This is a genomic window from Nonomuraea sp. NPDC054003 (assembly GCF_055585125.1).
The window spans coordinates 55,242-112,438 of the sequence record NZ_JBVJKR010000017.1 but is presented as its reverse complement, the minus strand read 5'-3'; the positions used below and the strand labels follow the sequence as shown (position 1 = coordinate 112,438).

Here is a 57,197-nt window from a genome sequence, read left to right as displayed (position 1 = left end):
GAGCAGGTCCTGCTGGGCAACGTGCGGCTGTCCCGGCTGCTGGTGCGCCTGTTCGAGTCCCGCCTGGACCCGCGCCGCGACGGCGAGGTGCGCGAGGACCTGACGGGGGCGCTCAAGGAGGAGATCCTGGGAGCGCTGGACGAGGTGGCCTCGCTGGACGAGGACCGGATCCTGCGCGCGTACATGGAGATGATCGAGGCGACCCTCCGCACGAACTACTTCCAGACCGTCGACGGGAAGCGGAAGCCGTACATCTCGCTCAAGTTCGACCCGCAGGCCATCAGCGTGCTGCCGCTGCCGCGGCCGAAGTACGAGATCTTCGTGTACTCGCCCCGGGTGGAGGGCGTCCACCTGCGCTACGGCAAGGTCGCCAGGGGCGGGCTGCGCTGGTCGGACCGGATGGAGGACTTCCGGACGGAGATCCTCGGCCTGGTCAAGGCCCAGATGGTGAAGAACACGGTCATCGTCCCCACCGGCTCCAAGGGTGGGTTCGTAGTGAAACGTCCGCCCGTGACCGGTTCCCGGGAGGACCTGCTCGCCGAAGGCGTCGAGTGCTACCGGATGTTCATCTCCGGCCTGCTCGACGTCACCGACAACCTGGTCGACGGCAAGGTCGTGCCGCCGCCCGACACCGTCAGGCACGACGGCGACGACACCTACCTGGTGGTCGCGGCAGACAAGGGCACCGCGACGTTCTCCGACATCGCCAACGGGGTCGCCAAGGAGTACGGGTTCTGGCTCGGCGACGCCTTCGCCTCCGGCGGATCCATCGGGTACGACCACAAGGCCATGGGCATCACCGCCCGCGGCGCCTGGGAGTCGGTCAAGTACCACTTCCGCACCATGGGCGTGGACGTGCAGACCACCGACTTCACCGTGGCCGGCATCGGCGACATGTCGGGCGACGTGTTCGGCAACGGCATGCTGCTGTCCCAGCACATCCGGCTGGTGGCCGCCTTCGACCACCGCCACATCTTCATCGACCCCAGCCCCGACGCGGCCCGCTCCTACGCCGAGCGGCGCCGTCTCTTCGAACTGCCGCGCAGCTCCTGGGCCGACTACGACGCCTCGCTCATCTCCAAGGGCGGCGGCGTGTTCCCCCGTACCGCCAAATCCGTCCAGCTCACCCCGCAGATCCGCGACGCGCTGGGCCTGCCCGGCGACGTGACCTCACTGGCGCCCAACGACCTGATCAGCGCCATCCTGCGCGCCCCCGTCGACCTGCTGTGGAACGGCGGCATCGGCACCTACGTCAAGTCCAGCGCCGAGACCCACGCCGACGTCGGCGACAAGGGCAACGACTCGCTCCGGGTCGACGCCGCCGACCTGCGCTGCAAGGTCGTCGGCGAAGGCGGCAACCTCGGCTTCACCCAGCTCGCCCGCATAGAGTTCGCGCTCGACGGCGGCCTCATCAACACGGACTTCATCGACAACTCCGCCGGCGTCGACACCTCCGACCACGAGGTCAACATCAAGATCCTGCTGGACCAGGTGGTCCGCGACGGCGAAATGACCGACAAGCAGCGCAACCAGGTCTTCACCTCCATGACCGACGAGGTGGCCGAGCTGGTGCTGCGCGACAACTACGCGCAGAACGTCGTCCTGGCCGCCGCCCGCGCCCAGGCCGTCGAGATGCTCCACATCCACGCCCGCTACCTGCGCCGCCTCGAACGCGACGGCCGGGTCAACCGGGGTCTGGAGTTCCTGCCGTCGGACAAGGCGCTCGCCGAGCGCCGACAGTCCAGGCTCGGGCTGACCGCGCCCGAGTTCTCCGTCCTGCTCGCCTACACCAAGCTCGTCGCCGACGCCGAACTGCTCGGCACCGAGCTCCCCGACGACCCCTACCTCGCGCCCCGGCTCGTCTCGTACTTCCCGTCGGCGCTGCGCGAGCGGTTCCGGGCGTACATGGACGCGCACCCGCTGCGGCGCGAGATCATCGTCACCGGCATCGTGAACGACCTGGTCAACTCCATGGGGACCACGTTCCTGTTCCGGGTCGGCGAGGAGACCGGCGCCTCGCTGCCCGACATCGTGCGGGCCTTCCTCGTCACGCGTGAGGTCTTCGACCTGGCCAGTTTCCACCGCAAGGTGGAGTCGCTGGACAACGAGATCGACACCGCCACCCAGCTCGCCATGCTGCTGGAGGCGCGCAAGCTCGGCGAGCGCGGCACCCGGTGGCTGCTCACGAACCGCCGCCCGCCGCTCGACCTGGCGGGCTCGGTCGGCTTCTTCGTCAAGGGCGTCAACGGCCTCCTCGGCCACCTGCCCAAGCTGCTCACCGGCCCCGACCTGGCCGCCTTCGAGGACCGCCGCGACTCCTTCGTGGCCCGCGGCGTCCCCGCCGACCTGGCCGAGCGGGTGGCCGCCATGGTGCCCGCGTACTCCACCTTCGACCTGGTGGAGATCGCCTCCATCAGCGGCCGCCCGGTCAACGAGGTCGCCGAGGTCTACTTCGACCTCGCCGACCGTCTCCAACTGGCCCGCCTCAGGGAGCGCATCATCGCGCTGCCCCGCGACAGCCGGTGGAACGCGATGGCCCGCGCCGCCCTCCGCGACGACCTCTACGCCGCCCACGCCTCGCTCACCCGCGACGTCCTGGCCCACAGCTCCTCCGGGCTGCCCCCTGAGGAGCGGCTGGCCAGGTGGGTGGAGGCGAACTCGGCGGCGGTCGGGCGCAGCAGGCAGACGCTCTCCGAGATCTGGGAGAGCGACAACTTCGACCTGGCCACGCTGTCGGTGGCGCTCCGCGCCATCCGCACCCTGGTCTCGTCGACCAGCCTCCCGCGCACGGAGGCCTGAGCCCGTCGTCCGGGGCGGCGCCTGAGCGGCCGGTGCCGCCCCGGACGAGGCGGGTTTCACCAGTGGTCCGGATGGACGCGCCTCGCGTCAAGTCTGCGCCACTTTTCACTGAATGAGGTGCTTTGTCCGAATTACGGGTAGGGCATGCCGCGGCGAACAGGCACCAGCACATTCGGGTCTGTCCGCCTGCACTGCACCAGTGTTCGTCGAGATGGTGAGCGAGCGGAAGGAGCGCTGATCATGTCGAACAAGTTGCAGGTGGCCTTCGCCGTACTCGCCGGCTATTGCCTCGGAAGGCGCCGGAAGCTGCGCACGGCGGCGGCTCTGGCGGCGGCGGGGCTGGCGGGGCGTGCGAGCTGCGGCAACGGAGGCCCGCTCGCGCAGGGCGTCAAGGCGCTCGGCTCGACCCCGGAGCTCCAGCAGCTCACCGAGCGCCTTCGTGGCGAGCTCGTGGAGGCCGGCAAGACGGCGGTCATGACCGCGGCGAGCAGGCAGATCGACTCTCTGAGCCAGAGGCTGCAGGAGCGCGCGGGGTCACTCGGCGGTGTCGGCGAAGCCGCGGACAAGGTCACCAAACAGGCGTCCCGCGACGAAGAAGGCGAAGAAGGCGAAGAAGAGGACTACGAGGAAGAGCCTGAAGAGGAGGCCGGCGAGGAGGAGGGCGAAGAGGAAGAGGCCGAGGAGCCGGCGCGGGCCAAACGGCCGGCGCGGACCCAGGAGAAGGCCGAAGGTGAGGGGGCACGTCGGCGCACGCGTCCCGTCCGGCGGGCCGGCCAGTCACGGGGGTGAGCGAAGTGGCTGATGCGGAGAGATTGAGGAAGGCGGCGACCGGTGCCGTCCGGGGAGTGGCAGGCAAGGCGGGGAGAACGGCCCGCAAGGCCGGCGAAACCGCGACGGAAACGGCCGGGGACCAGGTCAAGGACACCGCGGGCAAGGCGGCCGAGACCGGCCAGGGAGTCGCGGGCAAGGCGGCCGAGACCGGCCAGGGAGTCGCGGGGAAGGCGGCCGAGACCGGCCAGGGGGTCGCCGGGAAGGCGGCCGAGGCCGGCGAGGGAGTGGCCGGCGGCCTGCCGATGGGCCGGCTGGTGGAGTCGGCTCAGGGTCTCCTGCAGGCCGCGGGGACGCGAGTGCTGTCCTCCGCGGGGGACAAGATCGAAGGCCTGACGGGCCGGCTCACCGACTACGTGGAACACGGGGGCAAGAGTTTGATGAGCGCGGTGACGGGCTCGGACAAACCGGGCGGCTTCCTGGGCGGGGCTCTTAAGGGCGGGCTCAAGGGCGGGCTCAAGGGCGTGATGCAGAAGATCACCGGCGGTGGTGGCGGTGGCGGACGAGGCCACGAGAAGGTCACCAACATCGTGGAGGCGCTCGACGTCGGCGCGCCCCGCCGTCTGGTGTACGACCAGTGGACCCAGTTCCAGGACTTCCCGACCTTCATGAAGAAGGTCGAGACCGTCAAGCAGGACTCCGACGAGGAGCTCACCTGGAAAGCCCAGGTCTTCATGTCGCACCGGAGCTGGAAGGCGACCATCATCGAGCAGATCCCGGACCAGCGGATCATCTGGCGCTCGGAGGGGGAGAAGGGTCGCGTCGACGGGGCGGTGACCTTCCACGAGATCACTCCCGACCTGACCCGGGTCCTGGTGGTGCTGGAGTACCACCCGCAGGGCCTGTTCGAGCGGACCGGCAACCTGTGGCGTGCGCAGGGACGTCGGGTGCGGCTGGAGCTCAAGCACTTCCGGCGGCACGTGATGGCGCACCTCCTGCTGAACCCGGACGAGCTTGAGGGCTGGCGCGGCGAGATCCGCGACAGCGAGGTCGTCAAGGACCACGAGACCGCGGTCCAGGAGGAGCAGGGCGAGCAGGGCGAGGAGGAAGAGGAGCCCGAGGAGCCTGAAGAGGGCGAGCGGGCGGAAGCCGAAGAGCCCGAAGGCGAGGAGGAAGAGGAGGAGCCCGAGGAGGAGGAGGAAGAAGAGGAACCCGAGGAGGAGCCTGAGGAGGAGGAAGAAGAGGAAGAGGAGCCCGAAGAGGAAGAGGAGCCCGAGGAGGAGGAGCCGCCCAGACGGCCCGCCACCGCGCGGCGTCGTGGCACCACGTCCAGACGCCCGGCTCCCGAGCCCGAGCGGCCGGTGCGCCGCCGTCGGGCCAGATCCGAGTAGTCACCCGTCAGGGCCGGTCGGCCACTACCAGGGGGTATGACATGACCGTGCAACCTGCCGGTCGCGGCTCGCCTGCCGGCGGCGGCAGCTCGGGGACGAACCTCGCGGACGTCATCGACACCATTCTCGACAAGGGCCTGGTCATCGACGCCTTCGTCCGCGTCTCACTGGTCGGCATCGAGGTGCTGACCGTGGACGCCCGGATCGTCGTGGCCAGCGTCGACACCTACCTGCGCTTCGCGGAGGCGGTCAACCGCCTCGACCTGTCGACCACGCAGAAGGACCTGCCCGAGGTCGTCCAGGGCGTGACGCAGGCCAAGTCCGTCGACCAGGGCGAGGAACCCGCGCTCGAAGCCGCCGCCGACGAGGTCGAGGACGTGCCCGAGGAACAGCCCCGCGAGGCACGCCTCAGAGAGGATGACTGAGATGTCACCACGCGGAGAGGCCGCCCGGCCCGCGGACACCTCATCGGCGGACGTGAACGGCACAGCGTCCTACGTGTACGGGATCGTACCCGTGGATGTCGAAGTGGAGCCCGGGACCGAGGGGGTCGGAGAACCCGGCGGCCAAGTGGGACTGGTGACCTTCGGCGAGATCGCGGCCCTGGTGAGCGACGTCCGGGCCGACCGGCCGCTGGGCCGGCCGCAGGACCTGCGGGCGCACCAGACGCTGCTCGACCAGACGGCGGCGGAGGTGCCGGTGCTGCCGTTCCGGTTCGGGGCGGTGCTGACCGGCTCCGACGCCGTCCTGGAGGAGCTGCTGAAGCCGTACCATGACGCGTTCGTCGACGCCCTGCGCGAGGTGGAGGGCCGGACGCAGTACGTGGTCAACGCCCGGTACGACGAGCGGACGATCCTGAGGGAGGTGCTGGAGGAGAACGAAGAGGCCGCGACGCTCCGGGATCGGATCGCCGGCCTGCCCGAGGACGCGACGCGCAACGAGCGCATGCGTCTGGGAGAGATCATCGAGCACGCGATCGCCGGCAAACGGGAGACGGACACAGCGACGGTGCTGGAGGCACTCTCCGACGTGTGCGAACAACTGGTCGTACGCGACGTCGGCCACGAGCGCGAGGCCGCGCACGTGGCCGCGCTGGTGGAGCGGGACAGACAGGCCGAGTTCGAACAGGCCGTGGACGAGCTGGCCCGCCGGTGGTCGGGCCGCGTCGAGGTTCGCCTGCTCGGGCCGATGGCTCCGTACGACTTCGTGGGTACGGCCTGACCACGGACACGACGTCGTGGAGGAGTGAACATCGTTGGGACTGGGGACGCTGCTCTTTGGCTGGCCGCTGCTGCCGATCTACTCGGTCGTCAAGCTCGGCGAGCTCCTGAGAGACGAGGTCGAGCGGGAGCTGCGCGATCCGGCCGTGGTCCGGCGCCGCCTGGAAGAGGTGGAGCAGGCCAGGGCCGCCGGTCGGATCTCCGAGGAGGAGGAGGCCCGGGCGGTCGAGGAGATCCTGCAGGGGATGACCGGCTGGTGAGGCGGGGGCCGCACCAGCGGATACGGGGGTGATTTCGTGCCTGCCAGGCAGGGGACCGAGCGCAAGCACGCGTCAGGCGCAAAGGGAGCGGACGACGGCGGCGAGGAGCCGCCTCGCTCGCGTTCCGCGGACATCCCGGCCGCCGCGGCGGCCGACATGGGGCTGCGGATGATGAGCGAGCTGACCGGCAAGGACACCGAGAGCGTCACACGGGTCGAGCCGTCGGACGACGGGTGGCTGGTGGGCGTGGAGATCGTGGAGGACCGCCGGATCCCGTCGTCCGGCGACACCCTGGCTCTCTATGAGATCGACCTCGACATGGAGGGCGAACTGCTGTCCTACCGCCGGGTGCGCCGCTACAAGCGGGGCAGCGGCGACCCCGCCGAGGGCCCGCGGTGAACGCCGTGAGGTCGGGCCCGTACGTTCCCGGGTCCTCGGCGCAGCAGCAGGGTTACGGCGGCCGCGAATCCGCCAACCTAGGAGACATCCTGGAACGGGTGCTCGACCGGGGCGTGGTGATCGCCGGCGACATCCAGGTCAACCTGCTTGACATCGAGCTGCTGACGATCAAGCTCCGCCTGCTCATCGCCTCGGTCGACACGGCCAGGGAGATGGGCATCGACTGGTGGGAGCACGACCCGTGGCTGACCGGCGACGCCCACGAGCTGGCCAAGCAGAACCGCAAGCTGCGCCGCCGCCTCGCGGCGCTGGAGGAGATCGTCGCCACGCGGGCGGAAGCCGCCCACGAGCCGGAGGCGGTCGAGCGTGGACGCTGAGCAGGGCGTCTACCTGTACGCGGTGACCCGTGACGAGGGCGGCGAGCCCGACGGCCCGGCAGGCGTCGCCGGTGCCCCCGTGCGCCGTCTGGCGCACCGGGGCCTGGCCGCCTTCATCAGCACGGTGTCGCTCCAGGAGTTCGGCGAGGAGTCGCTGCGGCGCTCGATGGAGGACCTCGCCTGGCTGGAGGAGATCGCGCGCGCCCATCACCGGGTCGTGGAGGCCGTCGCCCGCCGGGGGCCCACGGCCCCGGTGCGGCTGGTCACCGTCTACACGGGTGAGGCACAGGTTCGAGAGCTCCTCGACGAGCGGCACGCCCAGTTCGACGAGGTGCTGCGCCGGGTGTCGGGCCGGTGGGAGTGGGGCGTGAAGGCCTACGCCGTCGCGGGCCCCGCCGAGCCGGTGGCGGAAACCCAGGACGCGGCGCCGGGAGCCGCCTACCTGAACCGCCGCCGGGCGGCCCTGCGCGGACGTGAGGACGGCTGGCGCCGGGCCGCCGAGCACGCCCAGGCCGTGCACGAGGCGCTGATGGACATCGCCGTGGCCGGCACCCGCCACCGGGCCCAGGACCCGCAGCTGTCAGGGCGGCGGGAGCAGATGGTGCTCAACGGCGCCTACCTGGTGGACGAGGCCCGCGCCGCCGAGTTCGCCCGGGTGGTCGAGAACCCCGCCGAACGGGGCGTCACCCTGGAGCTCGTCGGCCCCTGGGCGCCCTACTCCTTCGCCGCGCTCGACCACGACGGTGAGACGGCGTACGGTGACGCCTCCTGAGCCGAGAGGGGGCCGGCTCGCCGCAGAGGGACGCCTGCCCGAGCAGCGGGTGGCGCTCGTCGACCTGCTGGACCGCCTGCTGGCGGGCGGGGTGGTGGTGACGGGCGACGTGGTGCTGTCCATTTCCGGCGTCGACCTCGTACGGATCTCCCTGCGGGCGTTGCTGGTGTCGGTACGGGAGGGCGACGCGGTGGACGGAGGGATGCGGCATGACAGAGCCGACTGACCAGCCGGTGGTGAAACCGGGGGAGTGGCGGCTGGAGACCGACGCCGACTCGGTGCAGCGTGACCTGAGCCGCCTGGTGCTGACGCTGATCGAGCTGATCCGCCAGCTCGTGGAGCGTCAGTGTGTGCGGCGGATGGACCGCGGCGAGCTGTCCGGGGAGCAGCTGGAGGCGGTGGGGCTGACCCTGATGAGGCTGGAGGAGGCCATGACCGAGCTGTGCGAGCGGTTCGGCCTGACGCCTGCCGACCTCAACCTCGATCTCGGGCCGCTCGGCACCCTGCTCCCGGAGGACTGACCCCGGTCACTGCCCGGTCGCCTTCGTCAGCGCCCCTTCATGGCCGACGACCTCCGCCGCGGCCGGGGCCGTCGCCGGGGGGACCGCGGTCACGTACGTGTGGATCTCGGTGAGCCGGAGGTTGCGCCGCACCACCGGCGCCGAGATCGACCAGCGCGCCGAGTCGGGCACCGGGATGTAGTCGTCCTCGGCCGTCTTGGTCGTGGTCGTCGTGGTGCGGGAGAGCGAGTATTGGATGATCGCGCCTCCGTCGCCGGTGCGCAGGGCGTACACGGGGTGGTCGCCGGCCTGGAAGATGGAGTCGTAGCTGAAGCCGGCCTTCTTGGCCTTCTGCCTGGCCTCGGTGATCTGGCTGGCGACGTCGGTGGTGTAGGGGCCGTCGGCGATGAGGCCGGCAGCGACGCCGTCGGTGCCCGTCTCGGCCACGGTGGCGTGCAGAGGACCGATGAGCTGGGGGCGGATGGTGACGCTCCGGTCGTCGCCGGCGATCGCGGTGGCGTACCCCTGGTCGTCGAGGGCGACGTCGGGCCGGTGCGCGGGGTCGAGCAGCCGGGAGGCGGCGCTGAGCCGCCAGTCGCCGTTTTTGGCGAAGGTCAGCATGGTCGGCTCGCCGTCGCGGTCGGCCAGCACCGAGAACCACACCGCCTGGGCGCCCTCGGCGAAGCGCGGCACGTACAGGGTGGGGGAGCCCCACTCGTGGCGGGGCGGCCGGCCGCCGCTGGACAGGTAGGCGACGGCGGTCAGCCGGGCCTCCGAGTCGCGTACGTACTCCATGGCGAGCCGCAGGTCGCCGGAGGCGCGCAGCACGCTGTCGGTGGCGACGAAGGTGGTGAACACCTCGCCCGCCTCGGCGAGCGTCACCTCGGGCTCGGCGGGCGTCGGGTCGGCGGACGGGCTCGGCGAGGCGGCCGCGGGGGTGCGCGAAGGATCCGCGGCGGAACCCGAGCAGCCGGACGCCCCCGCCAGCAGGACGGCGGCGAGCGCCAGCGCCTTACGCCGACCGTGTACACGCACCTGGCCATGTTATTCGGCACCCCCGCCGGTCGCGTACTCTAAGGAGGCGTGGCAGACATCGATCCGGCAGACGCAATCAACGAGCTCGCCGGCACGCTCCGCAGCATCCAGGACGTGCTCGACCTCGACTCCATGCGCAAGCAGATCGAGGAGCTGGAGACGCAGGTCGCCGCCCCCGATCTGTGGGACGAGCCGGACAAGGCGCAGAAGGTCACCAGCAAGCTCTCCCACCTCCAGGGCGAGCTCAACCGCGTCGACGGCCTGAGCCGCCGCCTCGACGACCTCTCGGTCCTGTACGAGCTCGCGGCCGAGGAGGCCGACGACGACACCCGCGCCGAGGCCGACAAGGAGCTGGTCTCGCTGCGCTCCGACATCGGCGCGCTGGAGGTCCGCACCCTCCTGTCGGGCGAGTACGACTCGCGCGAGGCCCTGATGACCATCAACTCCCAGGCGGGCGGCGTCGACGCGGCCGACTGGGCGGAGATGCTGCTGCGGATGTACCTCCGCTGGGCCGAGCGCAAGGGCTACCCCACGGAGGTCTACGAGACCTCGTACGCGGAAGAGGCGGGCATCAAGTCGGCCACCTTCGCGATCAAGTCGCCCTACGCCTACGGCACGCTCAGGGGCGAGCACGGCACCCACCGGCTGGTGCGCATCAGCCCGTTCGACAACCAGGGGCGCCGCCAGACCTCGTTCGCGGGCGTGGACGTGGTGCCGGTCGTCGAGCAGACCGACCACATCGACATCAACGAAGACGAGATCCGCGTCGACGTCTACCGCTCGTCGGGCCCCGGCGGCCAGGGCGTCAACACGACCGACTCGGCCGTGCGCATCACCCACCTGCCGTCCGGCATCGTCGTCTCCTGCCAGAACGAGCGCTCCCAGCTGCAGAACCGCGCGACCGCCATGAACGTCCTCCAGGCCAAGCTGCTCGAGCGCAAGCGGCAGGAGGAGGCGGAGAAGATGTCGGAGCTGCGCGGGGCGACGACCACGTCATGGGGCACGCAGATCCGCAACTACGTCCTTCACCCGTACCAGATCGTGAAGGACCTGCGGACGGCCACGGAGGCGGGCAACCCGAGCGCGGTGCTCGACGGCGATCTCGACCAGTTCATCGAGTCGGAGATCCGCTGGATGCGCCGCCAGGAGTCAGACGCCCAGTAGGTGTTCGAGCACCAGGGTCGCGAAGAGCGCCACGAGGAGGACGATCGCGATCAGGGCGGGTGACAGGCCGGCGAAGCCATGACCGTGCAGCCGCTCGCGGTTGGCTCGGCAGAGGGCGCAGCGGCCTTCGATGACGGGGTGCGCGCACTGCGCGCATACGAGGTGTTGGCAACTCATGTCAGCCCCAAGTCTAGCCGCACAATCGTTTTGTTTCCGTTATGGACGTTCCATGCCAGTCTTCCCTCTAGACTGTGCTCCAGCCAATCGGAACGTCGATCAATGGTAAAGCTGGGCGTCCCCGATCGGTGCGTGGCGGGAAGTGGGCATGTGCCACCCTCGCTTCCGTCCTGACCCCTAGACTGGCATGCCGTGATGCTCTCGTGATCCATTTCGATAATGTCACCAAGGTCTACGCGAACCAGAACAGGCCCGCCCTGGACCACGTCTCTGTCGACGTGGACAAGGGTGAGTTCGTGTTCCTCGTCGGTCCTTCGGGATCAGGCAAGTCCACCTTCCTCCGTCTGATTCTCAAGGAGGAGCGGCCCAACTCCGGCGCGATCCACGTCGCCGGCAAGGACCTGGCCCGCCTCTCCAACTTCAAGGTGCCTCACCTGCGCCGCCGCATCGGCTGCGTGTTCCAGGACTTCAGGCTGCTCCCGAACAAGAACGTCTACGAGAACGTGGCGTTCGCGCTCGAGGTCATCGGCAAGCCGCGGCGGTTCATCCGCAAGGTGGTGCCGGAGGTCATCGAGCTGGTCGGCCTGGAAGGCAAGGCCCACCGCATGCCCGACGAGCTGTCCGGCGGCGAGCAGCAGCGCGTCGCCATGGCCCGGGCGTTCGTCAACCGGCCCATGATCCTGCTGGCCGACGAGCCGACGGGCAACATCGACCCCGCGACGAGCATCGGCATCATGAAGGTGCTCGACCGGATCAACAGGACCGGCACCACGGTCGTCATGGCCACGCACGACGCGGCCATCGTCGACTCCATGCGCAAGCGTGTCGTGGAGCTGGAGGACGGCAAGATCGTCCGCGACCAGTCGCGTGGCGTGTACGGCCAGGCGTACTGACAGGGAGCAGTAGACACAATCATGCGGGCGAACTTCATCTTCTCCGAGGTCTGGATCGGCCTCCGTCGCAACCTGACCATGACGATCGCGGTCATCATCACCGTCGCGGTCGGCATGGCGATGCTGGGCGTCGGCTTGATGATCAACGCCCAGGTCGGCATGATGACGACCTACTGGTACGACAAGGTCGAAGTATCCGTCTTCCTCTGCACCAAGAACAGTGACATGCCCGCCTGCAAGGGCAAGGCCGTCACCCAGGCGCAGACCCAGGCGCTGCAGAAGCAGATCGAAGGGCTTCCCGGAGTCGAGCAGGTCTTCTACGAGGACCAGGCGACGGCCTTCAAGAACTTCCAGGAGGCCTTCAGCGCCAACCAGCCCATGCGCGACGCCACCAAGGTCGAGGACATGCCGACCTCGTTCCGGGTCAAGCTGGCCAACCCGGACAACTACCAGCCGGTGATCCAGGCGTTGCAGGGACAGCCGGGCGTCTCGCAGGTGGTCAACCAGAGAGACCTGATCAGCCAGTTCTTCACCATGCTCGACAAGGTGCGCTGGGCCGCCCTGATCGTGGCCGTCATCCTGGTGCTCGCCGCCGCGCTGCTGATCGGCAACACGGTGCGGTTGTCGGCGTTCAACCGCCGCCGGGAGACGGGCATCATGCGGCTGGTCGGGGCCTCCAACCTCTACATCCAGCTGCCCTTCGTCATGGAAGGCATGATCGCGGGCCTGATCGGCGGCGTGTTCGCCGCGGTCATGCTGATCGTGACCAAGGTCTTCATGTTCGACGAGGTCGCCCAGTATCTGTCGTCCGGCGGGGCGCAGATCGGCTGGGACGACGTGGCGTCGGTGATCACCCTGACTATGATCATCGGTGTGGTGATCTGTGTCCTGGCATCGTTCGTCACTCTCCGCCGATACCTCAGGGTCTGACGAAACGCCGGTAAGGTCGAAGCATGCCACGTGAGACCGGGCGAAAGGTCATCGCCCAGAACAAGCGTGCCCGGCACGACTACCACATCGAAGACACCTTCGAGGCGGGGCTGGTCCTGCAGGGCACGGAGGTGAAGTCGTTGCGGGAGGGCCGCGCCTCACTGGTCGACGGCTACGCCAGCGTCGAAGGCGGCGAAGCGTGGCTGTTCAACGTCCACATCCCCGAATACGCGCAGGGCACCTGGACCAACCACGCAGCCCGCCGCAAGCGCAAGCTCCTGCTCCACCGCAAGGAGATCGACAAGCTCGCCACCCGGGTCAAGGAGGGCGGGCTCACGATCGTGCCGCTCCAGCTCTACTTCAAGGACGGCAAGGCCAAGATCGAGATCGGCGTCGCGAGAGGCAAGAAGGACTGGGACAAGCGGCAGTCGCTGGCCGAGAAGCAGGCCAAGCGCGAGATGGCCCGGGCGCTGCGTCACCGCAACCGATGAACCGAGTCCGCCGCACGCTGGCCGCGACCGTCACGCTGGCGATCGCGAGCATGACCTTGACCGGCTGCTTCGAGGAGGCGTCGCCGCACGACGCGGTGCGCGACTTCCTCGTCGGCTGGCAGTCCAACGACTACGAGCTGGCCGCCTCCCGCGCCGACGGTGACCCCGCCGTCGTGCGCAAGGCGCTGTCGGACGCCAAGCTGCAGCTCGACGCGGCCTCGTTCCGGTTCCGCATCAAGAGCGTGCGGGTGACCGGCGACGAGTCGCAGGCCGAGTTCGGCGTCGAGGTCGACCTGGGCGACAACAACCCCTTGTGGACGTACGACAGCGTGCTCCCGCTCCGTCTCGACGACGGCATGTGGAAGGTGAAGTGGTCGCCGGCGGTGCTGCACCCCCAGCTCAAGGAGGGGCAGCGGTTCGCGGTCAAGGCCAAGCCGACGCCGCGCCAGCCGGTCCTCGACCGCGGCGGCGACCCGCTGCAGCAGGACATGTTCCTGTACGTCGCCGGCGTGGTGCCCGCCCAGCTCGGCGACCGCGCCGAGGAGGTCGTCAAGCAGCTGTCCCAGATCACCGGATACGCGGAGGACCGGCTGCTCAGCCGGATCCGGTCCGCGCCGCCCAACGAGACCGTGCCGCTGATCACTTTCGGCCGCACCCGCTACCAGTCGGTGAGACAGAAGCTCGACGCCATCCCGGAAGTCAAGACCGTCCCGGAGAAGCAGCCCGTGGACCCCGCGAGCCCCAAGCAGATCGTCGGCCGGGTCAGCGCGCTCACCCCGGAGACCGAGCAGAAGCTCGGCGGCCCCCAGCGGGCCGGCGACTCGATCGGCCAGAGCGGGCTCCAGCAGGCCTACCAGGGCTACCTGACAGGCTCCACCGAGACCCAGGTGATCATCCTCGACCTCAACACCGGCGAGGAAGTGGCGTCGCTGCAGCAGTGGCCCGGCCGCCAGAACAGGTCGGTGCAGACCACGATCGACAGCGGCGTGCAGGTCGCCGCCGAACGCGCCGTCTCCAGCACCCGCGCCAGCGCCCTGGTGGCGGTCGACAGCTCGACCGGCGAGATCAGGGCGGTCTCCACCCGCGGCCTGCATCAGGAGAAGGACGCGCTGGCGGGCCGCTTCCCGGCCGGCACCGCGTTCTCCATCGTGGCGGCCGACGCCATACTCAAGGCCGGGGTGCAGACCAAGCAGAAGCTCCCGTGCCCGGCCGAGCGCACGGTCGGCGGTGCCCGGTTCGTCAGCGCGGCCCAGGTCACCGGCTCCTCGCCCACCTTCCAGCAGAACTTCGCCGCGGGCTGCGCCACCGCGCTGGCCTCGCTCGCCCGCCGGGTGACCGGCGACGACCTGGCCCGGAGCGCCGAGAACTTCGGCATCGGCCTGCCGTGGCAGCTGCCGCTCAAGTCGTTCAGCGGCTCGCGGCCGGCCTTCGACGGCGACGCCGCCAAGGCCAAGGCCATCGCGGGCCAGAACGTCGAGGTGAGCCCGCTCAGCATGGCCCTGGTCGCGGGGGCGGTAGCGTCCGGCACCTGGCGGCCGCCGGTGCTGGTCACCGCGCCCGACACCCCCGACGCCGCCGACGAGGTGACGCCCGCGCCGCAGCCCCCGCCCCGGCAGCTCGACCCGCAGGTCCGCGAGGCGCTGACGGCCATGATGAGGGCGGGCGCCCAGGGCACCCCCGCCCAGGCGGGCAGCGGTCGCGTCCACGGCGTGACGTCCGCCGCCACCGGCAAGGAGAACGACGCCTGGTTCGTCGGCTGGCAGGGCGACCTGGCCATCGCCGTGTTCACCAGGAACTACAACCCCGCCGCCGTGGCCGGAAGCTTCTTCGCGGCCCTCGGCGACACTCCGTGATTTTTTCGTGACAAGAAGCAACCATCGGACAGGCCGGTTGCGTCTTACTGAGTGACCGGTCCCGCTCGGGGGGTTGCGGGACCAGTCGTCGTGATGAGATCAGGACTTCATCTCGGGGGAAGTCCTGCCGTCATTGACCGGCTCGACCCTGCCGGTCGCCCCCGGGGGCGTGATGCTGCTGTGCTGCGCTTCCGGGGGCTCCACGGCGTTCGCCGGGAATCAAGTTGGCATCTGGGGTGTTGTCAGAGGTATCGTCGTCATGCTCGATCCTCCGGGATCGTGTTGACAACTCCACAGGGGGTGACTGGCTTCGACTTTGACCTTGCAAGTCAGGAGAAGCGGGCCGAGGACTGCGGACATAACCTCGTTAATCCTGTGACCGCAAACAACAAGTGCCAATTCTAAGCGCACTGAGGTCAGCCAGGGTTCCCTGGCTCTCGCTGCCTAAGTAGCGAAACCTCTGTCAGCCCGAGAGTGCCTTCGGCTCGGGATCTGGCATCGTCAGAAGGCTCAACCGATCGACCCGGCCACGGGGGTGATCGGGAAACCAAACAGTGGCTGAGCCCGTCGGCGACTCGCCTGCATGATCGCCGGGGCTGAGAAAAGCACAGCAGGCTGCGCCCGGAGAAGCTCTGTCTTGGGGTTGAAGGACGCGGGTTCGATTCCCGCCACCTCCACTTCGAAGACGCGGAAAGCCCGGCCGGATCATCCGGCCGGGCTTTTCGCGTTCCGTCAGGAGTCCTGCTTGACCATGTCGCGCAGGCGGTTCTTGAGGATCTTGCCCGAGGCGTTGCGCGGCAGTTCACTCACCACGACGGCCTTGGTCGGCTTCTTGTACGAGGCGAGCCGGGTCAGGCAGAACTCGGACAGTTCCGCCACCGTGGGCGGGTCGGCCTCGTCGCGCGGGACCACGACGGCGACGGGCGTCTCGCCCCACTTCTCGTGCGGGCTGCCCACCAGGGCGATCTCGCGGACCTTGGGGTGGTCGGCGAGCACGGCCTCGACCTCGGCGCTGTAGATGTTCTCGCCGCCGGAGATGATCATGTCCTTGAGGCGGTCGACGACGTAGAAGAACCCTTCCTCGTCCACCCGGACCAGGTCTCCGGAGTGGAACCAGCCGCCCCGGAACGCCTCCTCGGTCGCCCCCGGGTTGTTCCAGTAGCCCGTCATGGTCTGCGGGCCCCGGTAGACGATCTCCCCGATCTCGCCCTGGGGCACGTCGTTCATGTGCTGGTCCACCACGCGCACCTCGACCAGGGGGACGGGCTTGCCGACCGAGCCGATCTTGCGGATGGCGTCCTCGCCGGGCAGGGACGTGGTGATGGGCGACATCTCCGTCTGCCCGAACACCGACACGTTCGGCACGCCGGGGAAGGCCGCCTCCATCGCCCGCAGGATCGCCGGGGTCGCGGGCGCGGCCCCCCACGAGATGGTGCGCAGCGGGATGTCGCGCTGGGGGAGCGTGGGGCTGGCGCAGACGGCCTGCCACTGGGTCGGCACGAGGAAGGCGTTGGTGACCCGCTCCGACTCGACCAGGTCGAGGAACGCCTCGGGGTCGAAGGCGCCGGTCGGCGTGATGACGGTGGTGTAGCCGAAGATGAGGTTCGGCACGATCACGCCGACCGCGGCGATGTGGAACATCGGTGAGGTGACGACGCAGATCTCGTCGGCGCCCGGACGCAACGTCTGCAGCAGGGTGATCGTCTGGCCGAGGAGGTTCTCGTACGTGAGCATGGCGCCCTTGGGCAGGCCCGTCGTCCCCGACGTGTACATGATCAGGGCGACCGCGCCGAGGTCGGCGGGGCCGCTCGCCCCGCTCGGCGTCGCGCCCGCGACGGCTTCCTCGTAGCGTTCCGCGCCCGCGCCGGCGGCGTCCGGGGCGTCGCCGACGACCAGGCAGGGCAGCTCGGCCTCCTTGCCCGCCCGCACCGCGGCGACCACCGGGGCCAGCGGCTGCTCCACCACGATCGCGCACGAGCCCGAGTCCTCGGCGAGGTACGAGACCTCGGCCGCGACCAGCCGGAAGTTGACCGGGACGGCGATGGCGCCGAGCCTGTTGATCGCCACCAGTGTCTCGACGAACTCGGGACGGTTGGTCAGGAGCACCAGGACCCGGTCGCCCTCGCCCACGCCGCGGGCTTCGAGCGCGGCGGACAGGCGGCGGCTGCGCTCGTCCAGCTCGGCCCAGGTCGTCGTCTCGCCCTTGAACCGTATGGCGGGCTGTCCTGGCTGTGCACCGGCGTGTTTGGTCACCTGGTGGACCCAGGTGAGTCGCTGGTGGGGGTGGGCACTGTGGACCGCGCTCATGTTCTTCCTTCCCGTCCCTCGGCTGTAAGTGAGAACTTACAGCCGGGTGCCCGTCAAGGTCGAGAGTCGGCGGACGTCCTGGCCGGCACGCGGATCCCCAGCGTCAGCCACTGATCGCCGGTCCGGACCATGAGCCGTCGCCGCAGGCAGTCCGCGAGGAATGCGAGCACCTCCTCGGCCGTCGCCCCCGCGGCCGTGCCGGCGGCGACGGCCGCGCGCTCCGCCGTGACCCTGTCGCACCGGGCGTACACCGCCGCCCGCCAGCCGGTCAGCCGGAACGACACCGTCCGTTCGTCGCGGGTGTCGACCAGGACCAGCCCTCCGTCGGGGTGCGCCAGCAGCGCGAGCGTGCCGTTGCCGCCGCGCTCGATCCACCGCCGCACCCGCTTCATGACCGGCCCGGCGTGGTCCAGGGGGCGCATGCCGTCGGCGTAGTCGAAGTCGAAGTAGTACGCGATGCGCCGCGGCCTCGTCCGGGAAGGGGTAGAGGCACCGGTACACCGCCATGGGCCGCACGCCGGTCATCCCGAACCGCTCCGGATCCTGGTGGAAGGGGCTGAACCGGTCGAGCCTGATGGCGTCCATGCCGTCCGGCGGCTGGAGGAAGTCGCACGCGTCCAGCAGGGGCAGCATCGACGCGTAGTCCTCGGCGGTCTCCCCGGGGAAGCCGAAGAGCAGGTTCCAGCGCGCGGTGACGCCGAACTCCGCGCACCACTTGAGGAGCTGGATGTTGCGCAGGGCCGTGGTCCCCTTGCGCATCAGCGCCAGCACGTGGTCGCTGAGGCTCTCCAGGCCAGGCTGGATCTCGCGGACCCCGGCGTCGGCGAGCAGCTTCACCTGGGCGGCGCTGAGGTTGGCCTTGACCTCGTAGAACAGGTCGGCAGGCGCTCCGGCGGCGGCGAGCGCGGGCAGCAGCGTGGTGAAGTACCGCATGTCGAGGATGTTGTCGACGACGCCCGCCGTGGTGAGGCGGTGGCGCCGGGTCAGGTGCTCGATCTCGTCCAGCACGCGCTCGGGCGACTTACTGCGGAAGGTCATCGCCTCGCCGTTCAGCCCGCAGAACGTGCAGTGGTGCCTGGCCCCCCACCAGCAGCCCCGCGAGGTCTCCAGCAGCAGGCGGGGGCGGACGGCGGCGCCCTCGGCGCCGCAGACGACGTCCACGAACGGGAAGCGCGCGTGCAGCTCGTGGCCCATGTCGCCTTCCCAGTTGGCGCCGCCGAAGACGGTGACGACGCCGGGATGGCGTTCCTTGACCCGCCGGGCGAGCGCGAGCGAGGCGAGGTTCTGCTCGAAGGTGGAGGTGAACCCGACGAGGTCGTAGTCCGTCCAGGCGATCGAGGCCAGGCAGCGGTCGAGGAAGCGGGCGCAGGAGCCGCGCAGCCTCCGCAGCCTGGCGATCGTCTCCGAGGGCTGCCGGTGGACGCCGCGCAGGACGGTCTCGTCGTACGCGTCGTCGGCCGCCGGTCGTTCGCCGTGGAGCGCGGCGGCGAACAGCCACTCGCCGGCGAAGGCGGTGTGCGGCAGCCGGCCCTGCACCCAGCGGTAGTCCGGCAGGCCGATGAGATCGGCGAGGTCGAAGCCGAGATAGCGGACGTCGCAGGCCACGCCGTCGCGCCGGAGCGCGGCCTGGAGCAGGCTCAGCCCGAGCGAGGGACGGTCGAGCCCGTGCCAGGGCATGCTGACCAGCAGGACGCGGTAGGTGGACACGGCCGGGCCTAGTCGCAGTTCAGCCCGCGGATGGAACATTCGATGTAGGTGGTCTGGGCCGAGCTCTGGGCCGCGTAGGCGTCGATGAGCCCGCTGCCGGTCGCGCGGTCCGGCCCGGCCGTCGCCTGGTGGTTCATGCCCGGGCCGTTGAAGCAATTGCCGGTCGTCACGTCCCTCGCCGTGGCCCTGAGGAGCTGCTTCATCCGGGTGGGCGAGATCCCCGGCCAGGAGCCCTTGACGAGGGCGCACACGCCCGCCGCCTGGGCTGCCGCCGCCGAGGTGCCGCTGAAGACCGCCCAGCCGTCGTCGGACTTGGTGTCGTCCGCGCTGTCGGCGAAGGTCTCGTCGACGAACGAGCCCGGCTGGGTGGGCAGCATGATGTACGAGGCGTTCGGCTGCAGGCCGACGAGGCCCACGACGTCGGGCACCCGCCTGCCGGGGAAGATGTCGCTGGTGAAGCCGCTGGCGTAGTCGGACGCCCGCAGATTGCCGCCGGCGTCCAGATGGGCGCGCCGGCAACGACGAGCTCAACGGCAACAACGGGAACGACGGCCTCAACGGAGGACCGGGCACCGACGACTGCAACGGCGGGCTCGGCACCGACACCGAGGCCGGCTGCGAGCCCTAGTGAACGCCGGCTCATCTCCCGCCCCCGGGGAACCGGCGGGCGGGAGGCGGCTGGGCCGGCCGACGGCAGAATGCGGATATTTCGTCGCTCGTCCGGCTGCCGCCCGGTAAGGTCCGGGAGCAGCCGGTCGCGGGACTCAGGCGCGACTTCCGGAACCCGCCTATGAAGCGATGCTTCGCAGTTCGTGCCCCCATTCCCCGGCCGGCGCCGTCATCCCGGGGAGCCATGGACACCTACGCCGACCTGATCGAGTGCGAGGACGTGCTGCTGTTCGCGAACGCGGCCATCACCTCGACCGGGCAGCGGGAGTTCCGCGCCACGGCGGGCGAGCAGCGGCTGTCGCTGGACTTCCTGCACCGCTACATCCACGGCAACTATCCCGATCTGTACGCGGCCACGCTGGCGCTGGACGTCAACGACCACAACGCCGCGATGATCATCCACAACGTGCTGAAGGCCCGCGGCGACGGCCCGCTCATCTCCTGGCGGCTGGCCAGGATGAGCCCGCCACGCGTCTACCGGCTGTTCGGTGAGCTGCGGCGGGACGGCGTGAACAACCGGCGCACCAGGGCGGTCATCCGCGACTGGCTGCTGGCCCGGCCCGACCTGGCCTTCGACGCGGTCAAGTACCGCTCCGCGATGAAGGCGGCGGTGCGTCACGCGCACCTGCGGCCACCGGGCGAGCTGGGCGACTTCCTGTTCGCGCCGCACCGGCGCGCCCGCTTCGACACCCCGGTGCTGGAGGCCTGGCGCCGCGCCCACCACGAGAAGCAGGCGCTGTACGAGCTGCCGTACACGGTGGCGGAGGGCTTCGCGGCCCGGCACGGCATCCCCAGGGCGGTCTTCCTGGAGCGGATCGCGCCCCGCCTGACCCGTTCGGAGCGGCTGCGGCTGGCCGGCGCCCATGAGCGTGCGGGGATCCGGGACAGGGCCGATCTGGCGGCCATGCCGCTGGTGCGGGCGGCCTCGTACGTGCTGTCGCTGCCGTACGGCGAGCGGCGTCAGCACGTGGCGGCGCTACGCGCGGCGGCGGCGCGGGCGGCGGGGCCGCGGCGGGGGACGTGGGGGAGCGTCGCGGCGGTGCTGGACGACAGCTTCTCGTCGTTCGGCTCGCCGGTGAAGCGGCGCAGGCCGCTGGCGGTCGCGCTGGCCTGCCACTACCTGCTGGAGGCGCTGGCCGGGTCCTACCGAGGGCTGTGGGTGTCAGGGCTCGCCGACCCGGTGATGGCGCGGCCGGACGGGCCGACGCCGCTGGGACAGCGGGTGCTCGACGCGCTCGACCCGCGGCCCGACCGGCTGGTCATCGTCTCCGACGGGTGGGACAACGCGCCTCCCGGGCTGGCCGCCGAGGTCCTGCGGGTCTGGCGGCGCCGGCTCGACCCGGCGGGCGGGGTGCGCGTCGTGCACCTGAACCCTGTGTACGACGCGGAGCGGTTCGAGGTGCGCAGGCTGTCGCCGCTGGTTCCGACGGCCGGGATCCGCGACGCCGAGGACCTGCCGGCGCTGGTGGAGCTGGCGGGGTTCGCGCAGGGCCGCACCGGGCCTGCCGAGCTGCGCGCGTACCTGGAGGAGAGGGCGGCGGCGCGATGATCGACCTCGCCGGGCTGGAGACCCGGCCCGCCCAGACCTGGGGAGCGGTGCGGCTGGTGCCGCTGGTCCGGCCGGAGCCGATCCTCGACCTGCGGCTGCACGCCCGGGTGTACGGGGACGAGCTGAGTGTTGTCAGCCTGCCGGACAAGTCGGTGTACGTGGCGTACGTCCCGCACGCGTTCGTGGCGTCGTGGACCGGCGACGGGAGCCCGGCGGCCGCGTATGGCACCCAGCTCGGGGAGCCGCTCGACCGCATGGACGTCAGGTTCCGCCGGCGGATGGCCAGGCGCGTGGACAAGAACCGGCTGCGCTTCCTGCCCCTGCACCTCGCCCTGGAGGGCTACCTGGCGCTGCACTTCCGCGGGCCCGTGATCGCCTGGGCGGAGTGGTCACGCCAGGCGGTCGCGCGAGGGCTGTCGCCGCGCGCCGAGGACGCCCGCACCGGGGCGGAGGTGCGCGGGCTGGAGGACGCGCTGCGCGTCTTCGAGATCCACCCCGGCCAGTGCGGGCTGCTGCTGTACGCGGGTGACACGCTGGCGAGCGCGTTCGTGGTGCCGCATCCTGACGACTACCGGGCGCTGCACCCGACCCTGGTACGTGACCTGTACGGGGAGCTCATCCACGAGTACGCGACGTTCTACCCGGCCCGTGACTTCCCCGCGGTGATCGAGGAGAGCCGGGTCTCCTCCCTGGCGGACCTGCGGGCCGAGGCGGCGCGGCAGGAGCGGGAGTGGGCCGGCTTCCACGACTCGGTCATGGCGGCGGGCCTGCTGGGCTCGCCGGACAGGGTGGAGGAGGTGTACCGGCTCGGCGGGTTCCGGCTGCGCCGCTTCCTGCCGGCCTTCGACCGTCAGGCGGAGAACCACATCGGGGAGACGATCACCGCCGAGGACGGGCGGCTCGCGTACCTCAAGACCTTCAGGCTGTCGCAGGCCCAGGTGCGGCGCGGCCACCTGCTGCGCGTGCTGCACGAGCACGACTGGCGTCTGGAGGACGCCGCCGCCGCTCTCGGCGGCACCGCGGCCCAGCTCGGGACGCGGCTGGAGCGGGCCGGGTTCGGCCACCTGCTGCGGCAGGACGTGCTGGACCGGTACCGCAGGGTCAACGGGCACAGCCGGCGAACTCGTCCAGCCGGCGGAGCATGACGGCCAGCATGGCCGGGAACATCGCCACGTGCGCCGCGATCATCACCCCGTGACCGTCGATGAGCCCCAGCCACAGCAGCGGGAAGAGCGGCACGGCCGGTGCGAACATGGCGGCGCACATCTCCAGCGTCGACCCCCAGCCGTGGCCGCGGAAGCGCATCCACACGGCCATGCCGATCGACATGTTGAGCGCCATGAGCAGGTACGCGGCCTCCGGGTGGGTCGCGTACGAGACGTGCACGCCGGCCATGGACCAGACGAGGTCCAGGAGGAACATGCCGGCGAACATCGCGATGATCATTTCGATGTAGTGCAGGGCGAATCGGCCCCAGTTGCGGCCTGTGGCGCGTGCGGTCGTCTCTGACATGTCTCCGACGGTGACGCCGTACGGGGAAGACGGGGAGGGGAGGGCGGGCTGCTGGTCTGGAAACTTGGGATCCTCGTCTTTCGGACACGGATACACGCCCCGAGCGGGACGATCCGGACCTGGCTATCGTGTCTGCGGTGAGCGATCGGGTCATCGGCGGGTACGCGCTGCGGCGCGTCCTCGGTCGCGGCGGCATGGGCGAGGTGCACCTGGCCGCCACCCCCACCGGCGGGCTGGCCGCCGTCAAGGTCATCCACCCTAGGCTGGCCCGCGACCCCGCCTTCCGCCGCAGGTTCGAGCGCGAGGTGGCGGCCGCGCGCCGGGTCGCCCGGTTCTGCACCGCGCCCGTCCTGGACGCCGGCATCGACGGCGACGTCGCCTACCTCGTCACCGAGTACGTGAAAGGCCCCGACCTGGCGCGGGCCGTGCGCGACCAGGGGCCGTTGTCCGGGGGCAACCTGGAGGCGCTGGCGGTCGGCATCGCCACCGCGCTGAGCGCCATCCACGGCGCCGGGGTGATCCACCGCGACCTCAAGCCGTCGAACGTGCTGCTGTCGCCGCTCGGGCCGCGCGTCATCGACTTCGGCATCGCCCAGCTCGTCGGGTCCGACACCAGCCAGGCGATCCTCGGCACGCCCGCGTTCATGGCGCCGGAGCAGGCGCGCGGCGAGACCGTCGGGCCGTTCACCGACGTGTTCGCCTGGGGCGGGGTCATCGCGTTCGCCGGCACCGGCCGTTCCCCGTTCGGCGGCGGCTCCCCCGGCGAGGTGCTCAACCGGGTCGTCAACGAGAGGCCCCACCTGGACGGACTCGACGGCGGCGTCCGCGGGCTGGTGGAGCAGGCCCTCGCCAAGGACCCCCGGGCCCGCCCGCCGGTGTCCCGCCTCCTCGCCGACCTCCTCGGCGGCCCCCCGACCAGCCCCGCCTCGGCCACCGAAGCCGTCGAGCGCACCTGGACCACCCCCCTCACCCGCCCCCCGTCCCCTCCCCACCTCCCCCCAGCGCCCCCGTCCACCGGATCCACCACGACCCCACAACCTGCCCCCACCTCCCGGCATGCGGTTCCGTACGGTCCGGAGGCGTCCCCCACCTCCCAGGGCGCGGTTCCATACGGGGGAGTCGCTAGGGCGGCGGGTGGCTCGCCAGCGTTGCGGGGCGACCCTCAGCGGACGGGTGCTGCCGCTGAGAGCGGCGATGCGGTTCCGTACGGCGGGTCTGCTGTGAGTCCGCAGGGTGCCCCCGCCTCCCAGGGTGGGGGTGTGGTTCCGTACGGCGGGTCTGCTGTGAGTCCGCAGGGTGCCCCTGCCCCTCAGGGTGGGGTGGTTTCCGGAGCGGCAGGCGGTACGCCCGCGCTGCGTGGAAATAGCGACGAGGACCCACGGCGGGCGGGTGCTGCCGCTCAGGGTGGCGACGCGGTTCTGTACGGCGGGTCTGCTGTGAGTGCGCAGGGTGCCCCCGCCTCCCAGGGTGAAGGTGCGGTTCCTTACGGTCCGGAGGCTTCCCCCTCCTCCCGGGGTGCGGTGTACGGGGGATCTGTTGTTAGTGCGCAGGGTGGCCCTGGCTCCCAGGGGGCCGTCGGCGGTGCGCGTAAGAAGGGGAGGGCTGGGGCGCGGTGGCGTTGGTGGGTGGGCGGGTTGGTGGCGGTGGTTGTGGGTGGGGCCGTTGCGGGGGTCCTGTTGAGGGGGGAGGCGTGGCCGTACGAGAGTGGGTTCGCCGATGGGTGGGAGGTGGGGGCGTCGGAGGCCGGGACCGCTGAGAAGGAGGGGTCCGGGTATGTGCTGGCCGTCGAGGACGGGTGGCGGTTGTGGAAGTCGGCGCCGCGGCGGGAGCCCGGTGGCGGGGTGGTCGTCAGCGCGCAGGCGGAGTTGCGGGAGGGCGCGGGCGAGTACGGGGTGTGGTGTCACGGCGGCTCGGGTGGCCGGTACGAGTTCGGGGTCAGCGGCGCGGGCCGGGTGGCGATCGTCAAGCGCCGTACGGGGCAGGAGGGCGTGGTTCTGTACGGACCGGAGAAGGCGGCGTCCGAGGGCACGAACCGGGTCGTCGCCGAGTGCGCCGGTGGCGACGGCGAGGTGACGCTGCGGATGTGGCTGAACGAACGCCTGGTGGCCGAGGCCACGGACGCGGAGGCGCCGCTGGGTCCCGGCATGGCGGGGGTGCACGCCGCGCCGGAGGCCGAGAAGACGGTGCGGGTGCGGTTCGAGTCGTTCGCGCTGCGACCGGCGCGGGGCTGAGGGACGGTGGGCGTGCGGTTCGGGCTGCTGGGGCCGCTCAGGGTCGGGGACGGCGGGGAGCCGGGCCCGGCCAAGCACCGGGCGCTGCTCGCGGCGCTGCTGCTGTCGGCGGGCACGGCGGTGCCGGTCGAGCGGCTGATCACCGTGCTGTGGGGCGACCGGCCGCCCGCGTCAGCCGAGTCGGTGCTGCGGGTGTACGTGAGCGCGCTGCGCAAGCTGGTCGGGGGGATCACCACCGTGCCGGGCGGCTACCTGCTGGCGGTGGACCGGGACGAGATCGACTGCCACCGGTTCGAGCGGCTCGTGGGGGAGGCCAGGCGGATCCGGGAGGCGGGCGGGCACGTGGAGGTGGCCGCCCGGTTCAGGGAGGCGCTGGCGCTGTGGCGGGGGGAGGCGCTGGCGGGCGTCGACAGTGCCGAACTGCGCCGTACGCATGCCGTACCTCTTGAGGAGTCGCGCCTGACCGCGCTGGAGGAGCGCGTGGACCTGGACCTGCGGCTGGGGCGCGGGGGTGAGGTGGTCGGCGAGCTGCGGGCGCTGGTGAACTCCCACCCGTTGCGTGAGCGGGGGTGGGCGCACCTGATGGCGGCCCTGCACCAGGCGGGGCGGCGGTCCGAGGCGCTGGCGGCCTACCAGGAGGCGCGGCGGGTGCTGGTCGACGAGCTGGGGCTGGAGCCGGGGCCTGAGCTGCGGGAGGCGCACGACCGGGTGCTGGCGGGCGAGGTGGTGGCCCCGGCCCGCATCTCCGCGACCCCGCTCGACGAGCTGCCGCCGGATATTTCGGACTTCACCGGTAGGCAGGACGTCCTCTCCTGGGTCACCCGGTGGGCCCGCTACACCGCGACAGGGAACCTGGACGGCCCGGGCGTCGCGGGCGGCCTCGCGCCGGGTTCCGCAGGCGGTACCGGTGGTCCGGCCTCGGGTTTTGGAGGCGGTGGGGGTGGTCCGGCCCTGGGCTCAGGTGCCGGTGCCGGTGGTCTTGCCTCGGGTGGCGGGGTGGCGCGGGCGCCGGTTTGTCTGGTGGTGCATGGGCCCGCCGGGTGCGGTAAGTCGGCCGTGGCCGTGCGGGCGGCGAAGCTGCTGGAGCCGGGCGACGGGAGGCTGTACGCGGTGCTCGGCGAGCGGGCGCCGGGGGCCGTGCTGGAGGACCTGCTGCGGTCGCTCGGCCGGCCCGACGGCGCGGTGCCGCCGGCGCTGGACGAGCGGGTCCGGCTCTACCGCCGGCTCACCTCGGCCCGGCGGCTGGTCGTGGTGCTCGACGACGCGGCCGGCGAGACGCAGGTGCGTCCCCTGCTGCCGACCGGCCCCGGCAGTGTGACGATCGTGACCAGCCGCTCGCCGCTGGCCGGGCTGGAGGCGGCCAGGCCGTACGAGCTGGGCGTGCTGGATCCGGACGAGGCGTTGGAGATGCTCGCCGGGGTGGCCGGCCGCGACCGGGTGGCGGCCGAGCCAGAGGCGGCGCGCGAGATCGTCCGGCTGTGCGGCGGACTGCCGCTGGCGCTGCGGATCGCCGGGTCGCGGCTGGCCAGAAGGTCCGGCTGGACGGTCGCCCACCTGGCCGGGCGGCTCGGCGACGAGCGGCGCAGGCTGGACGAGCTGAGCGCGGGCGACCTGGCCGTGCGCGGCAGCCTGGCGCTCGGTTACCGCGGGCTGGCGGAGCCGGAGCGGAGGCTGCTGCGCGAGCTGGGCGCGTTCACGGCTCCCGACTTCGCCCCGTGGGTGCTGGGCGAGGACCTGGAGCCGCTGGCCGAGGCCGGGCTGCTGCAGTCGCGCGGGCTGGACGAGGCGGGCCAGGAGCGGTTCGGCCGGCACGACCTGACCAGGCTGTACGCGGCCGAGCGGCTGGCGGAGGAGGGCGGGCCCGGCCCGGTGCTGGCGGCCAGGGCGGCGGAGATCCTCGACCGGACCAGGCGGGCCAGGGCCACCCTGCTGCCCGCGGAGCCCGGCTCCGGCCGGACGCTCGTCCGTACGGCGGAACAGATCCTGGAGACGGGCCGGCTGCGCCAGGAGGCGCGCTGGCTGAGCGCGGAGCGCCGCTTCCTGGTCGCGGCGGTCGGCGACTTCTTCCGGTCGGGCCTGTACGAGGCCGCGTGGCGGCTGGCGTTCTACCTGACGCCGCTGTTCGAGCTGGCCGGCCACCACGACGACTGGCATGCAACGACCGCGACCGGGCTGGACGCGGCCAGGGCGGCGGGCCACCGGCAGGGGGAGGCGCTGCTGCTGCGCGGCCTGGCCGACCTGCATCGGGCGGAGGGCAGGAACGACGCCGCGGCGGCCACGCTCCGGGCCGCCCAGCCGCTGGTGGAGGGGCTGGAGCTGGCCCGCGTCACGCTCCGGCTGGGGTTGGTCGAACCCCGCAGGGCCGAGGCGGAACGGATGCTCCGCCGGGCGCTGCACGTCTTCGGCCAGGCCGGTGACCAGCGCGGCAGGGCCGACGCGCTGCGGGCGCTGGGCGCGCTGCTGTCCGGCCGGGAGCCGCTGGAGGAGAGCCTGGCCGTCTACCGCGAGCTGGGCGACCCGCGCGGCGAGGCCGAGGCGCTGCTCGACCTGGCCAGACTGCATCTGGGGGCGGGCCGCCGCGCCGAGGCCCGCGCCTGCGCGGAGCGGCGGGTCGCGATCAACCGGCGGCTCGGCGACCGGCTGCCCGAGGCGTCCGGGCTGCTGGTGCTCGCCCGCGTCGCCCGCGCCGAGGGGCTGCCGGACGCCGCCGCGGACTCGGCCGGGCAGGCGCTGGAGACCTTCACGGTGTACGGGGACCGGCGCGGTTCGGGTGCGGCCCTGCTCGTCCTGGCGGAGTCGTACCTGGACATGGAGAAGATCGATGAGGCGGTTGAGGCGCTGACGCGTGCTATGGGAGAGTTTGACCGGCTCGGTGACGAGCACGGCCGCGCGGCGGCCGAGCGGCTCGCGAGCGAGGCACGGGGGAGGCGGGGTGTTTAGCCCGCTATGCGGATCCTGAAGGTCGCCTCGCTAACGTTCGGGCCCTGAGTTCGGAACCCCCGAAAGGTGATCAGTGACCATGCGCAAGACGTTCGTGCTGGCGGTCGCGGTCGTGGCGCTGACCGGCTGCGGCATGCTGCCCTCCACGACCGGCGGCGGCGGCCAGGAGAAGCAGGGCGGGACCCAGGCGGCGCAGACGGAGAACGCGCCGCCCGAGACCACCGCGCCCCCCGCCGAGCAGCAGACCGCCCCGCCGCAGGGGGACAAGGTCATCGCCAGCCGCGAGACCAAGGCCGAGGGCACCGACGGGCCGACCAAGGTCAGGGTGGAGATCACCGGGCTGCTGCGCCAGGGCAAGACCGCGACGCTCAACTGGACCATCACCGGTCTGGAAGGCAGTTTCAACGTGCACAACGGCATGGGCGGCGGCGTCTTCGACTACACCGTGTCCGGCGTCAGCCTGATCGACCCGGTCAACGCCAAGCGCTACCGCGTGGCGCGCAACGGCACCGACGACAAGGCCGAGTGCGTCTGCTCGGGCACCCAGGGCGAGTTCCTGGAGAAGGACGAGAGCGCCAGCCTGTACGCGGTCTTCGCCGCGCCGCCGGCCGACGTCACCACGGTCAACATCGAGATGCCGCAGATCGGCGTGTTCACCGATGTTCCGATCTCTTAGTCTCGCCCTCGCCCTGACGCTGGCCTCCCCGACCCCTCCGCCGGAGTCGGCGATCGGCGTGGTGGAGGACCTGGTGCTGCCCGTCGAGGACATCATCGGCGAGGTCGAGTCGCTCGACGGCAGCGAGAGCGAGTCCCAGCGGGGCGACCAGGTGACGGTGGCGCTCACCAGCGACGTGCTGTTCGCGCTCGACAAGTGGCGGCTCACCGCCAAGGCCAGGCAGCGGCTCGAGGAGGTCGCCGAGCAGATCAACACCGAGGGCGCGGGCGGCCAGGTCAGGGTCGAGGGCCACACCGACGACCAGGGCGCCGACGCCTACAACGACACCCTCTCCCAGCGCCGGGCGGACGCCGTCAAGCAGGTCATGGCGGGCCTGCTGACGCTCCCCGGCGTGACCCTCCAGGCCCAGGGCTTCGGCGAGACCCGCCCCAAGCTGCCCAACACGGCCGAGGGCAAGCCCCTGCCGAAGAACCGCGCCAAGAACCGCCGCGTCGACATCGTCTACACCATCAAGCAGTGAACGCGGCGGCCTGCGGATCACCCGGCCTGGAGTTCGGTCAGGGTGACGGTGACCTTCTGACTGGCGCCGTCTCGTACGAACTCGATCTCGACCTTGTCGCCCGGTTTGTACTCCGTGAGGGTCTCGGTGAGGTCGGCGATGGTGGGGATCTGCTTGCCGGCGACCGAGACGATGATGTCGCCCTCGCGGATGCCCGCCTTGGCGGCGCCGCCGTTCGACTGGACCGAGCGGACGCCGACGCCGGCGGGCTGGCCGTCTTCGCCGATCACCGTCGAGCCCGTGATGCCCAGCGCCGCCCGGTGGCTGTTGACCACGCGGCCGTGCTCGACGATCTGGGCGGCGATGTCCGTGGCGGTGTTGCTGGGGATGGCGAAGCCGATGCCCGGGGCCGCGCCGCCGCCCAGCGACGGGTTGGTGGCGGCGAGGGTCGGGATGCCGATCACGTGGCCGGCCATGTCGACCAGGGCGCCGCCGCTGTTGCCGGGGTTGATCGCGGCCGAGGTCTGGACGGCGCTGGCGATCGTGGCGCCTGGCGAGCCTTCGCCCTGCGGCTCGCTGACCGTGCGTCCCGTCGCGGAGACGATGCCGTTGGTGACGCTGCCCGACAGGCCCAGCGGGTTGCCCATGGCGAGCACGAGCTGGCCGACCCTGAGCTTGGACGAGTCGGCGAACGTGGCCGGGCGCAGGCCCCGCGCGTCGTCCACCTTGATCACCGCGAGGTCGCCGGCGGGGAAGGACTCGACCAGCTTCGCGCTGCGGGAACCGCCGCCGGTGGCGAGCGTGACCTCCATGGTGGTGGCCTCGCCGACGACGTGCGCGTTGGTGACGATGTGGCCCTTGTCGTCGTACACGACTCCGGAGCCGAGACCGGCCTTCGTGTTGATCTGCACGATCGACGGCAGGACCTGGGCGATCACGCGCTCGTACGTCTGCTCCAGCGGCAGCGCTTCGGCGGTGGGGCTGGGCGAGGGGGTGGTCGCCGTGGCGGTGGCGGTGGGTGAGGCGGTCGGCGAGGCCGTGCCGCGGACTCCGGGCGCGCCGGCGCAACCGGTGACCAGGACGGCGGCGGCCAGCCCTCCAGCGATCTTGCGCATGCCCGGTACTCTGCCCAGCTCGGACGGAAAGATACGCAGGTCAGGGGTGTGGGTTGCGCGACGTCTCCTGATGGATACGGTACGTGACTTCGTTCTGGTGCGGGCATAGCGGAAATGTCGCCCGTCCAGGTGACGTAGCCTTCAAGCCATGGCGGACGTCGGCGATCAGAACAACGGCAACGATGCTCCCACCGCTCCCTTTCGCAAGATCGTCCCGCCTGCGGAGGAAACCATCGCCTTCCGCCGGGACCGTCCCTCAGGAGCCTCACCTAGCCCGGGCCAAGGGGAGGTGACCCCCGAGCCTCCCAAGCCGGCGGCATCGGGCGGCCCTTCCCGGCCTTCCGGTGCGAAGTCGGGCGGTGCTTCCAAGCCTGGGAGTTCCGGCGGTTCCGCGCCGTCCGGGCCGAATCCGATCGAGGCGTCCGGCCCTCAGGCCGGGAGAGCACCCGGTAAAGGGGCTCCGCAGTCCGCGGGCCCCCAGAGGCCGGGAGGTGAGCGTCCCGCCGGTCGTCCAGGTCAGCCGGGCCCCGCCGGACCTGCGGCCGGTCCCGCCAGACCCGCAAGCGGCTCGGCTGCGCCGTCCGGGCAGGCCGGATCTGCGGCTGGAAAGGCTGGTCCTCCGGCTCGGAAGGCCAGGTCTCTGGCCGAGTTGGTCGGGCAGCCCGGGTCGGCAGGGAAGGCTGGCTCTCCGGCTGGTTCGGCTGGTCAGTCTGGTGCTTCTGTTGGTTCGGTCGGGCAGGCTGGGGTGGCCGGGTCGGCCGGTGGCTCGGCTGGGCAGGCCGGATCTTCGGCTGGGCAGGCCGGATCTTCGGTTGGGCCGGCTGGGTCTTCGGCTGGGCAGGGTGTGGGGCCGCGGCGGGCTGGGGTGGGGCCCGTGCGGGTGGGGACGGGGCCGGTGGGGCCTGGGGGTGCGTCGTTCGGGCAGGCTGAGCCGTTGCCGGCGACGGCTGCGCCGCCTCCGTTGAAGGGTGGGCTGGTCAGCCGGATCGGGGACATCCCGATCAAGGTCGTCTATCTGCTCGGCGCCATCGTCGCCACGGTGGCCGCCGTCCTCCTGGTGTTCGTGATCTTCTCCGGCGACGTGCCGACCCAGCCGGAGAACGAGGACGTCGTCCAGGTCGCCCCGGTGCCCTCGACGTCGGCCGAGGCCTCGGTGACCCCGACCCCCACCGAGACGCCGCTGCCGGCGGTGCCCGCGAAGATGGCGTTCGCCGACCTGCCGGGCAGGGCCACCGCCGCCACCGGCACCGTGACCGACAGCAGGACCGGCATCAGCTACCCCAAGCTGGGCAAGCCCTGGCAGGCCAGGTCCTTCTCGCCGTTCGCGCACGCGCAGCGGGTGGGCAAGGCCGGGGTGCCGCAGACGGTGATCGCGTCGGCGATGCTGCCCGGCGACAACCCGGAGACCAAGCCCAGGTCGGACGCCGACTACCGGGCCATCGCGGCCAGGGCGGCCCGCTGGACGCTGAATTCCCAGTATCCGGAGGGCGCCACCCTCGCCTGGACCGGCTCGCTGAAGGTGTCCGGGGGCAAGGGCTGGACGCTGGCCTTCCGGGTGACCTACACCGACGGCGGCAAGCAGCGCACCGGCCATGCCCTGGTGTCCGTCGTGGAGGTGGGCCAGACCAAGCCCGCGATGCTGATGGCCTCGATCCCGGAGAGCGGCAGGGCGTACTGGAGAGATCTGAACACCCTGGCGGAGAAAGTTCGCCCCCTCTAGGCCAGAAGCGTGCTCTAGAATATGATTCTGGCATCTACGGAACCGCCTGGAGGATGAGCTATGGCGATCGGGTTGAGCGAGGAGCACGAGGCGCTCCACGAGTCGGTGAGCGGCTGGGCGGAGCGCAGCATCCCCACCGACACGCTCCGCTCTGCCGGCGACGAGCGGCCCGCCTTCTGGCCGGGCCTGGCAGAGCAGGGCCTCCTAGGCCTCCACCTGCCCGAGGAGTCGGGCGGCTCCGGCTACGGGCTGCTTGAGGCCGCTGTCGCCGTCGAGGCGCTGGCCGAGCGGATGGCGCCCGGCCCCTACGTGCCGACCGTGCTGGCCAGCGCGGTGATCCACGCCTCGAAGCACCACGAGCTGCTGCCCGGCCTGGCCGACGGCACCCGCACCGGCGCGCTGGCCCTCACCGGGTCGCTGACCGGCACGCGGGCGGGCGACGGCTCCCTGACCGTGTCCGGCGCCGCGGAGCCGGTGCTCGGCGGCGCGATGGCCGACGTGCTGGTGCTTCCCGTCGTCACCGGCGACGGCGAGCTGTGGGTGGCGGTCGACGCCACCGCCGCCACCGTCACCTCGCTCAAGTCGCTCGACCTCACCAGGTCAGTGGCGAAGGTCGAGCTGGACGGCGTCACCGTGCCCGCCGACCGGGTGCTCGACGGGGTGGAGAGCGCCGACGTGCGCAACATCGCCGCCGTCCTGCTCGGCGCCGAGGCCGCCGGCGTCGCGTCCTGGTGCGTGACCGCCGCCGCCGAGTACGCGAAGGTACGCGTGCAGTTCGGCCGCCCGATCGGCCAGTTCCAGGGCATCAAGCACAAGCTGTCGCGCATGCTGGTCGCGCTGGAGCAGGCCCGCGCCACCGTCTGGGACGCCACCCGCGCCGCGGGCCAGGAGCTCGACTACGCGGCCGCGATCGCCGGCGTCATGGCCCCCGACGCGGCCGTGCAGTGCGCCAAGGACGCCATCCAGACCTTCGGCGGCATCGGCTACACCTTCGAGCACGACGCCCACCTCTACTACCGGCGCGCGCTCACCCTGCGCGCACTGCTCGGCGGCTCCGCCGGCTGGGCCGCGCGCGTCACCGAGCTGGCCCTGCGCGGCGTCACCCGCGAGATGGAGCTCGACCTGCCGGAGGACGCCGAGCCGCTGCGCGAGGCCCTGCGCGCCGAGATCGCGGAGATCGCCCGGCTGGAGGGCAAGGAGCAGAAGCGGGCGCTGGCCGAGCGCGGCTTCGTCATGCCGCACCTGCCCGCGCCGTGGGGACGCGGCGCGAGCCCGCTGGAGCAGGTGCTCATCGCCCAGGAGCTGAAGGCCGCCAAGGTCAGGCTCCCCGCGCTCATCATCGGCGCCTGGGTGGTGCCGTCCGTCGCCGTCTACGGCACGCCCGAGCAGCAGGAGCGGTTCCTGCCCAAGACGCTCAGCGGCGAGATGATGTGGTGCCAGCTCTTCTCCGAGCCCGGCGCCGGCTCCGACCTGGCCTCGCTGCAGATGAAGGCGGAGAAGGTCGAAGGCGGCTGGCGGCTCAACGGCCAGAAGATCTGGACATCCGTCGCGCACGTCGCCGAGTGGGGCATCTGCATCGCCCGTAACTCCAGCGAGGGCTCCAAGCACGAGGGCATCACGTACTTCCTCGTCGACATGAAGTCGCCCGGCGTCACCGTGCGCCCGCTCACCGAGATGACCGGCGAGAACCTGTTCAACGAGGTCTTCCTGGACGACGTGTTCGTCTCCGACGACCTGGTGGTCGGCGAGGTCGGCGACGGCTGGAAGGTGGCCAGGAACACGCTCTCGAACGAGCGCGTCTCGCTCTCCTCCGGCTCCGGCGGCACCGGCGCGTCCGTGCCCGACCTGCTCGGGCTCGTCAAGCGGCTCGGCCGGGACCTCACGCCGGTCGAGGCGGACGCTCTCGCGCACGTCATCTGCGAGGGCCACTCGATCAACGCGCTGTCGCTGCGGGTGACGCTCAAGCAGCTCGCCGGCAACGAGCCGGGCGCCGACGCCTCGGTGCGCAAGCTGCTGTCGACCTCGCACGCCCAGCACGTCTCCGAGACCGCGGTGAGCCTGATCGGCGCGCAGGCCACGGCGGCGGCCGACATGAAGCTCGGCGACCCCGGCTACTGGAACCGCGCCGTGCTCGCGACCCGGGCGATGACCATCTACGGCGGCACCACCGAGGTGCAGCTCAACATCATCGGCGAGCGCATGCTCGGCCTGCCCAGGGACCCCGAACCGGGCAAGTGACCCGCGCGCCCGATCCCCTCACGGCAGCACCGGCCGTGCGGGGATCGGCGTGCTGTGCTCGGCGGGCACCGGCTGCCCCGCCTTGATCTCGCCGACGCACGCGGGCGCGCCGACCGTCCTGAGAGCCAGCTCGCCGCCCTCGCCGTGCACGGTCGCGTACGTCGCGCCGAGGTCGCGCCCCGCCCTGACCTCGGCCTGCCCGCCGCCCAGCCGCACGACGAGCGTGGTCTCGGCCGAGTTCAGGTACGTGACCAGCACGGTCCACTCGCCGCCCGGCAGCCTCTCCGGCAGTGGGAAGACGACCTCCTCGGCGCCCACGGGCGTGCAGGAGGCGCCGCCCGGCACGGTGACCCCCTTGACGTCCACCGGGTTGAGCCGTCCCCGCGGGTCGAAGACGAGCGGGGCGCGCACCGGCCCCGACAGCCGTTCCGTCCAGTTCACCCGGCCGGGCGCGAGCGGGCCGAGGACCTTGGAGACGCGGGCGTACTGGAAGAAGAAGGCCGGGTCGGCCACCTTGACGGGCACGAAGGTGTCCAGCACGACCGAGCCCTCAGGGACGCGGGCCAGCGCGGCTTCGGCCGTCACCACGTAGCTCTCGACGTTGCGGCCGAGAGGCAGTGCGGTGAAGGCCGTCACCGACCAGACCGAGCCCGCCGCGCACACCGCGGCCAGCGGCGCCCACGCCCACCGCCACCGCGGCGGCGGGCGCAGCCACGGGCGCTCCTCGCCCGCCACGGGGATGAAGGCCAGGCCGATCACGATGGCGGCCACCATCGACGTGGACGCGATGTACCGCAGCTCGAACCCGGCCAGGTCGGCCCCCAGCGCCTCCACCCGCCCCAGCATGACCGGGACGACGTCGGCCAGCAGGAAGTAACCGAGCAGCATCAGCCAGGCCAGCCAGGCCCGCCGCCGGTAGCGCAGGGACACGGCCACCACGACAGCGCCCACCGCGAGCGAGGCCCAGATCAGCGGCGCCGGGGTGGCGGCGAGCGCGTAGTCCTCGCCGATCGGCCACCACCGCCACGGGCCGCCCAGCGAGGTGGGCACGAGCGAGCCCGAGAACATCCGCCACGTGGCCTCCACGGCCAGCCCCGCGTCCGGCAGGGAAGGCCGCACCGTGTCGTTCGTGAGCTGCACGGAGGTGAACATCTGGTGGAAGAAGACCACCGAGTACGCCGCGAGCACCCCGCCGTAGAACAGCCACACGCGCGTCATCCGGTCCCGCGCCAGCCAGCCCAGGGTCAGCACGAAGGCCATCACCAGGATGAACGGCGACTTGACGTAGAACGCCATCGCGAACAGCGTCCAGCCCACGGCGGCCACCGCGTGCCGCCGGCGCCGCGTGCGGGTGTAGAGGACGTGTGACGCGAGCGCCATGGGCACCGCCACCTGGAAGGGCAGCGCCCCCAGAACCACGGACCACCATGACAGCGAGGGGATGGTCATCGGGGTCAGCAGGAAGAACCCCAGCGGCACCAGGATCGCCGGCCGCGACCCGAACAGCACCGTCAGCAGCCGCAGCAGCGCCAGCCCCGCCGCGGCCAGCAGGCATATCGTGACGCCGTGGGCCAGCGCGTCGTTGTAGCCGCCGAGCCGTCCCATCAGCCACTGGATCGCGAACGGGCCGGGAGCCATGTGCCCGTAGTCCACCCGCATCAGGTAGTCCCAGGTCAGGCTCTGTTCCAGGCCCCTGGCGATGAACATGAAGTCGTCCTGGCGGAAGTACGTGCGGCGGACCAGCTCGAACTTCCACACCAGCTGGGCGGCCACCATCAGCAAGCCCGCGGCGAGCACCACGTCGCCGCGCACCGCCTGGCCGGCCCTCGCCACCCCGTCGTCCTTCCTGCCCGCGATCCCCCCACGCGACAGCATGCCGGAAACGTCCCTCAACTGGCGACATGCTGGGAAAAGCAGTCACAGAGGTGTGATGTCATAGCTGGATGCCACACCAGGCCAGAGCCGCCCTGGCCGGCGCCGCCCTCGGCCTCACCCTCGGAGCCCTCGCCCTCGGTCCCGCTCTGGGCTGGGGGTTCGTGCTGCTGCAGGACATGGTGTTCGTCCCCGACCCGGCGTTCTCCCTCTTCACCTTCGGCCTGGCGGGCGGCGCGCCCCGGGTGGTGCCCAGCGACGCGGTGGTCACCTTCCTGTCCCAGCTCCTGCCGGGGGAGCTGGTGCAGAAGCTCGTCCTGCTGTCGATCTTCGTGCTGGGCGCCTCGGGCGTCGCCGTCCTCGTCCCTTCCCCCGGACTGGCCCCCCGCCTGGCGGCGGCGGCCTTCTACGTCTGGAACCCGTTCGTGGCAGAGCGTCTCCTGATCGGGCAGTGGGCGCTCCTCCTGGGGTATGCGGGGCTGCCCTGGGTGGTCCACGCGCTCGACCGCGGTCGCCGCCTGGCCGTCTCCGTCCTGCCGGCGGCGACGGGCGGCTTCGCGGCGATGCTGGTCACCGTCGTCACCGCCCTCCCCGTGGCCGCCTCGTCCGGCCGCCGGTGGGGGAGGGTGCTCCAGGTGGGGCTGGTGCTGGGCGCCTTCTGCCTGCCGTGGCTGGTGCCGGCGGTGCTGCGGCCCGACGGTCTCGAAGGGGACCCGGTGGGGGTGGAGGCGTTCGCCTCGCGGGCCGACACACCGTTCGGGACGGTGGGGAGCCTGCTGTCCCTCGGCGGGATCTGGAACGCGAACGCCGTGCCCGCCGGGTACGACGGGATCGTCGGGGCGGTGGCGCGGCTGGTGCTCGTGGTCGCGGGGATCGCCGGGTTCTGGTGGCTGGGCCGCCGGTTGCCGTACCGGAACGGGCTCATGGTGGCCGCCGTCATCGGGTTCGCCATCGCGTCCGCGGGGGTCACCGAGGCCGGGCGGTCCGTGCTGAAGTGGCTGGTCGGGGTGTGGGGCGGGTTCGCGGTGTTCCGGGACGCGCAGCAGTACGTGGCGCCGGTCGCGTTGCTGGCGGCCGTGGGGCTCGGGCTGCTGGCGGCGGCCGTCGTACGGGAGAGCCCGGCCGGGGCGAGCGGGTCCGCGGCGCCGGGCGGACAGTCGGCGACGGCGGGCGGCGGGACGCGGCCTGGACGGTGGCTGGTCGGCGTGCTGGTCGTGGTGCCCGTGGCCGTGCTGCCGACGATGGCGTGGGGGGCTCTGGGGGCGCTGGACGCCGTCTCGTATCCGCGGTCGTGGTACGAGGCGAGGGACACGCTGCGTGACGACCCGGCTCCCGGTGACGTGCTGGTGCTGCCGTTCGAGTCGTACCGGAGATTCGACTGGAACGGGCACAGGGCGGTGCTGGATCCGGCGCAGCGGTTCTTCGCGGTGCCGGGGCGGCGGGTGGTGACGAACGACGTGGTGCGGGTGGGCGAGATGGTCGTCGGGAGCGAGGACCCCCGGGCCGCGGAGGTAGAACGCGTACTAGAAGGCGGTTCACCTGACCTCGCCCGACTGGGGTTCCGGTACGTGATTGTTGATGCGGGGACGGTTGAGGAGAAGAACCGGTTCGCCGTCTGGCTCGGTGACGCCGAGGTGCCGGTCAACTCTGCGGAGCTGCGTCTGTACAGGTTGGAGCCGCCGCTTACGACCCGATAAGGTACCTCATCAGGGGTTTTGTAAAATTTAGGTCTAGCTACTAGCGAGTAGCAGTAATTGGTTCTAGGTTTGTCCACATACCCCGGACCCCTGCCGCACCAGGAGGAACCCCCGTGATCAAGATCCTGTTAGCAGCGATCATCGGCGTAGCCGTGGCCGCACTAGTGACGACGATCACCACGGTCTCCCTGACCGGTTCCACCGCCACGCCTGTCAACCAGCCGCTCTACAACTACGGCACGCGGTAACAGAGCGCCGCCATGCCGCCCTCCTCCTCAGGGAACTCGGGGGCGAGCCGGCGACCACTGCTTGAGATCGTCGTTCCCGCGCACAACGAGGAACGACGGCTTCCCGGGGGGCTCCTGCAGCTGTGCGCGAAGCTTGCCCGCATGCCGTTCCCGACCGCGGTCATCGTCGTCGACAACAACAGCACGGACGGCACCGCCGAGATCGTCCGCACCTGGCCCGAGGGCGAGGTCCCGGTCCGGCTGGTGAGCTGCCCGGTGCCCGGCAAGGGAGCCGCGGTCCGTGCGGGGCTGATCGAGACCCGTGCCCCCTTCGTAGGTTTCTGCGATGCCGACATGGCCACCGACCTGGCCGCCGTCGACGTCGCGTTCGGCCTGCTCCTGTCCGGGGAGCGGGTGGTGATCGGCTCGCGGGCGCACGCGTACTCGAGTGTCGAGAACCGTCACAGCCGGATCCGCGAGATCGGCGCCGTCGGCTTCCGCGCGCTGGCCAGGGCGCTGGTGCACGGGGTGAGCGACACCCAGTGCGGGTTCAAGTTCTTCGACGGCCCGCTCGCCCGCGAGGTGGCCGCCGAGCTGCGCACGCCCGGGTTCGCGTTCGACGTGGAGCTGCTGGCGCGCTGCGCCGGCCGCGGCTCGCGGGTGCTGGAGATCCCGGTCCGCTGGCACGACATGCCCGGCTCCAGGTTCTCCCCGGCCCGGCACAGCTTCGGCATCATGCTGGAGCTGGGCAGGATCTGGCTGAGGCTGCGCGCCACACCGCCCGCGCCCGTCTGGGAACCCCCGCTCGACCCCGTCGGATATCCGTGAACGACCCATGAACGTCGCCGTCGTCAACTGGCGCGACCCCTGGCACCCCGCCTCCGGCGGCGCCGAGACCTACGCCTGGGAGCTGGCGTGCCGGATGGCCCGCGCGGGCCACGCGGTCTCGTTCGTCACCGCGCGGGCGCCCGGTCAGTCGCGGGCGGAGACCCGCGACGGCGTACGGGTGCGCCGGATGGGCGGGGTGTTCACCGTCTACCCGCTGGTGCTGCTCTGGCTGCTGGTCCGGCGCACCCGGTTCGACGCGGTGCTCGACTGCCAGAACGGCATCCCGTTCTTCACGCCGTGGGTGCTGCCGCGCCGTACCAGGATCCTGTGCGTCGTGCACCACGTGCACGACCGGCAGTTCGGCCTGCACCTGCCGTGGTGGCTGGCCGCGGTGGGGCGGTTCCTGGAGGGGCCGGTGTCGCGCTGGACCTACCGGCGGCACACCGGCGTGGCCGTGTCGCCCTCCACCGTGCGCGCCATGCGGGAGCGGCTGCGCTGGATCGGCCCGATCCACCTGGTGCACAACGGGGTGAGCACGGACCCGCCCGAGAGCGACGTCCCCAAGAGCCCGGTGCCGCGCGTCGTCTGCGTCGGCAGGCTGGTCGCGCACAAGCGCGTCGGCCTGCTGCTGGACGCGGTGGCGGAGCTGCGGGAGCAGCGGCCTGACCTGGTCGTCGACGTCGTCGGCCGCGGCCCGGAGGAGGCCGCGCTGCGCGCGCGGCTCCCCGAGGGCGTCACGCTCCACGGCTACCTGCCGGAGGAGGAGAAGGCGCGCCTGATCGCCGCCGCCTGGGTGCACGTCACCGCCTCGCAGGGCGAGGGCTGGGGGCTGTGCGTGGTGGAGGCGGCCGCGCTCGGCGTGCCGACCGTCGCCTTCGACGTGGAAGGGCTCCGGGACGCGGTACGGGACGGCGAGACGGGCTGGCTGGTGCCCGAGGGCGGCACACCGGCCGCTGACCTGGCCAAGGGCCTCGGCGCGGCGCTGGACGAGGTCTCGGGCGAGCTGACTGACCGGGGTCCGGACACCTATAACATGAAATGTCGGAAATGGGCTGGACGGTTCTCCTGGGACGCCAGCGCCGACCGCCTCATGGCGTTGATCACCGGTGCGGACGTGGAGGAGCGGTGACCGAGAAGGCCCGGCACCGCTTCTGGCTGGTGTTGTGCTGTGCCGGCTTCGCGATCCTGGCGTTCACCACCAAGCCCGGCCACCTCATCCCCGACACCAAGCTCGACCTGGCGCTGAACCCGCTCGGCTGGCTGGAGCGCGCCACCCACCTGTGGGATCTGCAACACTTCGGCCAGCTCCAGAACCAGGCGGCCGGCTACCTGTTCCCGATGGGCCCGTTCTTCGCCATCGGCGAGCTGGCCGGCGTCGAGCCGTGGATCACCCAGCGGCTCTGGCTGACGCTGCTGTTCTGCGTCGCGTTCCTGGGCGCCGAGCGGCTGGCCGCCAAGCTCGGCGTCGGCACGCCGGGCACCAGGATCGCCGGCGCGCTGGCGTACGCGCTGGCCCCCCGCGCGCTGTCGATCGTCGGCGAGATCTCGATCGAGTGGCTGCCCGCCGCGATGCTGCCGTGGATCCTGATCCCGCTGCTCACCGCCGCCGAGACGGGGCAGCGGGCCAGGGCGGCGGTCCGGTCGGGGCTGGCCGTGGCGCTGTGCGGCGGGGTGAACGCCGTCGCCGTGCTGGCCGTGCTGGTCGCCCCCGTCGTCTACATTCTCACCCGGCCGCGCCCGGTGCCGCGCTGGCGGATGCTCGGCTGGTGGACGGCCGCCGTCGCGGTGGCCACCCTCTTCTGGTCGCTGCCGCTGCTGCTGGTGGGCCGGTACGCGTTCTCGTTCCTGCCCTACACCGAGACCTCGGCGGCGACCACGCAGGTCACGTCGCTGACGAACGTGCTGCGCGGCGCCTCCGACTGGGTGCGCTTCCTGCCGCTCAGCGGCGTGTTCGAGCAGCCGCCCGGGTACGCGATCGCGACCTCAGGCGCGATGGTGGCGGTCACCGGCGTCATCGCCGCGCTCGGCCTGGCCGGGCTGGCCCGCCGCGACCTGCCCGCCAGGGGCTTCCTCATCGCGCTCTTCCTGGTGGGGACGGCGGCGGTGACGGCCGGGCACATCAGCGCGCTGGAGCCCGCCGTGGCCGAGCCGATCCGGTGGCTGCTGGACGGCCCGCTCGCGCCGCTGCGCAACCTGCGCAAGTTCGACCCCCTCATCCGGCTCGCGCTCGCGTTCGGGCTGGCCCACCTGCTGGCGAGCGTGCTCGGCCGGGCCAGGCTGCCGCTGCGGGCGGTGGCGGCGGGCGCGTTCGCCGCGCTGGTCCTGCCGGTCTTCAACCAGGGCCTGGCGTACCCCGGGGTCTTCCAGCAGGTGCCGGACCACTGGCGCCAGGCCGCCGCCTGGCTCGACGAGAACGCCGGTGACGAGGGCGTGCTGGTCGTGCCCGGCGCCTCCTTCGGCGAGTACGTGTGGGGCCGGCCGATGGACGAGCCGCTCCAGCCCCTGTCCAGCGTCCGGTGGACGGCACGCCAGATCACCCCGCCGGGCTCGGTGGGGCTGAGCAGGCTGCTGGACGCCGTCGACCAGCGGCTGACGTCCGGCCACGGCTCGGCCGGGCTGACCGAGGTGCTGCGCCGCATGGGCGTCCGCTACGTGCTCGCCAGGAACGACCTGCTCAGGGAGCAGCTCAAGGGCGCCTGGCCGGCCAGGATCCACGAGGCGATGAGCGAGTCGCCCGGCGTCACCAAGGTGCGCTCGTTCGGCGAGCCGGTCGGCGACGTGTTCGGCGACGACGCCGTCGACTCGCTCGACGCCGCCTTCCCCGCGCTCGACCTGTACGAGGTGTCGGAGCCGTCGGACCTGGTCACCGTGCGGCCGGCGGCGGACGCGCTGCGGGTGCGCGGCGGCCCCGACTCGCTGCTCAGCATGGGCGACCTCGGCCTGCTCGGCGAGGGCCCGGTCCTGGTGAACGACGACGCGGCCGGGGTCGAGGCGCCGGCCGTGGTGAGCGACGCGCTGCGGCTGCGCGAGCGGCACTTCGGCGAGCTGCGCTCCAACATCAGCCCGACACTCACCGAGGACCGGCGGGCGGACTTCAGCGGCGTGCTGGCCCTGGACCTGATGGAGAAGGGCTGGCTGGAGAACACCGCCACCGCCGAGTACGACGGCATCGCCGGCGTCTCGGCCTCCTCCTCGGCCGCCGACGCCGGCGCGCCCGCCGGGACCAGCGACCCCTCGCGCGGCCCCTGGTCGGCGATGGACGGCGACGTGCGCACCGGCTGGGAGACCGACGGCGCGCGCACGCCCGAGGGCCAGTGGCTCCAGGTCGACCTGCCCGCGCGCCGGGAGGTCTCCCGCGTCCGTGCGATGTTCGCCGCCGAGCTCCTGCTCGGCCAGACGGTGGACCGGGTGGCGGTCGAGACCGAGGCGGGCCGCCGGGAGCAGGACGTCGAGCAGACCACGGACCCGCAGTGGCTGACCCTGCCCGAGGGGCCGACCTCGTGGATCCGGGTCACGATCCTGTCCGTCCGGCCCGGTGACTGGACCTACGGGCAGCGCGCCGGGATCGTCGAGCTCAGCGTGCCCGGGGTGACCCCCGGCAGGACGATCAGGCTGCCCGGCTCCGGCGGCGACGTGTTCGTCATGGACCGCGGCCTGGACGCCCGGCCCGGGTGCGTGCGCAGCCTGAACCGGTGGGTGTGCAATCCCCCGCGGCTCGCGCGTACCGGGGAGGAGAGCACCGGCCTGGACCGCACGTTCACCGCGGACGCGGAGCGGGCCGTCACCGTGCGCGGGTCGGCCGTGCTGCGCGACAGCGCGCTCGTCGACCGGTTCACCCGGGTCAGCGGCGGCGTCACGCGGGTGTCGGGCACCTCGCAGCTCAGCGAGGACGCGGTGGTCTCGCCCCGGTCGGCGTTCGACGGCGACCTGACCACCACCTGGGTCCCGGCCGACGGCGACCGCGAGCCCGCGCTCACCGTCGCGTGGAAGGGCAAGAAGAAGATCTCCCGCATCCAGGTCGGCAGGCCGGGCAGCGACACCCAGTCGCTCGACGTGGTGGTCACCGGAGACGGCGGCGTCTCCCGCGGCGGCCGGGTGGACGAGCGGGGCCACGTCAGCTTCGACCCGATCACCACCACCCAGCTCAAGATCCGCTTCTACCCGCTCACGCAGCGGGTGCAGGTCACCGAGCTGGCCATCCCCGGGGTGGCCAAGGCGAGCACCCCCGGCGACATCCCGCTCCGGCTCGACTGCGGCACCGGCCCGCGGATCGAGGTGAACGGCCAGGTCGTCGAGACCCGCGTCGCCGGCAGCCACCGCGACCTGCTGGAGCAGCGGCCGGTGCGGATCACCGGGTGCGAGAAGGCGGAGCTGCTGGCGGGCGACAACCGGGTCAAGGTGGCCGGTTGGGAGCCGTTCCAGGTGGAGAACCTGGTCGTGGGCGCCCTGCCGGAGACGCCGCGCCAGGTGGAGGCCGCCGCGGTGCCGGGCACCTGGACGCAGTCCGCGCGCGAGGTGCACGTGAGCGCGCCCGACGACGCCTTCCTGGTGGTCGGCGAGAACTTCAACGCCGGCTGGCGGGCCAAGATCGGCGACCGGACGCTCCGGCCGGTCCGCATCGACGGCTGGAAGCAGGCCTGGGAGCTGCCCGCCGGCTCGTCGGGCGTCGTGCGGATGGAGTACACGCCGGACCGGCCCTACTGGTTCGCGCTCGCCGCCGGGCTGGGCGGGATCGCGCTGCTGGCGCTGCTCTCCCTGATACCGCTCGGGCCGCGCCCCGAGCACGTGCGCGCGACCGCGCCGGCCGCCCTCTCGCGGCTGTCGAGCTGGCGGGCGCCGTACGCGGCGGTGGCGGGGCTGGCGTTCGGCTACTGGATCGCGGGCACGCCCGGCATGCTCGCCCTGGTCGCCGCCGGGGCACTGGCGCTGTGGCTGGACGGCCGCACGCGGGGCGCGTACTGGCTGCCGGCCGGGCTGTTCTGCGCGGCGGCGGGCGCCCAGGCCGTCGCGCTCACGCTGCGCTCGTACGGGATCGAGGCCGGGATGCTGATGGACCACGTGCCGCAGCTCGTCGCGTGCGCGGCCATGGGCGCGCTGTTCGGGCGGCTCGTCACGCGGCGGGAGCCACCGGCCGCGGAGCCGGAGCTTCCGGTGGCCGAGCAGGTGCTGACCGGCGCCGGCCGAGCGTGAGGGCGACATGTTCGATCAGGTGATAGCTCGCGATGCTGAGCAGCAGCGACACGATGAACGACACCACGGCCAGGCTGGTGAAGTCGCCGGTGAACGGCGGGTCGCCGGTGATCTGCCGGTGCAGCGTGATGACCGGCGCGTGCCACAGGAAGAAGCTGTAGGAGATGCGGCCCAGGTAGGCGGCGACCGGGTTGCCGAGCAGCCGGTGGCGCAGCGAGCCGGGGTCGGGCGCGAGCGCGAACGGCGCCACCAGCAGGACGGCCACGGCCGCCTCCAGGGTCATCCTGACCATGGACTCCCCGAGGGTCGGCAGGGTGAGCGTGCGCGGCCCGGCCAGCGGCGTCGACAGCACCGCGTACAGCAGGAAGGCGAGCACCAGCAGCTGGGGGGCGAGCGAGCCGATCACCCGGCTGCCGCCGAGCCAGACCGACAGCACCGCCATCGCCATGCCGCAGGCGAAGAACACCAGGTGGTACGGGAGCCAGAGCGCGAGGTCCGGCACCTCCAGGACCCTGGCGGCCACCACGGTGGCCACCGAGACCACCGGCAGCACCGCGATGCCCCAGAGCAGCCGCACCGGCACGTTGCCGCCCCGGGCCGCCCACCGGTGCAGCGCCCAGCCGAGCAGCGGCAGCACCAGGTAGAAGGCCATCTCGATGGGCAGCGTCCACATCTGGTAGAGGCCTTCGGCGCTGTGCAGGCCGGGGACGTAATTCTGCAGCAGGAGCAGCCAGACCACCCAGCCGGTCCAGTCGAGCGGCGTCCACGCCCACAGCGCCAGCGAGGCGACCAGCCAGTAGACCGGCAGCACACGCAGCGCCCGCCGCCACAGGTAGAGCCCGGCGGCGGGGCGCGGTGCGCCCTCGATGGCGGCCTTGGCCCACGGCCGGTAGAGCAGCAGGCCCGACAGCAGGAAGAACACCGGCACGGCCATCCCGAGGCGGGACAGCAGCCAGGCGTACATGCCCTCGCCGTACATCACGCCGGTGTTGCTGGCCACGTGCAGCAGCCACACGCCGAGCGCGGCCAGGGCGCGGATGCCGTCGAGAGCGGCGTCTCTCTTCAGTGCTCTCACCCCCGGGGTCTCGTCGGCGAAACCACGATAGAACATGTTTCTATCGATTTGGTTGCGGCTCGTGGTCGGCGGGTGACGCCGATCACGCACTGTCATACTTTGATCCAGGTCATACAATCCCGACGACAACACGTTCTAATTTTGCGGAGGTCTCGATGGGTCGTATTTCAACGCTCGTCCTCATCGGGCTCGGCGCGTTTTTCATCGCGCTCGCCCCGCTCCTGAAATTCTGGGCGGCGGACCAGCTGATCTCCGCGCCGGCGAACCAGTTCGGCATCTCCACCCTGGAGGCGAAGGGCGCCCAGTACTTTTCCCGCCAGGATCTCAAGGTGCTGAACGCCGACCTCGAGATCATCGTCACCACCCGTGGTGACGTGAAGGACGCCACCGGCGACCGGGTCGTCTGGGACGAGGCCACGGTGGTCAACGACGTGACCAACAACCGCAGGTCGGTGGACATCTCCGACCGGCGCAGCGCCTTCAACAAGTACACCGGCGAGGCCGTGAACTGCTGCGGCGTGAACATCGCCAAGGCCCCGGTCACGCTGGAGGGCCAGATCTACAAGTGGCCGTTCGACGTGGAGAAGAAGACGTACAAGGTCTTCAACTCCACCGCCAAGCAGGCCTTCGACGCGACGTTCGTGCGCGAGGAGAAGGTCAACGGCCTCGACACGTACGTGTTCGAGCAGCTGGTGCCGGCCACCAAGACCTCCACGCAGACGATCCCCGCCAACATCGTCGGCATCACCGACGTGACCGGTGACGTGCAGATCGACCGCTGGTACGACGGCAAGACCACCTACTGGATCGAGCCCGTCACCGGCTCCCCGGTCAAGCAGGAGGTCCAGCGGCACGAGGTGCTGAAGACGCAGGACGGCGTGGAGCGCGCCGCGGCCTTCGTCGCCACCGCCCAGATGACCGAGGAGACGGTGAACGGCCTGGTGAGCAACGCCCAGGACGGCAAGAGCCAGATCAACCTGCTGCGCAACACCATCCCCCTCGTCCTGCTCGTCGTGGGCGTCGCGCTGATCCTCGCCGGCGTGGTGCTCGGCCGCCGCCGCACCGCCTGATCCTTTTCCGACCCCGGGGCCCGCCGCGTGCGGGCCCTTTTACTTTTTCCGGGACCGTTACAACGAAAATTGAAACGTGTTCCAATAAAAAGTTACTCGCCGGTACGAGCGAAACATCTAGCAGTAGAACGTGTTGCAGTTCGGTCTTCCCGGTCGTATCGTCGGGACATGCGGACCCGTGTGACGGACATGTTCGGAATCGACCTCCCGATCTTCGCGTTCAGCCACTGCCGCGACGTGGTGGCCGCCGTCAGCAAGGCAGGCGGAATGGGCGTGCTCGGCGCCCTCTACTTCACCCCCGAAGAGCTCGAACGGGAGCTCGCCTGGATCGACGACCACGTGGACGGCAAGCCGTACGGGGTGGACGTCGTCATGCCGGCCTCCTACGAGGGCGCCGAGTTCCCGGCGGAGGAGCTCGTCGGCCGCCTGCAGGGGATGATCCCCGAGGGGCACCGGCAGTTCGTCGAGAACCTGCTGTCCAGCCACGGCGTGCCGCCGCTGTCACAGGACGCCGACGCCGGCCGGGTGCTGCTCGGCTGGACGGACGCCACCGCCCGGCCGCAGGTGGAGGTCGCGCTCAGGCACCCGATCGCGCTGCTGGCCAACGCCCTCGGCCCGCCGCCCGCCGACGTGGTGGAGCAGGCGCACGCCCACGGCGTCAAGGTCGCCGCCCTCGCCTCCACCCCGCGCCATGCGCTCAAGCAGGTCGAGGTGGGCGTGGACGTGGTCGTGGCGCAGGGCACCGAGGCGGGCGGCCATACCGGCGAGATCTCCACGATGGTGCTCATCCCGCAGGTCGTGGACGCCGTGGACGTGCCGGTGCTGGCGGCGGGCGGCATCGGCAACGGCCGCCAGATGGCCGCGGGCATGGCGCTGGGCGCGGAGGGCGTCTGGACCGGCTCGCTCTGGCTGACCGTGGAGGAGGCCGACACCCCCGAGATGGCCAGGCGGCGCATCCTCGCCGCCACCTCCCGCGACACGGTCCGCTCCCGCAGCTGGACGGGCAAGCCCGCCCGGCTGCTCAAGAACGAGTGGACCGACGCCTGGGAGGCGCAGGAGTCGCCGGGCACGCTGCCGATGCCGCTGCAGTTCATGCTGGTCTCGGACGCGCTGCGGCGCATCGGCCGCTCCGACGCCGCCGAGCTGGCGACCTTCCCCGCGGGCCAGATCATCGGCATCACCAACCAGGTCCGCTCGACCAAGGACGTGGTCTACTCCCTGGTCGAGGAGTTCGCCGAAGCCCTCGAACGCCTCGGCCGCATCACCCGCGACTAACGGCCCTGATAGGTCGGGGGGCGCTTCTCTCGGAAGGCGCGGGTGCCCTCCTTGGCGTCCTCCGACCCGATCACCGGCCAGCCCAGCTCGTCCGACACCTTGAGCGCCTCCTCCTCCGCGAGGCCCTGGGTGTCGCGGTAGGTGCGCAGGATCGCCTGGACGGCCAGCGGCCCGGCCGCCGCCACGCTCGCGGCCAGCTCGCGGGCGGCGTCCAGCGCCCTGCCGTCGGGGACGACCCGGTTGACCAGGCCCATCGCCAGCGCTTCGGCAGCGGTGACGGAACGGCCCGTGAGGAGGAGGTCCATCGCGTGGCAGTACGGGATCTGGCGCGGCAGGCGGACGGCGCTGCCGCCCATCGGGAAGAGCGCGCGCCTGGCCTCGAACAGGCCGAGGGTGGCCGACTCCGCCACCACCCGCAGGTCGGTGCCGACGAGCAGCTCGGTGCCGCCCGCCACCGCGTAGCCCTCGACGGCGCTGATGACCGGCTTGGCGGGCAGGTCCTCGCGGAGCAGGCCCTTCCAGTGGTAGTTGGCGATCTTCTCGCCACGCGCCACGACCTCGGGGTCCGACGGGGGAGCGGACATCGCCTTGAGGTCGGCGCCGGAGCAGAACGTGCCCTCCGCGCCCGTCAGGATCGCCACCCTGACGTCCGGCTCGGCCGACACGTAGGCCCAGGCGCTCGCCATGCCGATGAGCATGTCGGAGGAGAGCGCGTTGCGGGCCTCGGGGCGGTTCATGGTGACGATCACCACGTGGTGGTCACGTTCCACGCGGCAGTGGGGGGTGCTGATCGGCAGAAGCTCCACTCACTCCTCCTGAAATCAAGCGCTTGCTCACACCATAGCCGCGGGTTACGCTGCCCGAAAGAAATGAGAACCTGTTCTTATTTCGCCGGTTCGGGGGCCTCGTACGACCTGGTGAGGAGTACCGATGGGCACGCTCGGTTTCTGGCGGCTGGCGCAGGCGGACCCCGGCTGGATCGCGGCCGTGGACCCCGACGGCACCGAGCACCGGGCCGGTGACCTCCTCGCCCGCGCGAACCGCCTCACCCACGGGCTGCGCGCGCTCGGCCTGCGGGCCGGCGACGGCCTCTGCGGGCTGGTGCCCAACGGCTCCGACGGGCTCGTGCTCTACCTGGCGGCCCTCCAGGCAGGCTGGTACTACACGCCGATCAACTGGCACCTGACCGGGCCGGAGATCGCGTACATCCTGGCCGACAGCGAGGCCAAGGCGTTCGTCACCCACCCCCGGTACGCGGCCGAGGCGACGCGGGCGGCGGAGGCCGTCGCCCCCGAGCGGCGCTTCGCCGTGGCGGACCTGCCCGGGTTCCGGCCGCTGGACGAGCTGACCGAAGGGCAGCCGGACACCATGCCCGCCGACCGCACGGCCGGCGCCACCATGCACTACACCTCCGGCACCACCGGCAGGCCCAAGGGCGTGCGCCGCCCGCTGACCGGCCTCGACCCCGACGACGGGGCGGAGCTGATGACGTTCCTGCTCGGCCTGTTCGGCGTCACCCCCGGGCGGCCCAACGCCCACCTGGTCACCTCGCCCAGCTACCACACCGCCGTCAGCCAGTTCGGCGGCACCGCCCTGCACATGGGCCACACGCTCGTCTACATGGACCGGTGGGACGCCGAGGAGATGCTCAGGCTCTGCGAGCGCCACCGGGTCACCAGCTCCCACCTGGTGCCCACCCACTTCAAGCGCCTGCTCGCCCTCCCCGAAGAGGTGCGGGGGAAGTACGACCTGTCCTCGCTGAAGTGGATGATCCACGCCGCCGCCCCCTGTCCCGTGCCGGTGAAGCAGGACATGCTCCGGTGGTGGGGCGACGTCGTGTACGAGTACTACGCGGCCACCGAGGGCGGCGGCACCCTGGCCACGCCCGGCGACTGGAAGGCGCACCCCGGCACGGTCGGCAACGCCTGGCCCATCACCGAGCTGCTCATCGCCGACGACTCGGGCGAGCCGGTGCCCGCCGGCACCCCCGGCACGATCTACATGAAGATGATGGGCGCCTCCTTCGAGTACAAGGGCGACCCGGCCAAGACCGAGGCGAACCGGCTCAAGGACTTCTTCACCGTCGGCGACATCGGCTACCTGGACGAGGACGGCTTCCTGTTCCTGTGCGACCGCAAGGCCGACATGATCATCTCCGGCGGCGCGAACATCTACCCGGCCGAGATCGAGAACGAGATCATGATCCACCCGAAGGTCGCCGACGTGGCGGTGTTCGGCATCCCCGACGAGGAGTGGGGCGAGCAGATCAAGGCCGTCGTCGAGCCCGCGCCCGGCGCGGCGCCCGGCCCGGAGCTGGCCGCGGAGATCCTCGCCTCGCTGGAGGGCCGCCTGGCCAGGATGAAGTGGCCGAGAACCGTCGACTTCATCGACGAGATGCCCCGAGAGCCCAACGGCAAGCTGCTCAAACGCAAGCTGCGCGCCCCGTACTGGGAGGGCCGCGACCGAGCCATCTGACCACCCGGGAGGGTGCATGTCCGATCCGCTGACCGCGGAGCACGTGCTGGAGTTCCCCGGCGGCTACACCCGCTCGACGGGACCGGTGATCGGCCGGTTCCTGACCGAGCTGCGCGCCGGACGGATCGTCGGGGTGCGCACCGCCGACGGACGGGTGCTCGTCCCCGCGCTGGAGTACGACCCCGCCACCGGCGACGCGGTGACCGGCGAGTACGTCGAGGTCGGCCCGGCCGGGACCGTCACCGCGTCCGCCTGGGTGTCCGAGCCGCGCCCCGGGCACCCGCTGGACCGGCCCTTCGCCTGGGCCATGATCAAGCTGGACGGCGCCGACACCGCGCTCGTGCACGCCGTCGACGCGGGCAACCCCAAGGCGGTCACGCCCGGCACCCGGGTGTGGCCGGTGTGGCGCGGCGAACGCTCGGGCCACATCACCGATCTCGCCTGCTTCGCCCCCGAGGTCACCAGGATCGTCTCGCCGGTCCGCGTCCCGTACACGCTCCAGGCCGGCGGGGCGCTCCGCGTCTTCCTGGAGGGGATCAGGCGCGGCGTCTTCGTCGGCGGGAGGTGCGCGAGCTGCGGGAAGGTGTACGTGCCCTACCGGCTGTCCTGCCCCGAGTGCGGGATCGCGATCGGCGAGCAGGTCGAGCTGCCCGACACCGGCACGGTGACCACGTTCGCGATCAACAACCTGCCCGACCCGCGCGCCCCCGAGGTGCCCTTCGTCTCCGCGTACGTGCTCCTCGACCGGTCCGACGTGCCCGTGATCGCGCTCGTCGGCGGCATCCCCGCGCACGAGGTGCGGCAGGGCATGCGGGTCAGGGCCGAATGGGTGCCCGAGAGCGAGCGGACCGCGTCCATGGCGAACATCCGGTGGTTCGCGCCCACCGGCGAACCCGATGTGGAGCTGTGAATGAGCCGCGTGGCCAGAGAAGTCGCGATCGTCGCCTTCGCCCAGACCCGGCACACCGCCCACGACACCGGGCTGTCCGAGCCCGAGCTGATCCTGCCCGTGATCGAGGAGGTCAAGGCGCTGACCGGGCAGAAACGGTTCGGCTTCACCTGCTCGGGCAGCTGCGACTACCTGGCGGGGGCGCCGTTCTCGTTCGTCTCCGCGCTGGACGCGGTCGGCGCCTGGCCGCCGATCTCGGAGAGCCACGTGGAGATGGACGGCGCCTGGGCCCTGTACGAGGCGTGGGTGCGGCTCCAGCACGGCGACGTGGACACCGCCCTGGTGTACGGGTTCGGCAAGTCCAGCCAGGGCGACCTGCGGGCCATCATGACCTTGCAGCTCGACCCGTACTATCTGGCGCCGCTCGGCCTGGACCAGCTCTCGTACGCGGCGCTGCAGGCGTCGGCGCTCGGCGCCGGACGGGCCGAGCTGGACGCGATCGCGCGCCGCAGCCGCGCCGACGGCAGGCGCAACCCGTACGCGCTGGACCTGCCGGAAGAGCTGCCCGACGGGTACGCGGTCGAGCCGCTGAAGGCGTCGGACGTCGCGCCGATCACCGACGGCGCGGCGGCCGTGGTGCTCGCCGCCGGGGACCGGGCCCGCGAGCTGTGCGCCACCCCCGCCTGGATCACCGGCATCGCGCACCGCATCGAGCCGCACTACCTCGGCCTGCGCGACCTCAGCCGGTCGCCGTCGGCGGCCGACGCGGGCCGCGCGGCGGGCGTCGGCAAGGGACCGGTCGACGTGGCCGAGCTGCACGCCCAGTTCGCGCACGAGGAACCGATCCTGCGCCGGGCGCTCGAACTGCCCGACGACACCGTGATCAACCCGTCCGGCGGCCCGCTGGCCGCGAACCCCGTCATGGCCGCCGGGCTGATCCGCCTCGGCGAGGCGGCCCGCCGCATCCACGACGGATCCGCCCGCCGCACCGTCGGCCACGCGGCGAGCGGCCCCTGCCTGCAGCACAACCTCGTCACCGTACTGGAGGCCTGATGGCTGAGCGCTGCGCCGTGATCGGCGTCGGGCAGACGCGCTACACGACCAAGCGCAGGGACGTGTCGATCGCCGGGCTGGTGCGCGAGGCGGCGCTGCGGGCGCTGGAGGATGCCGGGCTGACGTTCAAGGACATCGACGCCGTCGTCATCGGCAAGGCGCCTGACCTGTTCGAAGGCGTCATGATGCCCGAGGCGTACCTCGCCGACGCGCTCGGCGCCGCGGGCAAGCCGATGCTGCGCGTGCACACCGCGGGCAGCGTCGGCGGCTCCACCGCGCTCGTCGGCGCGGGCCTGATCCAGTCCGGCGTGCACGAACGGGTGCTGGTCGTCGGCTTCGAGAAGCAGTCGGAGTCCAACGCCACCTGGGCGCTCTCCACCCACCTGCCGTTCAGCTCGTCGCTGGTGGTCGGCGCGGGCGGCTACTTCGCCCCGCACATCAGGGAGTACATGCGCAGGAGCGGCGCCCCCGGCCACGTCGGCGCGCTCGTGGCCGTCAAGGACCGGCTCAACGCGCTCAAGAACCCGTACGCCCACCTGCGCATCCCCGGCATCGACCGGGCGATGGTCGAGTCCACGCCCATGCTGTGGGAGCCGATCCGCTACCTGGAGTCGTGCCCGTCCAGCGACGGCGCCTGCGCGATCGTGCTCTCGTCCGAACGGGCCGCCGCCGGCATCCCGGCCTGGGTGCACGGCACCGCCATGCGCTCCGAGCCGCTCTCCAGGGCCGGCCGCGACACCGTGAGCCCGCAGGCCGGCAAGGACTGCGCCGCCGACGTCTACCGGCAGGCCGGCGTCACCGACCCGCGCCGCCAGATCGACGTGGCCGAGGTGTACGTGCCGTTCTCCTGGTACGAGCCGATGTGGCTGGAGAACCTCGGCTTCGCCGCCGAGGGCGAGGGCTGGAAGGTCACCGAGTCCGGCGCCACCGCGCTCGACGGCGACATCCCGTGGAACCCCTCCGGCGGCGTGCTGTCCAGCAACCCGATCGGGGCGTCCGGGCTGATCAGGTTCGCCGAGGCCGCGCTGCAGGTGCGCGGCATGGCCGGAGAGCACCAGGTCGACGGGGCACGCCTGGCGCTCGGGCACGCGTACGGGGGAGGAGCGCAGTTCTTCGCCATGTGGATCGTCGGACGGGAGAAGCCGTGATGGAGTTCAACCACGCTGACTTGTTCGAAGGGGTGGCCGACGCGATCGGGGACCGCACGGCGGTGGTCTGCGGGCCGGACCGCCGCACCTACGCCGAGCTGGACGCCGAGGCCAACCGGCTCGCCCACCACCTCCAGGACCGCGGCATCGGGCCCGGCGACCACGTGGGGATCCACCTCTGCAACGACATCGAGTACGTGGCCGGCCTCCTGGCCACCCTGAAGCTCCGCGCCGTCCCGGTCAACGTCAACTACCGGTACGTCGAGGCCGAGCTGCTCTACCTCTACCGCGACTCCGACATCCGGGCCCTGCTGTACGACGTCGAGTTCGAGCCCCGCGTGGCCGCCGTCGCCGGCCAGGCGCCCCGGCTGGGCCATCTCATCGCGGTCAACGGCCCGCCCGGCATCCCCGGCGCGATCTCGTACGAGGAAGCCCTGCGGAGCGGCGACCCGGGGCGCGGCTTCGGGCCGCGGTCCGGGCAGGACGTCTACATCATCTACACCGGCGGCACCACCGGCATGCCCAAGGGCGCGATGTGGCACGTCGAGGACCTGTTCATGGCCTTCGGCGGCGGCAACCCGACCGGCGAGCCGCGCGCCACCCCGCAGGAGGTGGTCGACGAGGCCGTCAAGGCGAGCCCGATCGCGATGATGGCCGCCGCGCCGCTCATGCACGGCGCCGCCCAGATGGGCACCTTCATCGCCTTCTGGATGGGCGCGACCATGGTGTACGTGCGCACGTTCGACCCCGACGAGGTGTGGCGGGCCGTCGAGCGGGAGAAGGTGCTCACGATGAACATCACCGGCGACGCCATGGCCAGGCCGCTCGCCGAGGCGCTGGAGCGGGGCTCCTACGACGTGTCGTCGCTGTTCGTGCTCAGCTCGACCGGCGCGATCCTGAGCGGCACCGTACGCGACCGGCTCCAGGAGCTCCTGCCCAACGTGCTGATCCGCGACAACTTCGGCTCCACCGAGGCCGGCTACACCGCCGACGGGATCGACGGGGCCACCCCCGAGACGGGCCTGCGCTACCGGCCCAACCCCCACGCCAGGCTCGTCGTGCTCGACGACCGGCTGCACCCCGTCAGGCCCGGCTCCGGCGACCTGGGCACCGTCGCCAAGGCCGGCCGCATCGCGTTCGGCTACTACAACGACCCGGACAAGACCGCCCGCACCTTCGTCACCACCGAGGACGGCACCCGCTGGCTGCTGACCGGCGACCTGGCCACCGTCGAGGAGGACGGCACCATCACCGTGTACGGGCGCGGCTCGCAGTGCGTCAACACCGGCGGCGAGAAGGTGTTCCCCGAAGAGGTGGAGGCCGTGCTCAAGGGGCACCCGGCCGTCTTCGACGCGGTCGTCACCGGGGTGCCGGACGAGCGGTGGGGCAACCGGGTGGCCGCCGTGGTCGAGCCGCGTCCCGGCGCCGCCGTCACCGCCGAGGAGCTCGACGCCCACTGCAGGAAGCAGTTATCGGGCTACAAGGTGCCGCGCTCGTACGCGTTCGTGCCGCGCATGGAGCGCTCGCCATCAGGCAAGGCCGACTACCGATGGGCCAGGGACACGGTGCTGGCCGCGCAATCTTGACCAGCGCAGGGCCGGCGCGGGCCCTGTGCTGGTCAACCACCGGTCAGCGGGGCCGGAACCACCGAAGGTTGATGAGGTCGTGCTCCACCAGCGCGACCTCCCCGGCCCGCCCGGCCCGCTCGTTCAACCCCAGCCGCGCCCGCAGCACGTCCCGATGCATCTCGACCAACTCCTCGTCGTCATCGCCGTCGCCTTCGGCGTCGAGCAGCTCGCGCAGCCGCGCGTCCGCGGAGCGCAGCGCCGCGTCGGCGGCCTCGTCGCGCCCCAGCCGCAGTTCGCACAGGCCGAGCTGGTAGTGGGCGACCGCGCTCAGGTAGCCGTCCCGGATCACCCGCGTGCCCCGGTGCAGCACCGCGCTCGCCTCCGGCGCCCGGCCCGCCGCCAGCAGCGCGTCGCCCAGCATGAGCATCGCCCTGGCCAGATGGCCGCCCAGCACCGGGTTGCCCGGCGCGTACCGCTCCAGCGCCGTCACCGCCTCACGCAGCGGCGCCACCTCGTCCTCGTACCGCTCCTGCGACGACAGCGCCGCCGCCAGCGACAGGTTGGCGCCCGCCCGCCCGGCGTGCACGCTCTCGGCGCCCACCCCCGCCGCGATCAGCCCGTCGTACAGGCTGATCGCCTCCCGAGCCCTGGCCTCCGCCCGCGGCCCGTCGTCCAGGTGCAGCATGGTGAGCAGCTCCGCGCTCTGCGCGAGCGAGTCCGCGAGCACCGCCCGGTACGTGAGATCGCCAGGAGCCCGCCTGGCGTCCACGATCAGCTCCTCCACCAGCGGAGCCGCCTCGCCCAGCGCGCCGCGCATCAGGTGGCAGCGGACCAGCCGCTGCTTGGCCAGCGCCTGCTTGGGCCGGGCCGCCGGAGACCCGGCGTACCCGTCGACGGCGAGCGCCGCGTACTCCACCGCCTCACCGGCCCGCCCGTCCGCCAGCATGTCGTCCACGATCACCACCGCCACCTCGGCCTCCGCCAGCCGCCGGGCAGCGGTACGGGGCAGCCGCCGGTACTGGTTGACCGCCTCCACGAGATGGGCGAGCGACTCCCGCTTCCTGCCCATCCGGCGCAGCACCAGCCCGCGCACCTCGTCCGCCCTGGCCCGCGCCGCCGGGTGGCCCTCCGGCAGCCGCTCCTGCTCGGCCACCGACCAGGCGACCGCCTCCAGCGCGGCGTGCGGCCGGTCCAGCGCGGCCAGCGCCGCACCCAGACAGCAGTACGCCATGGCGGCGACGCCGGGCTCGTCCAGCTCGTCGCACAGGTCGGCGGCCCGCTCCAGATGGGCCAGCGCCTCCACCGGACGGCGCGCGCCCAGCAGCGCGTCACCGTAGAGCGTCAGCGTCCTGGCCAGCGCCGCCTTCTCCGGCGTACCGGCCAGCAGGTCGGCGGCCTGCTCCAGGGTGGCGAGCACCGGGCGGGCCAGCTCGTGCTCGATCCCGGCCAGCGCGGCGAGCGCGACCCCCAGCCGGGCCCGGTGGCGGGGGTCGGCCGCCGCCATCCCCAGCCGGGCCCGGTAGCGCGGCCCGGCCGCCGCCAGCCCCTGGAACACCCGCACCGCCGCCTCGGCCGCCGCCGCCTCGCCGGTCAGCGCCGCGTACCGTGCCAGGCAGTCGCCGAGCGACTCGTGCAGCTCCGGGCGGGCGCGGACCGGCACCTCACGCGTGAACGCCTCGGCGAACGCGGTCATCGGCCCCAGCAGATCCACCTCGCCCGCCCCGTCCAGAAGGTCGGCGAGATCGTCCAGCAGAACCCGCAGCGCATCCGGCGGCGGCAACGGCCTGACCTCCAGCGCCCGCGCCAGGAACGGCGCCGGATCCTGCTGCAGCTCACCGAGCGCCAGCAGGGCGAGCAGGTGCGTGGCGGCCGGCTCCGGCGCGAGCGGCCCGTGGTCGTCCAGCAGCCCGGCGATCAGCGTGGTACCCCGCACCAGGTCCAGCCCCGCCCGCTCGTCGTCGTCCAACCGCACCCGGCACAGCCCCCGCAGCTGCAGGCACGTCCCGGCCAGCAACCGCCTGGGCACCGTCGCCTCCTCCGGCAACGCCTCGACCGCCCCGCCGGCTGCCTCCAGCGCGCCGCCGAAGTCCCCCCGCGCGAACCGCGCCCCGGCCAGCAGCCGCAACGCGACAGCGCGCCCCAGCGGCTCCCGCACCAGCTCCGCCGCCCGCCCGGCCGCCTCCTCCGCCTCCTCCCACCGCTCCAGCCCGGTCCACGCACAGGCGACCAGCAGCACCCGCTCCGCCGCCCCCTCGTCCGCGTCCACCGCCGCCACCAGGTGCGGCAACGCCTCCTCGAACCGCCCCGCCCCCAGCAACCCCCGCCCCAGAGCCGCCTCGACCTTCCCCCACAACCGCACGTCATCCCCGCGCCGCCGGCGATCCTCGTCCTCTCCTCGCGCGCGAAGGCCCTCCTCCCACACGGGTCCCGGGCGCGCGCGGTCACCCTGCGGCCGGGCGCCATCCCTCCGGTGCCCGAGCAGCAACCCGGCAGCCCGCGAGGCGAGCACCACCGCGTCCCGCGCCCGCCCGGCTCCCGCCCACACCCACGCCAGATGCGCCTGAGCGTCGGCGAGCGCGCCGACGTCCGCCCCTCCTCCCGCCACGAGAACCGCCAACGCCTCCTCGGCCCGCTCCAC

General features: G+C 72.0%; 47 protein-coding genes, 1 other RNA gene and 1 pseudogene (2 of these 49 cut by a window edge). 38 read left to right on the top strand and 11 right to left on the bottom strand.

Annotation, left to right across the window (positions count from 1 at the left end; translation table 11 throughout):
• The 11 genes from ACZ6YG_RS36360 to ACZ6YG_RS36310 all read left to right on the top strand — a co-directional run.
• A protein-coding gene (locus ACZ6YG_RS36360) for an NAD-glutamate dehydrogenase (protein ID WP_466020489.1) crosses the window boundary here: on the top strand, nt 1–2,799 show its 3' portion. The gene continues 2,073 nt to the left of window position 1, outside the view; the window shows 2,799 of its 4,872 coding nt (coding positions 2,074–4,872); its start codon lies off the left edge, out of view; its stop codon occupies nt 2,797–2,799.
• 240 nt (nt 2,800–3,039) lie between these two features.
• Nucleotides 3,040–3,588 (top strand): hypothetical protein, encoded by a 549-nt coding sequence (locus tag ACZ6YG_RS36355; RefSeq protein WP_187281377.1) that lies wholly within the window; start codon nt 3,040–3,042, stop codon nt 3,586–3,588.
• 56 nt (nt 3,589–3,644) lie between these two features.
• Nucleotides 3,645–4,958: an SRPBCC family protein gene (locus tag ACZ6YG_RS36350; protein ID WP_466020488.1), complete on the top strand. Its 1,314-nt coding sequence runs from the start codon at nt 3,645–3,647 to the stop codon at nt 4,956–4,958.
• Between the two features lie 41 nt (nt 4,959–4,999).
• Nucleotides 5,000–5,383: a gas vesicle protein GvpJ gene (gvpJ, locus tag ACZ6YG_RS36345; RefSeq protein ID WP_148034191.1), complete on the top strand. Its 384-nt coding sequence runs from the start codon at nt 5,000–5,002 to the stop codon at nt 5,381–5,383.
• Nucleotides 5,376–6,179: a GvpL/GvpF family gas vesicle protein gene (locus ACZ6YG_RS36340; RefSeq protein WP_466020487.1), complete on the top strand. Its 804-nt coding sequence runs from the start codon at nt 5,376–5,378 to the stop codon at nt 6,177–6,179. The genes gvpJ (ACZ6YG_RS36345) and ACZ6YG_RS36340 overlap by 8 nt, the downstream gene beginning before the upstream one ends.
• A 34-nt stretch (nt 6,180–6,213) precedes the next feature.
• On the top strand, nt 6,214–6,438 hold the full coding sequence (locus ACZ6YG_RS36335; protein ID WP_148034189.1) for a gas vesicle protein GvpG: 225 nt from the start codon (nt 6,214–6,216) through the stop codon (nt 6,436–6,438).
• 36 nt (nt 6,439–6,474) lie between these two features.
• Nucleotides 6,475–6,837 (top strand): gas vesicle protein GvpO, encoded by a 363-nt coding sequence (locus tag ACZ6YG_RS36330; protein WP_466020486.1) that lies wholly within the window; start codon nt 6,475–6,477, stop codon nt 6,835–6,837.
• On the top strand, nt 6,834–7,214 hold the full coding sequence (gvpJ, locus tag ACZ6YG_RS36325) for a gas vesicle protein GvpJ (RefSeq protein WP_466020485.1): 381 nt from the start codon (nt 6,834–6,836) through the stop codon (nt 7,212–7,214). The genes ACZ6YG_RS36330 and gvpJ (ACZ6YG_RS36325) overlap by 4 nt, the downstream gene beginning before the upstream one ends.
• Nucleotides 7,204–7,986: a GvpL/GvpF family gas vesicle protein gene (locus ACZ6YG_RS36320; RefSeq protein WP_466020484.1), complete on the top strand. Its 783-nt coding sequence runs from the start codon at nt 7,204–7,206 to the stop codon at nt 7,984–7,986. The genes gvpJ (ACZ6YG_RS36325) and ACZ6YG_RS36320 overlap by 11 nt, the downstream gene beginning before the upstream one ends.
• Complete coding sequence (gene gvpJ, locus ACZ6YG_RS36315) at nt 7,973–8,212, top strand: gas vesicle protein GvpJ (RefSeq protein ID WP_466020483.1); 240 nt, start codon at nt 7,973–7,975, stop codon at nt 8,210–8,212. The genes ACZ6YG_RS36320 and gvpJ (ACZ6YG_RS36315) overlap by 14 nt, the downstream gene beginning before the upstream one ends.
• Nucleotides 8,196–8,507 (top strand): gas vesicle protein K, encoded by a 312-nt coding sequence (locus ACZ6YG_RS36310; RefSeq protein ID WP_397198466.1) that lies wholly within the window; start codon nt 8,196–8,198, stop codon nt 8,505–8,507. Before gvpJ (ACZ6YG_RS36315) ends, ACZ6YG_RS36310 begins: the two co-directional genes overlap by 17 nt.
• Nucleotides 8,508–8,513: 6 nt before the next feature.
• Here the strand turns inward: ACZ6YG_RS36310 and ACZ6YG_RS36305 are convergent, their stop codons facing one another.
• A complete protein-coding gene (locus tag ACZ6YG_RS36305) occupies nt 8,514–9,521 on the bottom strand; it encodes a DUF8094 domain-containing protein (protein ID WP_466020482.1) in 1,008 nt (335 codons plus the stop codon).
• Nucleotides 9,522–9,569: 48 nt separating this feature from the next.
• Here ACZ6YG_RS36305 and prfB point away from each other — a divergent pair, with 48 nt between their 5' ends.
• Entirely contained in the window at nt 9,570–10,685 is a 1,116-nt protein-coding gene (prfB, locus tag ACZ6YG_RS36300; RefSeq protein ID WP_148034184.1) for a peptide chain release factor 2, read from the top strand.
• Here prfB and ACZ6YG_RS36295 read toward each other — a convergent pair.
• Complete coding sequence (locus tag ACZ6YG_RS36295; protein WP_148034183.1) at nt 10,671–10,862, bottom strand: hypothetical protein; 192 nt, start codon at nt 10,860–10,862, stop codon at nt 10,671–10,673. The genes prfB and ACZ6YG_RS36295 overlap by 15 nt on opposite strands.
• 203 nt (nt 10,863–11,065) lie before the next feature.
• Between ACZ6YG_RS36295 and ftsE the strand changes: the two genes are divergently transcribed.
• The 5 genes from ftsE (at nt 11,066) to ssrA (ending at nt 15,709) form a co-directional block, all read left to right on the top strand.
• The gene (gene ftsE / locus ACZ6YG_RS36290; RefSeq protein WP_091079803.1) at nt 11,066–11,755 is read left to right on the top strand and encodes a cell division ATP-binding protein FtsE; all 690 of its coding nucleotides are present in this window, start codon (nt 11,066–11,068) and stop codon (nt 11,753–11,755) included.
• Between the two features lie 21 nt (nt 11,756–11,776).
• Entirely contained in the window at nt 11,777–12,685 is a 909-nt protein-coding gene (gene ftsX, locus ACZ6YG_RS36285) for a permease-like cell division protein FtsX (protein ID WP_148034182.1), read from the top strand.
• Nucleotides 12,686–12,708: 23 nt separating this feature from the next.
• Nucleotides 12,709–13,176: an SsrA-binding protein SmpB gene (gene smpB / locus ACZ6YG_RS36280; RefSeq protein ID WP_148034181.1), complete on the top strand. Its 468-nt coding sequence runs from the start codon at nt 12,709–12,711 to the stop codon at nt 13,174–13,176.
• Nucleotides 13,173–15,029, top strand: coding sequence for a penicillin-binding transpeptidase domain-containing protein (locus tag ACZ6YG_RS36275; protein WP_466020481.1), 1,857 nt, complete (start codon nt 13,173–13,175; stop codon nt 15,027–15,029). Before smpB ends, ACZ6YG_RS36275 begins: the two co-directional genes overlap by 4 nt.
• A 296-nt stretch (nt 15,030–15,325) precedes the next feature.
• Nucleotides 15,326–15,709: a transfer-messenger RNA gene (gene ssrA, locus ACZ6YG_RS36270) on the top strand.
• 52 nt (nt 15,710–15,761) lie between these two features.
• Here the strand turns inward: ssrA and ACZ6YG_RS36265 are convergent.
• From ACZ6YG_RS36265 to ACZ6YG_RS36255, 3 genes are read right to left on the bottom strand one after another with little or no spacing between them, the layout of a single operon-like run.
• Nucleotides 15,762–17,336, bottom strand: a complete 1,575-nt coding sequence (locus ACZ6YG_RS36265) for a long-chain-fatty-acid--CoA ligase (protein ID WP_466020480.1) — start codon at nt 17,334–17,336, stop codon at nt 15,762–15,764.
• A gap of 36 nt (nt 17,337–17,372) precedes the next feature.
• Nucleotides 17,373–19,043, bottom strand: a complete 1,671-nt coding sequence (locus ACZ6YG_RS36260; RefSeq protein WP_466020479.1) for a RiPP maturation radical SAM C-methyltransferase — start codon at nt 19,041–19,043, stop codon at nt 17,373–17,375.
• Nucleotides 19,044–19,051: 8 nt separating this feature from the next.
• Nucleotides 19,052–19,471 carry a S8 family serine peptidase gene (locus tag ACZ6YG_RS36255; RefSeq protein ID WP_271279100.1) on the bottom strand — a complete coding sequence of 140 codons (420 nt, stop codon included), beginning with the start codon at nt 19,469–19,471 and terminating at the stop codon, nt 19,052–19,054.
• Nucleotides 19,472–19,557: 86 nt separating this feature from the next.
• On the opposite strand from ACZ6YG_RS36255, the pseudogene ACZ6YG_RS36250 reads away from it, so the two are divergent.
• The 3 genes and pseudogenes from ACZ6YG_RS36250 to ACZ6YG_RS36240 all read left to right on the top strand — a co-directional run.
• Nucleotides 19,558–19,671 (top strand): annotated as a pseudogene (locus tag ACZ6YG_RS36250) (hypothetical protein); the annotation flags it as partial.
• A 225-nt stretch (nt 19,672–19,896) separates the two neighbouring features.
• The gene (locus tag ACZ6YG_RS36245; RefSeq protein WP_466020478.1) at nt 19,897–21,261 is read left to right on the top strand and encodes a hypothetical protein; all 1,365 of its coding nucleotides are present in this window, start codon (nt 19,897–19,899) and stop codon (nt 21,259–21,261) included.
• Complete coding sequence (locus ACZ6YG_RS36240) at nt 21,258–22,406, top strand: ARPP-2 domain-containing protein (protein WP_466020477.1); 1,149 nt, start codon at nt 21,258–21,260, stop codon at nt 22,404–22,406. Before ACZ6YG_RS36245 ends, ACZ6YG_RS36240 begins: the two co-directional genes overlap by 4 nt.
• Here the strand turns inward: ACZ6YG_RS36240 and ACZ6YG_RS36235 are convergent.
• Nucleotides 22,363–22,773 carry a hypothetical protein gene (locus ACZ6YG_RS36235; protein ID WP_148034168.1) on the bottom strand — a complete coding sequence of 137 codons (411 nt, stop codon included), beginning with the start codon at nt 22,771–22,773 and terminating at the stop codon, nt 22,363–22,365. The two genes, ACZ6YG_RS36240 and ACZ6YG_RS36235, sit on opposite strands and share 44 nt — an antisense overlap.
• 137 nt (nt 22,774–22,910) lie before the next feature.
• On the opposite strand from ACZ6YG_RS36235, the gene ACZ6YG_RS36230 reads away from it, so the two are divergent.
• The 4 genes from ACZ6YG_RS36230 (at nt 22,911) to ACZ6YG_RS36215 (ending at nt 29,140) form a co-directional block, all read left to right on the top strand.
• A complete protein-coding gene (locus ACZ6YG_RS36230; RefSeq protein ID WP_466020476.1) occupies nt 22,911–25,004 on the top strand; it encodes a serine/threonine-protein kinase in 2,094 nt (697 codons plus the stop codon).
• Nucleotides 25,005–25,016: 12 nt separating this feature from the next.
• On the top strand, nt 25,017–27,944 hold the full coding sequence (locus tag ACZ6YG_RS36225) for an AfsR/SARP family transcriptional regulator (RefSeq protein WP_466020475.1): 2,928 nt from the start codon (nt 25,017–25,019) through the stop codon (nt 27,942–27,944).
• Between the two features lie 79 nt (nt 27,945–28,023).
• Entirely contained in the window at nt 28,024–28,620 is a 597-nt protein-coding gene (locus ACZ6YG_RS36220; protein WP_466020474.1) for a hypothetical protein, read from the top strand.
• Nucleotides 28,604–29,140, top strand: a complete 537-nt coding sequence (locus tag ACZ6YG_RS36215) for an OmpA family protein (protein WP_466020473.1) — start codon at nt 28,604–28,606, stop codon at nt 29,138–29,140. The genes ACZ6YG_RS36220 and ACZ6YG_RS36215 overlap by 17 nt, the downstream gene beginning before the upstream one ends.
• A gap of 17 nt (nt 29,141–29,157) precedes the next feature.
• Here ACZ6YG_RS36215 and ACZ6YG_RS36210 read toward each other — a convergent pair whose 3' ends face one another.
• Entirely contained in the window at nt 29,158–30,234 is a 1,077-nt protein-coding gene (locus tag ACZ6YG_RS36210) for a S1C family serine protease (protein WP_271278232.1), read from the bottom strand.
• Nucleotides 30,235–31,195: 961 nt separating this feature from the next.
• On the opposite strand from ACZ6YG_RS36210, the gene ACZ6YG_RS36205 reads away from it, so the two are divergent.
• Together ACZ6YG_RS36205 and ACZ6YG_RS36200 are read left to right on the top strand one after the other, a co-directional pair.
• Entirely contained in the window at nt 31,196–31,954 is a 759-nt protein-coding gene (locus tag ACZ6YG_RS36205; protein ID WP_271278233.1) for a hypothetical protein, read from the top strand.
• 60 nt (nt 31,955–32,014) lie between these two features.
• The gene (locus ACZ6YG_RS36200; protein WP_271278234.1) at nt 32,015–34,192 is read left to right on the top strand and encodes an acyl-CoA dehydrogenase; all 2,178 of its coding nucleotides are present in this window, start codon (nt 32,015–32,017) and stop codon (nt 34,190–34,192) included.
• 18 nt (nt 34,193–34,210) lie between these two features.
• On the opposite strand, the gene ACZ6YG_RS36195 is transcribed toward ACZ6YG_RS36200, so the two are convergent.
• On the bottom strand, nt 34,211–36,067 hold the full coding sequence (locus ACZ6YG_RS36195) for a hypothetical protein (RefSeq protein WP_466020472.1): 1,857 nt from the start codon (nt 36,065–36,067) through the stop codon (nt 34,211–34,213).
• Between the two features lie 68 nt (nt 36,068–36,135).
• Here ACZ6YG_RS36195 and ACZ6YG_RS36190 point away from each other — a divergent pair, with 68 nt between their 5' ends.
• From ACZ6YG_RS36190 to ACZ6YG_RS36170, 5 genes are all read left to right on the top strand, one after another.
• Nucleotides 36,136–37,761 (top strand): MmpA family trehalose lipid delivery protein, encoded by a 1,626-nt coding sequence (locus ACZ6YG_RS36190; RefSeq protein ID WP_466020471.1) that lies wholly within the window; start codon nt 36,136–36,138, stop codon nt 37,759–37,761.
• 113 nt (nt 37,762–37,874) lie between these two features.
• Nucleotides 37,875–38,009, top strand: a complete 135-nt coding sequence (locus ACZ6YG_RS36185; RefSeq protein WP_261808826.1) for a hypothetical protein — start codon at nt 37,875–37,877, stop codon at nt 38,007–38,009.
• 12 nt (nt 38,010–38,021) lie between these two features.
• Entirely contained in the window at nt 38,022–38,816 is a 795-nt protein-coding gene (locus ACZ6YG_RS36180; protein ID WP_148034157.1) for a glycosyltransferase, read from the top strand.
• Between the two features lie 7 nt (nt 38,817–38,823).
• Nucleotides 38,824–39,945, top strand: coding sequence for a glycosyltransferase family 4 protein (locus ACZ6YG_RS36175; RefSeq protein ID WP_466020470.1), 1,122 nt, complete (start codon nt 38,824–38,826; stop codon nt 39,943–39,945).
• A complete protein-coding gene (locus ACZ6YG_RS36170; RefSeq protein WP_466020469.1) occupies nt 39,942–44,006 on the top strand; it encodes an alpha-(1->3)-arabinofuranosyltransferase domain-containing protein in 4,065 nt (1,354 codons plus the stop codon). Before ACZ6YG_RS36175 ends, ACZ6YG_RS36170 begins: the two co-directional genes overlap by 4 nt.
• On the opposite strand, the gene ACZ6YG_RS36165 is transcribed toward ACZ6YG_RS36170, so the two are convergent.
• Nucleotides 43,927–45,117 (bottom strand): acyltransferase family protein, encoded by a 1,191-nt coding sequence (locus tag ACZ6YG_RS36165; protein ID WP_466020468.1) that lies wholly within the window; start codon nt 45,115–45,117, stop codon nt 43,927–43,929. The two genes, ACZ6YG_RS36170 and ACZ6YG_RS36165, sit on opposite strands and share 80 nt — an antisense overlap.
• 119 nt (nt 45,118–45,236) lie before the next feature.
• Between ACZ6YG_RS36165 and pgfA the strand changes: the two genes are divergently transcribed.
• Together pgfA and ACZ6YG_RS36155 are read left to right on the top strand one after the other, a co-directional pair.
• Nucleotides 45,237–46,151 (top strand): cell envelope lipid trafficking protein PgfA, encoded by a 915-nt coding sequence (pgfA, locus tag ACZ6YG_RS36160; RefSeq protein WP_148034153.1) that lies wholly within the window; start codon nt 45,237–45,239, stop codon nt 46,149–46,151.
• Nucleotides 46,152–46,319: 168 nt separating this feature from the next.
• On the top strand, nt 46,320–47,426 hold the full coding sequence (locus tag ACZ6YG_RS36155) for an NAD(P)H-dependent flavin oxidoreductase (protein WP_466020467.1): 1,107 nt from the start codon (nt 46,320–46,322) through the stop codon (nt 47,424–47,426).
• Here the strand turns inward: ACZ6YG_RS36155 and ACZ6YG_RS36150 are convergent.
• On the bottom strand, nt 47,423–48,232 hold the full coding sequence (locus ACZ6YG_RS36150) for a crotonase/enoyl-CoA hydratase family protein (protein ID WP_466020466.1): 810 nt from the start codon (nt 48,230–48,232) through the stop codon (nt 47,423–47,425). The genes ACZ6YG_RS36155 and ACZ6YG_RS36150 overlap by 4 nt on opposite strands.
• A gap of 124 nt (nt 48,233–48,356) precedes the next feature.
• On the opposite strand from ACZ6YG_RS36150, the gene ACZ6YG_RS36145 reads away from it, so the two are divergent.
• Genes ACZ6YG_RS36145 through ACZ6YG_RS36125 form a run of 5 tightly spaced genes read left to right on the top strand, consistent with a single transcriptional unit; the run spans nt 48,357 to nt 54,577 of the window.
• On the top strand, nt 48,357–49,901 hold the full coding sequence (locus ACZ6YG_RS36145; RefSeq protein WP_466020465.1) for an acyl-CoA synthetase: 1,545 nt from the start codon (nt 48,357–48,359) through the stop codon (nt 49,899–49,901).
• Between the two features lie 16 nt (nt 49,902–49,917).
• Complete coding sequence (locus tag ACZ6YG_RS36140; protein WP_466020464.1) at nt 49,918–50,811, top strand: Zn-ribbon domain-containing OB-fold protein; 894 nt, start codon at nt 49,918–49,920, stop codon at nt 50,809–50,811.
• The gene (locus ACZ6YG_RS36135) at nt 50,812–51,843 is read left to right on the top strand and encodes a thiolase domain-containing protein (RefSeq protein ID WP_466020463.1); all 1,032 of its coding nucleotides are present in this window, start codon (nt 50,812–50,814) and stop codon (nt 51,841–51,843) included.
• Nucleotides 51,843–52,991, top strand: coding sequence for a thiolase domain-containing protein (locus tag ACZ6YG_RS36130; RefSeq protein WP_148034147.1), 1,149 nt, complete (start codon nt 51,843–51,845; stop codon nt 52,989–52,991). Before ACZ6YG_RS36135 ends, ACZ6YG_RS36130 begins: the two co-directional genes overlap by 1 nt.
• On the top strand, nt 52,991–54,577 hold the full coding sequence (locus ACZ6YG_RS36125; RefSeq protein ID WP_148034146.1) for an acyl-CoA synthetase: 1,587 nt from the start codon (nt 52,991–52,993) through the stop codon (nt 54,575–54,577). The genes ACZ6YG_RS36130 and ACZ6YG_RS36125 overlap by 1 nt, the downstream gene beginning before the upstream one ends.
• 43 nt (nt 54,578–54,620) lie before the next feature.
• On the opposite strand, the gene ACZ6YG_RS36120 is transcribed toward ACZ6YG_RS36125, so the two are convergent.
• A protein-coding gene (locus tag ACZ6YG_RS36120) for a hypothetical protein (RefSeq protein WP_466020462.1) crosses the window boundary here: on the bottom strand, nt 54,621–57,197 show its end. The gene runs 4,626 nt beyond the window's last position; only the last 2,577 of its 7,203 coding nucleotides appear in the window; its start codon lies beyond the right edge, outside the window; the stop codon is at nt 54,621–54,623.

Bases quoted from the DNA above. Each gene is read 5' to 3' on its own strand.
- ACZ6YG_RS36355 (WP_187281377.1), top strand. From the start codon at position 3,040: ATGTCGAACAAGTTGCAGGTGGCCTTCGCCGTACTCGCCGGCTATTGC.
- gvpJ (WP_148034191.1), top strand. From the start codon at position 5,000: ATGACCGTGCAACCTGCCGGTCGCGGCTCGCCTGCCGGCGGCGGCAGC.
- ACZ6YG_RS36340 (WP_466020487.1), top strand. From the start codon at position 5,376: ATGACTGAGATGTCACCACGCGGAGAGGCCGCCCGGCCCGCGGACACC.
- ACZ6YG_RS36310 (WP_397198466.1), top strand. From the start codon at position 8,196: ATGACAGAGCCGACTGACCAGCCGGTGGTGAAACCGGGGGAGTGGCGG.
- ACZ6YG_RS36295 (WP_148034183.1), bottom strand. From the start codon at position 10,862: ATGAGTTGCCAACACCTCGTATGCGCGCAGTGCGCGCACCCCGTCATC.
- ftsX (WP_148034182.1), top strand. From the start codon at position 11,777: ATGCGGGCGAACTTCATCTTCTCCGAGGTCTGGATCGGCCTCCGTCGC.
- smpB (WP_148034181.1), top strand. From the start codon at position 12,709: ATGCCACGTGAGACCGGGCGAAAGGTCATCGCCCAGAACAAGCGTGCC.
- ACZ6YG_RS36275 (WP_466020481.1), top strand. From the start codon at position 13,173: ATGAACCGAGTCCGCCGCACGCTGGCCGCGACCGTCACGCTGGCGATC.
- ACZ6YG_RS36265 (WP_466020480.1), bottom strand. From the start codon at position 17,336: ATGAGCGCGGTCCACAGTGCCCACCCCCACCAGCGACTCACCTGGGTC.
- ACZ6YG_RS36245 (WP_466020478.1), top strand. From the start codon at position 19,897: ATGGACACCTACGCCGACCTGATCGAGTGCGAGGACGTGCTGCTGTTC.
- ACZ6YG_RS36240 (WP_466020477.1), top strand. From the start codon at position 21,258: ATGATCGACCTCGCCGGGCTGGAGACCCGGCCCGCCCAGACCTGGGGA.
- ACZ6YG_RS36235 (WP_148034168.1), bottom strand. From the start codon at position 22,773: ATGTCAGAGACGACCGCACGCGCCACAGGCCGCAACTGGGGCCGATTC.
- ACZ6YG_RS36220 (WP_466020474.1), top strand. From the start codon at position 28,024: ATGCGCAAGACGTTCGTGCTGGCGGTCGCGGTCGTGGCGCTGACCGGC.
- ACZ6YG_RS36215 (WP_466020473.1), top strand. From the start codon at position 28,604: ATGTTCCGATCTCTTAGTCTCGCCCTCGCCCTGACGCTGGCCTCCCCG.
- ACZ6YG_RS36210 (WP_271278232.1), bottom strand. From the start codon at position 30,234: ATGCGCAAGATCGCTGGAGGGCTGGCCGCCGCCGTCCTGGTCACCGGT.
- ACZ6YG_RS36200 (WP_271278234.1), top strand. From the start codon at position 32,015: ATGGCGATCGGGTTGAGCGAGGAGCACGAGGCGCTCCACGAGTCGGTG.
- ACZ6YG_RS36195 (WP_466020472.1), bottom strand. From the start codon at position 36,067: ATGCTGTCGCGTGGGGGGATCGCGGGCAGGAAGGACGACGGGGTGGCG.
- ACZ6YG_RS36190 (WP_466020471.1), top strand. From the start codon at position 36,136: ATGCCACACCAGGCCAGAGCCGCCCTGGCCGGCGCCGCCCTCGGCCTC.
- ACZ6YG_RS36180 (WP_148034157.1), top strand. From the start codon at position 38,022: ATGCCGCCCTCCTCCTCAGGGAACTCGGGGGCGAGCCGGCGACCACTG.
- ACZ6YG_RS36175 (WP_466020470.1), top strand. From the start codon at position 38,824: ATGAACGTCGCCGTCGTCAACTGGCGCGACCCCTGGCACCCCGCCTCC.
- ACZ6YG_RS36165 (WP_466020468.1), bottom strand. From the start codon at position 45,117: ATGTTCTATCGTGGTTTCGCCGACGAGACCCCGGGGGTGAGAGCACTG.
- pgfA (WP_148034153.1), top strand. From the start codon at position 45,237: ATGGGTCGTATTTCAACGCTCGTCCTCATCGGGCTCGGCGCGTTTTTC.
- ACZ6YG_RS36155 (WP_466020467.1), top strand. From the start codon at position 46,320: ATGCGGACCCGTGTGACGGACATGTTCGGAATCGACCTCCCGATCTTC.
- ACZ6YG_RS36145 (WP_466020465.1), top strand. From the start codon at position 48,357: ATGGGCACGCTCGGTTTCTGGCGGCTGGCGCAGGCGGACCCCGGCTGG.
- ACZ6YG_RS36140 (WP_466020464.1), top strand. From the start codon at position 49,918: ATGTCCGATCCGCTGACCGCGGAGCACGTGCTGGAGTTCCCCGGCGGC.
- ACZ6YG_RS36135 (WP_466020463.1), top strand. From the start codon at position 50,812: ATGAGCCGCGTGGCCAGAGAAGTCGCGATCGTCGCCTTCGCCCAGACC.
- ACZ6YG_RS36130 (WP_148034147.1), top strand. From the start codon at position 51,843: ATGGCTGAGCGCTGCGCCGTGATCGGCGTCGGGCAGACGCGCTACACG.
- ACZ6YG_RS36125 (WP_148034146.1), top strand. From the start codon at position 52,991: ATGGAGTTCAACCACGCTGACTTGTTCGAAGGGGTGGCCGACGCGATC.